Genomic DNA, 57,671 nt, shown 5'->3' with positions numbered 1-57,671 from the left:
TTTTATAGCAGTTCTTCAGAACTCCTAACTCGTTGTGCGATCGCCCTCAACCTCAATGTCTGACTTGCCTTCCCAATTTCGCCACTACGTCAACTGCCAGATGGCGCGGGTGCTAACCCAGATGGATCGTGACCCTGATTCACCCACTTTTGGCTGCTTCGATCGCAACTACTGGCATTACAAAATTCGTGATTTTCCCTCGGCGATTCTTCAGCAGGGTATTTTTACTTTAGAGGCAGCACGAGCTAGACAAATTGCCGTCAACGTTTCCTCTGATGTAATCGAGCGCTGGTGTGTCGGTGCAGTGAATGCGCTGGCACGGCAGGTCGATCGCCAGGGTGGAGTAGACGAGTATTACCCGTTTGAGCGCAGCTTTCCAGCAGCGGCGTTTGGGCTGTATGCGGCAAGTCGAGTGCTATATGACTGGCAAACCAACGCCCCGCATCTACTTAATTCTGTAAATGAGGCTCCCCTAAGGCGACTGGCACAGAAGCTAGCGGGACGGGTAGAGCAAAAGGCAATGAATCAACAGGCAGCGGGACTAGCGGGGATTGCGCTGGCTGCAAAGGTGGGAATCATTGCCCCAAGCGCCATTCAGCCGATCGCCGATCGCCTCTTCCAGTCGCAGCACCCCGAAGGTTGGTTTAACGAGTATGGTGGGCCAGATTTCGGCTATCTGACCGTCACTCTGGATGCACTAGCCGATTATCATGACGTAACTCACGATGAGCGAGCGATTCAGGCAACGGATAGGGCGATCGCCTTCCTCGCTCAACTGGTAGGCGCTGACGGTCGATTGCCTTCTACTCTGAACTGTCGCAACACTGATTATGTGGTGCCTTACGGATTAGTTCGGGCTGCATCCCGTAATCCTTTAGCAAGCTGGTTAGTCGAAACGCTGTTTCGCGACTTAGGACAACCTAGCCATCCGATTTGGGCAACGGACGACCGCTACCACTGTCATTACGTATTTGCCAGTATTGTAAGAAGTTTGCCTTACCTGGACGCAATGCAGGCAGCTCAGGCTCCAACTTTTCGACCTGAAATTTGGTTAGAGGGTTGTGGTTACTGGGTTTACTGGTCAGGCGATCGCCAGTGGACTACCTACGTTGCAGCGCGCAAAGGTGGCTTAGTCAGAATTCATCGTCAGAATCAGTCGCCTGTTGTTGACCACGGTTGGCGAATTGGGGCAAAAGGCGGACTCTGGACAAGCAACTGGTGGTCAGATGAGTGGTCGATTCAGCGGCAGGGACAGGAAATTTGCATTCGCGGCAACTGTCAGAAAACTCAGTTTCATGTTGCTAGCCCTGTCAAACATGCCGTTCTGCGGCTGTTGGCTTGGCTGTTTGGTGAAAAGCTGGTCCCGTTTTTGAAGCAAAAAATGATTTTTCGATCAGGTAAAGCAGACGGGCCGCAGTTTGAACGACGGGTGCAGATTAGTTCCAGTGGAGTGCAGCTTCAGGATCAGATAGAAGCACGGGCAGGGGCGATCGCCACGACTAGCCCACGCCAAAACCTGCGCCACGTTGCCAGTGCAGACAGCTTTAGCCCTGAAGAATGGCAGCCTGCGTTACTTCCCCCAACTCGTCAAGCGCTGGATCGCAAGCTGCAAGTTAGTGCTAATTGGGCGGCAGGCTCGGATCTATGAAACGGCTGGTTTCTCTGGCGGTTAGCCTACTCATCCTGGGTGTGATTTACTGGCAAATCGACACTCGTGGACTGGTGCAGGTATTTCAGCAGAGCGATCGCCTTTGGTTGGGGATCAGTTTGGGAATGGTCGTGCCGCTGACGCTGATGACGGGCTGGCGGCTTCAGCAACTCATGCCCCACGAGCGAGACAAGCAGCAAGCAACCTCTCCACCTTTGCCGTTTTGGGAAGCAAATCGCTTAATTCTGGTTGCCTGTGTGTTGAACATGGTGCTGCCCTCAAAAATGGGCGACATTGCTAAAGCTTACTTCATGCGCGATCGCGGGCACCTGGATGGCTCTCTCGCCGTTTCCCTGGTGGTATTCGAAAAAGCCTGCGATCTGCTGTCCCTGTTACTGTGGTGTGCTCTGGGATTGGTGCTTTACCCGCAAAAGGGCTGGATCTTTTGGGTAATGACTCTCAGTGTCGTCTCGGGGCTGATTGTGGGACTGCTGCTGTTAGGGTCGCGCAAATTTGCTCAGTTCTTCTTTCAGCTAGGTCAGTTCGTTGCTCCCAAAAAAACAAAAGCCAACCTTGAAGCTTTAGGCAAAGCCTGGGAAACCATGCACGCCTATTTTTGGGGCGATCGCCTGCACCTGCTCAAGATTGTTGGCACTTCAATTCTGATCTGGTTTTTTCATCTACTGCAAATCTGGTTTTTCATCTTCGCTCTCAAAGCCTGGACACCGTTTTTGGCGAATCTAGCACTGGCTCCGTTGGCAATTTTGGCAGGATTGCTGCCACTTACCTTTGCTGGAGTGGGTACCCGTGATGCAGCGATTATTGCTTTTTATCAACCCTTCATCGATACTCCAACTGCTGCTGCATTAGGACTATTGTGTACATCGCGCTACTTGTTGCCTGCAATCGCTGGACTCCCCTTCCTTAGCGAATATTTAGGTAAACTGCGTCGTTTAAAGAGAACAACCAGTAACCCAGAAAACCTTTAGGAAAGCAACAGCCTTGACACGATAGGTAAGCTTCTCCTCGACGAAAATAACTCGATAAAAATAAAGCGATCGCAACCAATGGAAAAAGGGCATTGCTGATCTGATGTATGAATTTCGTAGGGTCATAGCATTGCCATGACCCTAACTAGAAACTGCTCCAGTGCCCTTCAGGGAGCAAAACACCGCCCCAGTGCTTTGCCTGCTCAAAGGACATTCGATAGACCCAGGCTTTACCTAAGGGTTGGCGATCGCTCCCCCAGACTTCAATCTCTTCCCGCTGATATTCATTTTCCTCAGCAGGGCGATCGGGGTCATAATTCTCCCATTCATCCAGATCCTTTAGGACTGTTGAGTCAGCAAAGGTCAGCAAAAATCCGTAGACCCAGCCCTCTCCCAACGTCATTGCCGGATAGCCCATTGGTAGCGCAAACAGCTGACCGGAGGCGATCGCTTCACACACCGCCGCTACTTTCCCCGCACAATATCTTTCATAGGATGCTTCATCCGGTTTCAACGTTCCGTAGACGAATACTCTAATTAGAGGTGAATCACAGCCCTGTTGAGCCTGGAGCATAGGAAGTAGACAGAGATCTGAGTTAACTGGCTCAAGATTCTATAACGTCGTCGTCATCCATGACCGATCGCCCATTACCAATTACGATGACTGCTAGCCCCGCTTAGCCCCACGAATTTGAGTAGCTAGGCTATTTCCGGGAAGTCACCATTTAGAATGGTGTAAATACTTAACGTTTGAATCAGGAGACCTGTGCGTGGAATCCCGTTATAACCCAGCGGCGATTGAGGAAAAATGGCAGCAAGTTTGGGCAGAGCAAGCGCTGTATCAGGCACTAGACGACAGCGACAAGCCCAAGTTTTACGCGCTGTCGATGTTCCCTTACCCGTCGGGCAACCTGCACATGGGACACGTCCGCGTCTACACGATTACCGACGTGATTGCTCGGCTCAAGCGAATGCAGGGGCATCGCGTTCTCAACCCAATGGGCTGGGATGCGTTTGGGCTACCCGCAGAGAATGCTGCCATTGATCGGGGCATTCATCCAGCAAAGTGGACGTATCAAAATATTGCTCAGATGCGAGCGCAGCTTCAGCGGTTGGGCATATCCTTTGACTGGGAACGTGAGCTAGCAACCTGCTCGCCCGACTACTATCACTGGACGCAGTGGATTTTCTTAGAGTTCTTCCAGGCAGGGCTAGCCTACCAAAAAGAAGCAACGGTTAACTGGGACCCGATTGACCAAACCGTTTTGGCAAACGAACAGGTGGATAGTGAAGGGCGTTCTTGGCGATCGGGCGCTATGGTCGAGCGTCGCCTTTTGCGTCAGTGGTTCCTCAAAATCACCGCTTACGCTGAGCAGTTGCTCAAGGATTTGGATCAGCTTTCTGGTTGGCCCGAGCGGGTCAAGCTGATGCAGGAAAACTGGATCGGCAAATCTACTGGTGCTGAAGTCGTTTTCAAAACGGAAACTGGAGAGGCTTTGCCCATCTTCACCACTCGCCCTGACACGCTCTGGGGTGCAACCTTCATGGTGCTCTCACCAGAGCATCCTTTAGTAGAAAAGTTGACCACTTCAGAGCAAGCGGAAACTATTCAAGCCTATCAAGCTGCCGCTGCCGCTCAAAGCGAAATTGACCGCACGGCTGAGGATCGCGAGAAAACAGGCGTTTGGACAGGCAGTTATGCAGTCAATCCAGTCAATGGCGAGAAGTTGCCCATCTGGATTGCAGACTACGTGCTGATGGGCTACGGTACGGGCGCAATTATGGCAGTTCCCGCCCATGACCAGCGTGACTTTGAGTTTGCCAGAAAGTTTAATTTGCCAATTAAAGTCGTTGTTCAGCCAAACGACCAGACTCTTGATGCGGATAGCATGACCGCAGCCTTTGTCGGTGAAGGGGTAATCGTTCACTCTGAAGACTTGAATGGGGTTGCGGCTGGGAAAGCCCCAGGGCAAAGTGTTGAAGCGGCTGTTCAATGGCTGGAGAAAAACGGCAAAGGCAAAGGCACCGCAACCTATCGCCTGCGCGACTGGCTGATTTCTCGTCAGCGCTATTGGGGCGCACCCATTCCGATCATTCATTGTCCCAACTGTGGAGCTGTTCCGGTTCCAGCAGCAGATTTGCCTGTGCAGTTGCCAGAAGACGTAGAGTTTTCGGGACGTGGACCTTCCCCCCTAGCACAGTTAGAATCCTGGATTAACGTGCCCTGCCCCAGTTGCGGCACCCCGGCAAAGCGCGAAACAGATACGATGGACACGTTCATCGATTCCTCGTGGTATTTCTTGCGCTACCCGGATGCTAAGAATGGGCAGCAGGCGTTTGATCCGGCAAAGGTGAACGGCTGGATGCCGGTTGACCAGTACGTGGGCGGTATTGAACACGCGATCTTGCATTTGCTGTATTCGCGGTTCTTTACAAAAGTGTTGCGCGATCGCAATCTGCTCAACTTCGACGAACCCTTCCAACGTTTGTTGACTCAGGGTATGGTCCAGGCGGCTGCTTACAAAAATCGGACTACAGGAAAATACATTCCTCCCAGTCAGATTAACCCTGCCGACCCTAAAGATCCTGAAACAGGTGAGCCGCTGGAAGTTTCCTACGAGAAGATGTCAAAGTCAAAGTACAACGGCATCGATCCAGAGCAGGTTTTGGCAAAATATGGGGCTGATACGGCCCGGATGTTCATCCTGTTTAAGGCTCCACCCGAAAAGGATCTGGAATGGGATGATGCGGATGTCGAAGGTCAGTTTCGCTTCTTAAACCGAGTTTGGCGCTTGGTGGCAGAGTTTGCTGAAAAGGGGCGATCGCCTGCCGCGTCTGCAACTCCATCAGCCGAATTAACCAAGCCTGAAAAGGAACTGCGTTTTGCCATTCATTACGCCATTAAAGAGGTTAGTGAAGACTTGGAGGGCGAATATCAATTCAACACTGCGGTTTCAGAATTGATGAAGCTGAGCAATGCTTTAGCAGATTCCACTTGCAAAGACTCACCCATTTACGCAGAAGGAATCAACGCTTTAGTTCTGCTCTTGGCTCCTTTTGCGCCTCACATCGCAGATGAAGCATGGAAAGTGTTGGGACATTCTGGCTCAGTGCATCAGCAAAGCTGGCTTACGCCTGATCCAGCGGCACTGGTTGTGGACGAAATTCCGTTAGTGATTCAAATTAACGGCAAAACGCGAGGTACGATTCAGGTGCCTGCCCAAGCAGACAAGCCTGCCCTGGAACAGTACGCTCGTGAGTCAGAGATCGCCCAGCGCTACATCACTGATAAGGAAGTTAAAAAAGTGATTGTAGTGCCTGGGAAACTGGTGAACTTTGTAGTGGTCTAAACCCAATCGAATTAACTCTAATTGGCTGGCAAACAGTTTCTGACCGAGGCAGGATGTAGCTCATCCTGCCTTATGTCATTGTAGAGATAGGATCAGCAGCCACTCAGACGGGACAAACCCATGAAACTACAAAATTTAGGACATATATTGACTGGAGTTCTTTTGGCTGCTGTAGTTGCCTGCGCTCCTCCATCAACCCAAACGCCCTCTGCAAGCCAGGATATCCAACCCGAAAGTGAAGCTTCTTCAGATGAATCATCCCCTGAAGCTCAAAGCTATAGCGAGTCATCTGCCCCTGAGACTAAAACGGCTCAACTCAGTGTAGAAGGGGAAACAACTGAAATCGAGCTAGAACGCTTTGTTTCAGAGTCTTCACCTTTTATCACTTACTTTCCCGCTGAGGACTTCATGCCAGAGGTAGCAGGAGAAAGCAAAGAAGAGGGCGATCGCTTCTACTTCAGCCCAACGGGTACGCCAGACCAAAAAGCCTACGTCCAGATCGTTTTTCCAGAAGGGGCTTCTAGCTCTGAGGACGTGAAGGAACTAGTTTTGGGCGGTAAAGGCTTGTTAGCAGCCAACAATTGGGATGAAGTTAGTCAAAACAGTTCTTCTGCCTATCCCTGGGCAGTAGAGGAAATCATTTATGAGCAAGATACTGAAGCCGAAATCTACACAGGCGTTGTTTACATTGGCGAACAGAACGGTGAAGCTTTCTATGTAGTAACTCATGCTCCAGTTGAATATGGTGATGGCTTTGATCCAAGAGCAAACATGATCCTAGAAAACTTAGAAATCAGTAATTAGAATTTTTACAAAATTCGTCAAAAGAAAAGCAAAGAGGGAAGGGCGATCGCCCTTCCCTCTTTACTTATTCAACCTAAGGTGAATCTATTCCATCATGCTCGAATCTCAAAGTCATTCGCTGTAATGGATGGAATTGAGCCAGTGTTTGTAGTTAACTGTGCAAACTGAACACCCGTGTAGAACAAGTTTCCAGTACCCAAGCTGTAGACAATGTTGGCACTGCCTGCTCCTGCGTCAGTTTCAACAATTGCAAAATCGCTCTCTTGGCTAAAAGCTAAACCTGGTCCGCTTTGCAGGCTAAAGGTAGTTTTATCCAACACAATTTTGTCGGTGTTGGATTGGAATCCTTCAATTCGGTCTGATCCCACATCGCCAGTTGCAAACACACTGCCGGTGTCATAGACAAAACGGTCAATTCCAGTCCCACCTTTGAGAACATCATTTCCTGCGCCCCCATTGAGGATGTCATCCCCGTTGTCGCCGTTCAAAATGTCATTCCCAGCTCCTCCAAATAGGAGGTCATTTCCTTCGCTGCCAGAGATATCGTCATTTCCACCCAAACCAGAGAGTGTGTTGTTACCTCCATTTCCAGTAATGGTGTTGCTGGAATTATTGCCCGTACCGATGAGGGCATCACCAGTTAGAGATAGGTTTTCCAGGTTATCACTCAAAGTGAAATTAAAAGTAGATTGAACGGTATCTAATCCTCCATCGGTTGCCTCAAAGATAGTGTCAAGGTCATCAACGATGTAGGTATCATTGCCGCCACCGCCTTCCAAGATGTCAGCGCCATCGCCTCCAGTCAAAATGTTGTCACCTTGATTACCAATAATGCGGTTAGCAAGTCCATTGCCTGTGCCGTTGATGTTGCCTGCGCCCGACGCTAGGGTCAGGTTTTCAACGCCTGCTCCTAAAGTAAAGGTAACTTTAGAGATGACTAAATCAGCTCCAGAACCCCCCATTTCATCAACTTGGTCGAGCAGACTATCAACATAGTAAGTGTCATTGCCTGCACCACCCATTAGAACATCGTTACCGGCACCACCATCTAGTCTGTTGTTACCAGCATTGCCAATGATAGTGTTTCTGAGGGCATTACCTGTACCGTCAATGTTGTCTTCTCCAGTCAGGGTCAGGTTCTCAACATCATCACCCAGCACAAAGGTGAATCCTGCTACAACGGTGTCGATGCCGCCGCCAGGGAGTTCGACGACGCGATCGCCTGCATCATCAATGAAGTAAGTATCGTTGCCCAAACCACCACTCATTTCATCAGCGCCTGCTCGACCATCCAAAATGTTGTCACCGCTATTGCCGATAATGGTGTTAGCTAAAGCGTTACCTGTACCGTTGATAGAAGCTGACCCAGTTAAAGTCAAGTTTTCGACGAAGTTGCCCAGCGTATACGTAACGCTAGAGTTTACTTGGTCAGTTCCCTGAGCCTCTAGTTCAACGACGACATCACCACCGTTGTCCACAATGTAGAGGTCATTTCCTGCTCCACCAGTCAGTCGATCTGCACCAGCACCACCATCTAACCTGTTGTTGCCTGTATTCCCTGTTATCGTGTTGGCAAGCTCATTACCAGTACCGTTAATGTCGCCAGCTCCAGCAGTCAAGGTCAGGTTTTCGATATTGCCCCCCAAAGCGAAGTTAACGCTAGAGCGAACTAGATCCAGCCCATCCCCGGCTTCAGTGACGGTATCTCCTAAATTGTCCACGATGTAGGTGTCATCGCCTTCTCCACCACTCATTGTGTCTGCTCCAGTTCCGCCGTCAATGAAGTCATCACCTGCGCCGCCGCCCAAGACGTTATTGCCCTCATTGCCGACAATGGTGTTATTCAAGGCGTTGCCATTGCCAGCAATATTGCCAGCTCCAGCAGTCAGGATGAGGTTTTCAACGTTATCACTCAAGCTAATGGAGACACTGGAACGAACGGTATCGATTCCCTGGTTAGCTTCCTCAAAAACGGTGTCGCTCAGGTCGTCGATGATGTAGGTGTCATCACCTGCTCCACCTCTCAAATGATCTACGCCTGCTCCTCCATTCAGGATATTGTTGCCTTCGTTACCTGTGATCGTGTTGTTTTCGGCGTTGCCTGTACCGTTGATGTTTCCGGCACCGATTGCCAAAGTGAGATTTTCAATGTTGGCACCGCTGGCATTGCTCAAGTCAAAGGAAATGCTTGAAACAATCGTATCTATTCCACCTTGAGCACCACCAATCGTTTCAGAAACAACGTCGCCTGTGTTGTCTACAAAATAGGTATCGTTACCTGCTCCACCACTTAACAGGTCGGCACCAGCTCTACCATCCAAGATGTTGTTGCCTGCATTACCTGTGATGGTATTGGTAAATTCATTGCCTCTACCATCAATATTCTCAGTACCTGTTAGAAATAGATTCTCTACCGAGGTGCCTGCACCCAAAGTGTAAGATGCTCTAGAGAAAATAGTATCAACGCCTTCCCCAGCGTTTTCGGTAACGATATCGCCACTGTTATCAACGAAGTAAGTATCGTCGCCTACTCCACCAACTAGCGTATCAGCGCCTTCACCGCCGTCTAAAATATCATTACCGACTCGTCCTTCTAGACGGTTATTGCCGCTGTTACCCAGGATTGTGTTTGCTTCGGCATTGCCAATCCCATCAATGTTAGTTGAACCGGTCAGTGTCAAGTTTTCTAGATTAGTGGCGAGGGTATAGGTGATGCTGGCTTCAACAGTGTCGATGCCTGTAGTTTCAGTGATGCGATCGCCCGCATTATCCACCACGTAGGTATCATTTCCTGCTCCGCCAATCAGTTCATCGGCACCCACACCACCATCTAGCCTGTTGTCTCCTTCATTTCCAGTGATTGTGTTGACAGAACCGTTGCCAGTACCGTTGATGTTGCCTGCACCTGTTAGAAGAACTAAGTTCTCAACGTTGTTGCTCAGGGTAAAGCTGACACTAGATTCAACGGTGTCGATGCCTGCATTGAGTTCTTCAACTACAGTATCGGCAACAGTGTCAACTACATAGGTGTCGTTACCGTTGCCCCCTCTCATTACATCAGCACCTACACCACCGTTAATTCGGTTGTTGCCGCTGTTGCCACTGATGGTGTTATTGAGAGCATTACCTGTGCCATCGATATTTGCAGTCCCTGTTAGAGTCAGGTTTTCTAGATTGTTGCCCAGGATGTATGTAACGCTGGCTTCAACGGTATCGATTCCGGTGCCGGTTTCGATGACGCGATCGCCTAAATTATCGACCACATAGGTATCATCGCCGTCCCCACCAATCAGTTCATCAATGCCTGCACTACCGTCTAAGCGGTTGCTGCTTTCATTGCCTCGAATGGTGTTATTTTCAGCATTGCCTATGCCGTTGATGTCACCTGCCCCTGCGACCAAAGTCAGGTTTTCTAGATTTGCCCCAAGGGTATAGGTGATATTAGACTCAACAGTGTCATTGCCAGCGTTAGATAGTTCGATAATGATGTCGCCTGCGTTGTCAACCACATAGATGTCAGCGCCCAATCCACCGCTCAGGTTGTCTACCCCTGCCCCGCCGTCAATTCGGTTATTGCCGCTGTTACCAACGATGGTGTTTGCCAGTCCGTTCCCTGTACCGTTAATATTTCCGGTTCCGGTCAGTGTCAGGTTTTCGACGTTTTCACTCAGAGTGAAGTTGACGCTAGACTCAACTGCATCAATTCCAGCGTTTTCTGCTTCGATGACGGTATCGCTAATGTCGTCTACCACATAAGTGTCACTGCCGGCTCCACCACTCATTACGTCAGCGCCAGCACCCCCATCCAATCGGTTGTTGCTGCCGTTACCGATGATTGTGTTTCTGAGCGCGTTACCTGTACCGTTAGTAGCTGTTCCAGTTAGGGTCAGGTTCTCGAAATTAGCCCCCAGCGTGAAATTAACACTGGATTCAACTCGGTCAATGCCCGCGTCTGCGTCTTCAAACACAGTGTCGCTGAGGTTATCGATGCCATAAATGTCATCGCCCAGCCCGCCGCGCATAACATCAATGCCTGCACCACCATTGAGAATATCGTTTCCGGCTCCACCTTCCAGAGTATCGTTGCCTGCCAAGCCAGAGAGGATATTGTTGGCTCCGTTGCCGATGATGGTGTTGTCGCCCGTGTTGCCAATACCATCAATGTTTCCGACCCCGATGAGTTCCAGGTTTTCAAGGTTAGAAGCGAGGGTGGAGGTAATACTAGAACGAACTGTATCAATTCCTGTCCCTACTTCATTAATGACATCACCCTCGTTGTCAGTGATGTAGAGGTCGTTGCCATCGCCGCCGCTGAGCAGGTCGGCACCTGTGCCACCATCTAGAACATCGCTGCCAATACCTCCTTCTAAGACATCGTTGCCAGCCTCGCCTCTGAGGATGTTGTTTCCGGCATTGCCTCTGATAGTGTTGCCGAGTTCGTTACCTGTACCGTCAATATTGCTGGTTCCAGTCAGAGTCAGATTTTCCAGGTTGTCCCCTAACGTCAAGGTAACGCTGGATTCGACAGTATCTAGTCCTGTACCAATTTCAATGATGCGCTCGCCTACATTGTCAACCACGTAGGTATCGTTGCCATCGCCACCCACCAACTCATCCGCGCCAGCACCACCATCTAATCTGTTGTTTCCAGAATTACCGATGATCGTGTTAACCCCAGAATTACCTGTACCGTTGATGTTTTCAGTTCCGGTCAGCGTCAAGTTCTCAACGCTGTCACCTAGTGTGAAGGTAATACTTGATTGAACCAAGTCAATGCCTTCGTTGAGCAATTCAGTAACAGTATCGCCAACGTTGTCCACAATGAAGATGTCATTGCCAGCACCACCACTCATGATGTCTGCGCCAGCACCACCATCAATTCGGTTGTTACTGCTGTTGCCTCTGATTGTATTATTGCCTGCGTTACCTGTACCATTGATGTCCAGTGCGCCGGTTAGAGTCAGGTTCTCAAGCTCGGTTCCCAAAACAAAGGTGACACTTGATTCAACAGTTTCAATGCCTGCATTGGAAGCTTCGATGATTGTGTCGCCCAGATTGTCTACGACGTAGGTGTCGTTTCCTAAGCCACCAGTCATCTCATCTGCACCAGTGCTACCATCAATCCGGTTGTTGCCGCTATTGCCAATGATGGTATTGTTGAGGGCGTTGCCGGTGCCGTTAATGTTGTCTGTCCCAGTCAAGGTCAGGTTTTCAAGGTTGCTACCTAAAGCAAAGCTGACACTAGATTCTACGAAGTCAATTCCAGCATCCAGAAGTTCAGTGACGCGATCGCCTGCATTATCAACAATATAAGTGTCATTTCCTGTACCGCCATTAAGGCTATCTGCTCCGGTTCCTCCATCGAGTCTGTTATTGCCACTGTTGCCCATAATGGTGTTGTTCAAGGCGTTACCAATACCATCAATGTTGTCCGAACCCGTGAGGAAGAGGTTTTCAACGAATTCGCCATTGGTTGCTAGATTGAACGAGACGCTGGATTCAACTGCGTCGATGCCAACACCAGAGACTTCCTGGATGCGATCGCCCACATTATCCACAATGTAAGTATCGTTTCCTAAGCCACCAATTAGTAGGTCGGTTCCAGCACCACCATCCAGGATATTGTCGCCATCAGTACCAGTAATGGTATTGGCACCAGCATTACCCGTACCATTGAGGTTTCCAGATCCTGTCAAGGTGAGATTTTCAAGGTTATTACCGAGCGTATAGTTGACATTGGATCTGACCGTGTCAAGTCCTTCGTTAGAGTTTTCTGAGACAAGGTCGTTAATGCTGTCAACAATGTAGGTGTCATCACCTGCACCACCACTCATTACATCATTACCTGCACCACCGTCTAGAGTATCGTTGCCGCCGTTCCCAAAGAGTGTGTCATTGCCACCCAAACCATTCAACGTATTGTTACCGTTGTTGCCAGTAATGGTGTTAGCTACATCATTACCTGTTCCATTGACGTTAGCGGAACCAGTTAAGGTCAGATTTTCAAAGTTTGCAGCTAGGGCAAAACCAATACTAGAGTTGATTATATCAATCCCTTCGCTAGTTGCTTCAGTAACAACATCACCAGCAGCATCGATAAAGTAGGTATCATCTCCGATGCCACCTACCATCGAGTCGTTGCCTACACCTCCGTCCAGGATGTCGTTACCCGCACCACCAACTAGGACATCATCTTGCCCACCACCGCCGAGGGTATTGTTGCCGCTGTTGCCAATGATTGTGTTTACACTCTCATTACCTGTACCATTGATGTTCCCTGTACTAGTCAGGGTTAGGTTTTCTAACCCAGCACTCAGGGTGAAATTAACACTAGCATTTACGGTATCCGTTCCCTCATTAACATTTTCAGAAACAACATCGCCTGCATTATCTACAACGTAGGTGTCATTTCCCAAGCCACCCCTTAATGCATCTGCTCCAAGTCCACCATCTAAAATATTGTTGCCGCTGTTCCCAATGATGGTGTTGTTCAGGTCATTACCTGTACCGTTGAAGTTTCCTGTTCCTTCTAGGGTCAAGTTTTCAATGTTCGCAACTAGAGTAAAGGTACTTCCTGCCAGGATAGTATCAGTGCCTTCTCCAGCCAGTTCAGTCACAACATCGGTAGACGCGTCAACAATGTAAGTATCGTTGCCCGCGCCTCCAGTCATTGTGTCGTTACCTACGCCTCCGTCTAGGAGATCATTTCCTAATCCACCTAGCAACGTGTCATCACCAGCACCGCCACTAAGGACATCATTACCTGCTAAACCACTGATTGTATTGCTGCCGTCATTACCCGTTATTGTGTTAGCAAGGTCGTTGCCTGTACCGTTTAGATTGGCTGTGCCGCCCAAAGTCAGGTTTTCTAGGTTACCACTGAGGGTAAAGGTGGTGCCATTAGCTGCGCTTGTGGCAAAGACGGTGTCTGTTCCTTCATTTATGTTTTCGATGGCGCGATCGCCCACAGCATCAAAGAAATAGACATCATTGCCTATACCACCCAACATCGTGTCACTGCCTACACCACCATCGAGAACATCATTACCTGCACCGCCGTTCAGAGTGTTGTTGCCGTTGTTGCCTGTAATTGAGTTCCCTAGAGCATTGCCTGTTCCATTGATGTTGGCGTTGCCAGTCAACGTCAGATTTTCTAAGTTGGCACCTAGCGTGAAAGAGACGCTGGAATTAACCAAATCGGTTCCTTCTTCAGCATTTTCGACTACTGTGTCGCCAATGCCATCGATGGTGTAAATATCATCGCCAGCCCCACCTCGCATAATATCATTGCCAACACCGCCCTCTAAGGTATCATTGCCAGCGCCACCCTCTAAGGTGTCATTGCCAGCACCACCCGTTAGGATGTTATTGCCGCTGTTGCCAACTATGCTGTTAGCAGCAGCATCGCCTGTTCCATTGATATCAGCTTCGCCGTTAAGGACTAAATTTTCCAGGTTGTTGCTAAGAGTAAAAGTATCGATAGAAACGACCGTATCAATTCCACCTCCTACTGCTTCAACGATAGTGTCACTCGTGTCGTTAACAATGTAGAGGTCATTCCCTGCACCACCGATTAGAGTGTCCGTTCCGTCACCGCCATCTAAAGTATCGTCACCAGCGTTGCCAGTAAGGATGTCATCTCCACCGCCACCACTTAAACTATTGTCACCACTGTTTCCTGTAATTCGGTTGTTCAGGTCATTACCTGTGCCTTCAATTCCGTCTGTTCCACCTAGGACAAGATTCTCAATATTGTCAGCCAGAGTGTAGGCACGGAGTGCGGAGATTACAGTATCATCGCCGCCATCGGTGTTTTCGGTGACAATGTCTCCTTCGTTATCAATGACATAGGTATCATCCCCATCATCACCTGCTAAGGTGTCAGTACCTTCACCACCATTGAGATAGTCGTTTCCTGCGCCCCCTTCTAATGTGTTGGCACCACTGTTACCAATGATGGTGTTATTCAAGGCATTACCGATGCCGTTGAGGTTGGTAGTACCCGTTAGAATCAGATTCTCGACCTCGTCGCCCAAAACAAAATCAATGCTGGAAATAACTCTATCAACGCCACCACCAGGAGTTTCATTAACAGTGTCATTAAGGTTGTCAACGAGGTAAGTATCATTACCAGCTCCACCCGCCATGCTGTCGTCACCAATGCCGCCATCCAGGAAGTCATTGCCATCACCACCTTGTAAGATGTCGTTACCTGCTGCACCTCTGAGGGAATCGTCACCCAGCCCACCCGTGAGAATGTTGCTGCCACCATTGCCAATGATGGTGTTGTTGAGACTGTTACCTGTTCCACTGATGGCTGCGCTGCCTGTAAGAGTCAAGTTTTCAACATTGCTTCCCAAGGTAAAGGAAACAGTCGCGTTGACGGTATCGGTTCCTGCATTAGCACCTTCGATAGCGGTGTCTCTGACATTGTCAATAAAATAGAGGTCGTTACCCACACCTCCTCTCATTGCATCAATGCCAATTCCACCATTCAAGGTATCATTACCTGCATCTCCCTGAAGGATGTCATTGCCACTATTACCGATGAGGCTATCATTACCCGCACCGCCTATCACGATGTCGTTGCCTGCTCCACCGTCCAGAACATTGTTGGAGGTATTTCCAGTGATTCTATTATTGAGGGTGTTACCTGTTCCTCTGATTGCCCTGCCTGTTAGGGTGAGATTCTCCAGGTTACTGCCTAATACCCAACTGGCAGATGCTTGAACCGTATCTATACCCTGGTTACTTCCCTCAGTAATTCGGTCACTGGCACTATCTACTACGTAGATATCGTTACCAGCACCGCCTCTGAGGGTGTTTGTCCCTGTACCACCATCGAGGGTGTCACTACCGTCACCGCCATCTAGCAGGTCGTTGCCATCTAAACCAAACAGTACATCGTTACCGGCAAGCCCAAATACAGAGTCAGCACTATTAGTGCCCCGAAGTGAATTGCTTCTGGAATTGCCATTGATAGTTGCCATGTTTAATCACCCTCGACCAGGATTAGTATTTGACTGAAAAGCAAAAGGAAGTGTTGATTTTGAGGTTTCCGCTCTCAAAATCAGTTAAAGTTCTCGCGGTGTGAGAATGCTCTATAAGAGAGTTCTTCTCCATCAGAAAGATCACTTAACTAGGTGAGGAAACTCTGATGTGCTTAAGAAGTTCTCAGGATTTTCACTAGAATCGTGTTTCGTAAAGTTGCTACTGCTACGGATATACATTCATGCTGTAGAGCTTTGGATCGTCTCTGATACACCTTTAAACTGAGGCTTTGATTAGAGTACCCATCCCCTCTTGGTAATTCGCACAATCCGTTTTTTTACAGAAGATGAAACTAATGGGGAACTAGTTGTGGGCAGTTTCATTCATGAAGTAAATTTACAGAGGAATCTTTCACTCTCGGTATCTGTGCTGATTTGGTATTGCTAAAATGCAAATTTGTGTTGGTTAACGTGAATTAAAGTGAGCAATTTGAAGTGTTGACGACTTTGCCCTAATAGACTTTTTGGTTTGTTCGATTCAACAAATTGGACTGCATCTACTAGCCCACAAAATTCCCTTGAATTTGTGGGTCAATCAAAAGCGTTCAGTATTTCCGTGGAGGCGCTGGTACTTGTCTGCTGTGGAGATACTGGCGGATATGCGATCGCCCTGCCTCCGCCATGAAGCTTATAAATACGATACTCTTGACTAGAAGCAACTTCTCTTTAAGTCGCTTGACTGTCGCTCTAGCCATCCATGACCCAAACCATCGATTATCTCAGTCATCTCAATCCATCTCAGCGTCAAGCAGTTGAACATTTTTGCGGTCCGCTGCTGGTTGTAGCAGGGGCAGGTTCTGGCAAAACGCGGGCACTGACTTACCGAATCGCCAATCTAGTGCAGACGCATCGAGTTGACCCGGAAAATATCTTGGCCGTTACCTTCACGAATAAGGCGGCACGGGAGATGAAGGAACGGATTGAGAAACTGTTTGCCGACCGGGAGGCGCAGGCAAAGTATGGCAAGCCTCTAGAAGCTCTGCCTGAGCGAGATCAGGTAAAGCTGCGATCGCACGTCTACAAAACCATTACCAAAGAACTGTGGATCGGCACCTTTCACGCCCTCTGCTCTCGGATTTTGCGGTTTGACATCGACAAGTATCAAGACCCGCAGGGGCGAAGCTGGAAGAAAAACTTCTCGATCTTTGACGAATCGGATGCTCAAGGACTGGTCAAAGATATTGTCGTGAACCAGCTCAACCTGGATGACAAGAAGTTTGATCCGCGTTCCGTTCGCTATGCCATCAGCAATGCCAAAAACCAGGGCTGGTCGCCTGCTGATATGGAGCGGGAGCAAGCGAACTTTCGGGGACGCACGATCGCCAACGTCTATTCTATGTATCAGAGTGCCCTGGTTGAAAACAACGCTCTCGATTTTGACGACCTGATTTTGATTCCGGTGCAGCTTTTCCGCCAGAATGAGCAGGTTTTAGCATACTGGCACAAGCGATTTCGCCACATTCTAGTAGACGAATACCAGGATACTAACCGCACCCAGTACAACTTGATCAGCTTACTGGTGACCAACGGTGCAGATTCGCGCAAGTTTGATGACTGGAACTACCGATCCATCTTTGTGGTAGGTGATGCAGATCAGTCAATCTATTCTTTTCGGATGGCGGACTTCACTATTCTGCTAGACTTTCAACAAGATTTTGGCGATGGCTTGCCCGATGACGACACCCGCACAATGGTGAAGCTAGAGGAAAACTACCGCTCTACTGAAAACATTCTGCAAGTTGCCAACCACCTGATTGAGAATAACACTGAGCGAATTGATAAAGTACTGCGTCCAACACGGGGAGCTGGCGAAACGATTTTTTGCTTTCGGGCTGACGATGAAGTTGCCGAAGCAGAGTTTGTAATTGGTCAAATGCAGCAGATGGAGTCCCAGAATCCAGAGTTGAACTGGGGCAGTTTTGCCATTCTTTATCGCACCAATGCTCAATCTCGCTCGTTTGAGGATGCGCTAGTCAAGCGCAGCATTCCCTACACGGTCGTGGGTGGGCTGCGATTCTACGACCGTAAGGAAATTAAGGATGTGTTGGCGTATTTGAGGGCGATCGCCAACCCTGCCGACACTGTGAGTCTGAAGCGCATCATCAACACCCCTCGTCGCGGCATTGGTAAATCCACGATCGACCGACTTGAGACTGCTTCCAGAGAGTTAAATGTACCGCTGTGGGAGATTCTCAGCGATGAGACTTCCGTGAAGACTCTGGCAGGACGGTCTTCTAAATCCGTGCTTAACTTCGCTCAGGTCATCCAATCCTGGCAGGAAAAAGCCGATTCTCTACCTGCTTCCCAAATTGTTCAGGGCATTTTAGATGACTCTGGCTATTTGCAAGACCTGAAGATTCAGGGCACCGACGAAGCAGAAGAGCGCTTGGGCAACGTTCTAGAACTTTACAATGCGGTTCTGCAATTTGAAGAAGATACCGAGGACGCGAACTTATCGTCCTTTCTGGCAAATGCCTCACTTGCTTCTGACCTGGATAACTTGCAGGAAGAGCAGCAGTCCAAAGTTTCGCTGATGACGTTACATTCCTCTAAGGGACTGGAGTTTCCAGTTGTCTTCCTGGTAGGCATGGAGCAGGGGTTGTTTCCCAACTTCCGCTCTCTGGAAGACCCTGCCGCGATTGAGGAAGAACGCCGTCTCTGCTATGTGGGCATTACTCGTGCGAAGGAACGGCTGTTTCTCACTCATGCCCGTGAACGACGGCTGTATGGCTCTCGTGAACCTGCCAGTCCGTCGTTGTTTTTGGCAGAGCTGCCTCGTGACATGCTGCTCTCAAATAGTGCGAAGGCAATTCCTGTGCGCTGGACGCAGCCGAATGCCGAGATTAAGCAAAAAGTCGCTGATTTGCCCAACACCCATGAGGATGACTGGACGGTGGGCGATCGCATTATCCACAAAGCCTTTGGAGAAGGCAAAGTCACTCACATCTTTGGTGCAGGCAACAAAATCTGCCTCGCTGTCAAATTTCCTGGCATCAGCCAAAAAATCATTGACCCCAAAATTACCTCAATCCAACGTGTGGAATAGGAAACTTAGTATCTCGTGAAGAGGTGAGCTTGGAAAAATACCTACCATGGGTCGCTGTTGAATTGCGAAAGAGCATCCAGGAGGTTGTATCTAAAATAGAGCAATCTTTGGTTGATTCGTCTTCATGTTTTTTCTGCTTAAAAGTTTAAAGCTGCTTCTGGTGATCGCCACCTTATTATTTGCCTGTATCTTCAGAACTCCTTTTGCTGCGGGGTTGAGAGGATGGACTTTTGGGTTAATTCTTTTCATCAGTTTAGGAATTATTGCTTCTGAACTCATTACCTGGAAAGGAGAAAGAACAAAAACAAAACTCATTATTCAGTTTTTGGTGGTGGCGATCGCCAGTTCTGGCTTTTTCATTGCAACCGGTACAGAAGCCAGATTCAACTGGATTAAACACAGCGTACTCAACACAGAAATTATCCGATTAGAGAATTTAGGTCGGCATTTTGTGGTGGGGTATAGGAACTTTGATGAAGTTAGAGAGTTAGTTTCTAAGCGGGCGATCGGGGGAGTTTTTATCACTGCTCGTAATGTGCAAAACAAAACAAAGGACGAAATCAAGCAGGAGATTCAGACCTTACAAACAATTCGCCAAGGTCAGGGATTGCCTCCTCTATGGATTGCTACCGATCAGGAAGGAGGCATGGTATCTCGATTGTCTCCGCCGCTGACGCTGCTACCTCAACTTTCAAGCCTGATTGACAGCGCAGCCATTGACCGAAGCAAAGACGAAGTTGTGAACTATGCAAAAACTCACGGTAGCGAGTTAGCCGAAGTTGGAGTTAATTTGAACTTTGCGCCAGTTGTGGATTTAAACAAAGGCGTTATTAGCCCCAACGATAAATTCTCACAAATCTATCAAAGAGCAATTTCTACAGATGCAAACATTATCACAAAGGTAGCTTCCTGGTACTGCCAAACTCTAGAAGAATATGGTGTGAGATGTACCTTAAAGCATTTTCCTGGACTGGGAAGAGTGGAGACAGATACTCACCTTGAAGATGCAGAGCTTCAGACTCCGGTTGAGGAGTTAGCCCGTGAAGATTGGATACCTTTTCGGACACTAATGTCTGATACTCAGTCTCTTACCATGCTGAGTCATGCAAAACTAGTTGCGGTAGACCCTGAACACCCAACTTCATTTTCTAAACCAGTGGTGACAGGAATTTTGAGAGATGACTGGAATTATAATGGCATTTTGATTACGGACGATTTCAGTATGGGAGCCGTTTATCGCAGTAAGGATGGGTTGAGAAATGCAACGGTTAAAGCGATTAATGCAGGAGTTGATCTCGTTCTCATCTCTTATGATAAAGATTTGTATTATGAGGCGATGGATGCTTTGTTGAAGGCAGATTTAAGGAATGAGTTAGAGCAGCAAGCTTTAGAAGAAAGTCGCAGAAGGCTGGAGACCATTTCATAGAGATACCCGTTTTGCCGCATTTCAAAGCATTCTATCGATACGGAGGACAAAGTCTGTTTAGAACCAGTAGGATCAAGCTATGAGGTTGCTGGCAGAACGATGAATGCTCAAGCGAATTTTTGGGATTGCTTTTTTGCTGCTATCACTCATGTTATTTACGCCAACTGCTCTGGCCGTTTCTTTGGATGCCGTACCCAATCTCCAGCAGTTTAATGGAAGGGTAACAGATATGGCTGAAATGCTTAGCCCTGACACAGAGGCAGAGTTGAATCAGCTTGTCTCAAAGTTAAATACTGAGAAGGGCAGTGAGGTGGTGATTATAACTGTGACAGAAACTCCAGCAGATATTACCTCAAAACAATTTGCTGCCAGCTTATTTGACCGTTGGGACATTGATCACTCGGCTCAAGTTCCTGGAGTTTTGCTACTGGTTTCTAGGGGCGATCGCCGCATTGAAATTCGGACTGGAATCAGAGCTATTGGAATGTTGCCAAATAGCCGCGTTCAGCGAATTATTGCACAGATGCAGTCATCTTTCAGGCTAGAGCGGTTTGACCGTGGAATTTTAGTTGGCGTTCAAGCGCTGGTTCAAGTCTTGCAAGGTTCTCGCCATACCTCGTTTCCAGCCTGGTTAGCTTTTTCTCTCCTATTTGCTGTAAGTGGTAGCGTTGCCGTCTTCGGTTGGCTAAGAGGTTCGCCTAGAAGCACTTTTGAGGGTATCAGCGAAGATAACTTTCGGGAGTGCATTAACTACTATCGCAGCACTGGGAAAGATATCAGCACCATCTATGGCGGCAATGGAACTGATACCTATGGCGGTGGTGATGGTGGTAGCTGTGGCGGTAGTGATGGAGGCGGTGCTGGAGGGGCCTGGTAGTCGAACAACTTAGCCAAGAGGTATTGATTTCAACACTCTAACATCAGTTAGTGCTTAGCTGCTCTGCCCGGTCGGTCGAACGATGATTTCATTCACATCTACATCTGCGGGCTGCTCGATCGCAAAGGCAATGGCACGGGCGATCGCCTCTGCTGGGATGATCGCCCCGCGAAATTCTTCTACCCACTGTGCTGCTTCAGCATCGGTGATAGTGTTGGGAAGTTCAGATTGGGTCACTCCAGGTGAGATCACCGTAACCCGGATATCCGTCGATTCTTGCCGCAGTCCTTCAGAGATGGCCCAGACTGCAAACTTGGTTGCACAGTACACGGCGGCTGTCGGATATACGTTGTGTCCGCCGATCGAGGATAGATTCACGAACTGCCCAGAGTGTTGCTGCTTAAAGGTCGGCAGGGCAGCAGCGATGCCGTGAAGGACACCACGAATGTTTACGTCAATCATGCTATTCCACTCGTCGATCTTTAACACGTCTAACTTAGAAAGCGGCATTATGCCTGCATTGTTCACCATTACATCAAGGCGACCAAACTTGTCTTTGGCAAACTCGACAAAGGCTTGCATCTCCTCAAGGCTAGTCACGTCCAGAGCGTGATATTCTGCTACGCCACCTTTCTCACGGATTTCGGAGGCGATCGCTTCGAGGCGATCGGTGCGTCGTGCCCCTAATACAACCCGTAAACCCTCACGAGCAAGTAATCTAGCAGTAGCTTCACCAATACCGCTACTCGCGCCTGTAATCAGCACAACTTTTTGGGTATTTTCGTTAGTTGTCATGAGACTATCTCTCCTAAATGAAAGGGTGATAATTGCCGTTAAGATTTAGCTTCACCTACTAGTTAGCAGCTTGAAGAATAAACGCTTTTTGCTTTTTCACGGACAGGTTTATCGTAGGCTGAATCCGCTTTTGCCTAAATACATAGTCCTTGCAAATGATTGCCTAATCCTCTCAAGTAGGGCGTTAGTTAGAGAAAACATTCTCTATAATGAACCCATGAAAAGTGTTCCATCAGTCAGGAAATCAGCATGACGGTCAAGACACTAAACCATGAAGCTGCGATCGGCGCTTCTCCTAGTAGGGAGGCTTTGCTAGCGCAGCAGCGCTTGGCGATCGCCAAATGTGCAGAATTGGCGGCATTAGTTGATCGGCACACGAGCAGTGAGAGAAGCGGCTATTATCCAACCGCGATCGATCCCTTAGTGTTTGTGCGTTGTGATAATTCCAAAACTATACAGGATGTTAGTGAACCACTGTTTGCTATCGTGGTGCAGGGTGAAAAAAAGTTATCGCTCAATGACGAAGTCTTTCAGTATGGTGTTGCTCAATATTTGGTGATGTCGGTGGACTTGCCGCTGAGCGTCTGCATGATAGAAGCGACACCCGATCAACCTTATCTCGGCTTGAAGCTAAAGCTAGACCCCGTCCAACTCTGTGAGATTATTGCTCAAACGAATCCAGATATCGATAAGCAAGAAAACTCTGTGAGAGGATGGTGCGTTAGTGATGCCGGCCCGTCCTTGATTGATTGCGCCATTCGGTTAGCAACGTTGTTAGATACACCGCAGGATATTCCGTTTCTCGCTCCGATGATTGTCCGCGAAATCTATTACCGTCTACTCACCGATAAACAAGGTGAAGCGGTTCGTCAAATTGCCACCTCTGGCAGTAATATGCAACGCATTGCGGAAGTGATCAGACAAATCAAAGCAGAGTTTACCAAACCACTGCGAGTTGAGGAGTTAGCTGAACAGGCGAACATGTCTGCTGCCTCGTTCCATCGCCACTTCAAGACAGTCACCTCAATGAGTCCTCTGCAATATCAAAAACATCTGAGACTGTTAACAGCGCGTCAGATGATGCTTGGTGAGGCGATCGATGCAACTCAGGCTGCTTATCGAGTTGGATATGAGAGTACTTCGCAATTTAGTCGTGAATATTCCCGGATGTTTGGTGCGCCACCAATGCGGGACATTGAACGGCTGCGAACGGCTTGAGCAGAAACTCCTGCTTTGCACTCAAGGGGACGGTGGATCTGTAGTAAAGTCTATCGAAACGCTCTTTGGAGTCAGTGTTTGAGAAGATGAGATCGGCAGCGATCGCTTATCTCTAGAAGTTTTTGCGATATAACCAGCGTCCGTTCGTTGGGACTATAAATACTTTGACGCAGGGTTTAAAGCAGAGAGCGGCATTTCAAGACAAGTTGAAACGCCGCTCTCATTGTTGTCTCTCGCTTCTACCCGCGTTCAGGATTGTCGCAGGTTAGCGTAGCCTCAACCTATAATCACTGATGACTGGCTGACGTTACGCTCAGAAACCTCTCGCAGAGCTTGTCGCTTGGACTGCGCGAAGATCATAACGGTCAAGGTTCATCACCTTGTCCCATGCCGCCACAAAGTCTTTCACAAACTTCTGCTGCGAGTCCACCGCTCCATAGACTTCTGCAAGGGCTCGGAGCTGGGAGTTTGAGCCGAAGATGAGGTCAACACGGGTAGCGGTCCACTTTTGTTCGCCGGTTTTGCGATCGCTCCCCTCAAACTCATATTCAGCTTCAGAGGTCGCCTTCCACGTGGTGCCCAGGTCGAGCAGATTGACGAAGAAGTCATTTGTCAGCGTCTCTGGTCGGTGGGTGAAGACGCCGTGCTTGTACCCGCCAAAGTTTGCGCCCAAGACGCGCAAGCCGCCCAGGAGAGCCGTCATCTGAGGGGCTGTTAGGCTCAGCAACTGCGCCCGATCGACCAACAGCTCTTCGAGCGATTCGCTGTGTTTGCCGCTCGTGTAGTTGCGGAACCCATCCGCAGTTGGCTCAAGCACCCCGAAGGACTCAACATCCGTTTTCTCTTGCAGCGCATCCGTGCGTCCCGGCTTAAAGGGAACCGTAACCTCGTGACCAGCGTTCTTTGCTGCTTGCTCAATGCCTGCGCAGCCGCCCAGAACGATCAGGTCAGCGATCGAAACCCGCTTCCCGCCAGACTGCGAGCTGTTGAACTCCTGTTGGATTCCTTCCAGGGCTTGCAGCACCGTTGCTAACTGGTCTGGCTGGTTGACTTCCCAATCCTTTTGCGGCGCGAGGCGAATATGTGCCCCATTCGCGCCACCGCGCATGTCGGAGCAGCGGAACGTTGAGGCCGACGCCCAAGCGGTTGAAACCAGTTGGGAGACAGACAGTCCCGAAGCAAGAATCTTGGCTTTGAGAGCGGCGATGTCCTGCTCATCAATTAAGTCATGATCGACTGCGGGAATGGGATCTTGCCACAAGAACTCTTCCTGAGGAACCTCTGGTCCGAGATAGCGCGATCGCGGTCCCATGTCGCGGTGAGTTAGCTTGAACCACGCCTTGGCAAACTGCTCTGCGAACTCATCTGGGTTGTCGCGATAACGCTGCGCAATCTGGTTGTAGATGGGGTCCATCTTCATGGACATGTCCGCTGTAGTCATCATGGGGGCGTGACGTTTCGACGGATCGTGTGCGTCGGGCACCGTACCTGCACCCTCGTCGCCCTTGGGCTTCCATTGCCACGCACCAGCGGGGCTCTTCGTCAACTCCCAGTCATATTTGAACAGGGTTTCGAGATAGCTGTTGTCCCACTGCGTCGGCGTGGGGGTCCATGCGCCTTCGATGCCGCTGGTGATCGCATCGACACCAACACCCGTGTTAAAGGCGTTCTTCCAACCGAGTCCCTGATCGATGACGGTAGCCCCCCCTGGATCAGGACCTACGTGTGTCGCTTCGCCCGCACCGTGACACTTGCCAAAGGTATGCCCACCAGCGGTGAGCGCGACTGTTTCCTCGTCGTTCATCGCCATCCGACTAAAGGTCTCGCGAATATCACGCCCTGATCCGATCGGATCAGGCTCACCGTCTGGACCTTCTGGGTTGACGTAGATCAGTCCCATCTGAACGGCGGCAAGAGGATTCAGGAGCACGCGATCGCCTTCGTAACGCTCATTACCGAGCCAGGCTTTCTCAGAACCCCAGTAGATATCTTCCTCTGGCTGCCAGACATCCACGCGCCCACCAGCAAAGCCTAACGTCTTGAAACCCATTGACTCAAGTGCGCAATTGCCAGCGAAGATCATAAGGTCGGCCCACGAGATCTTCTTGCCGTATTTCTGCTTGACTGGCCAAAGCAACATGCGCGCCTTGTCAAGGTTGGCATTGTCAGGCCAACTGTTGAGGGGCTCAAACCGCTGGCTACCCGAGCCCGCGCCGCCGCGACCGTCGCCAGTACGATACGTGCCGGCACTGTGCCAAGCCATCCGGATGAAGAGCGGTCCGTAATGGCCGTAGTCGGCTGGCCACCAGTCCTGGGAGGTGGTCATCAACTCATAGATATCTGCCCTCAGGGCAGCTAAGTCAAGCCTCTTGAACTCCTCAGCATAGTTGAATTCCTCACCCATAGGATTTGCTTGGGGGGTGTGCTGGTGGAGGATACTCAGATTCAAATAATGCGGCCACCAGTCCCGGTTTGACGGCATATGACGAGGCTGAGATTTCTGACCGCCGCCCGTAAATGGGCATCCGCTTCCGCTGCTCATACTAATTTCCTATCAAAATGTGTGGGTGTTCTTCTGATGTACTGCGGGTATTGCAAACAAATAACACATGGACAATTATTGGGATAACACACGGACAATTATTGGGATAATCAATAAGCAATAAATCGAAGAGAAATATAATTAACGTTATGATTCGCAACAATGAGTTTTCGATTCGAAACAAACGATTATCCTAAATAGCCCAAGAGTGAGCCTGTACAAGCACCTGTACAAGCATAGGTATCCATAAGATGCAAAGCAGAGGGCGCGCTGTCGGGCTATCCCGTTTCATGTGGTTGACTGTAGTGTCCCCTGCTTCAGTTCCACCTATCCTCACTAACCTATCACTAGGGCAGAGCGATCGCCTCACTCACCCTTTTGATCTTACCCATATTTAGAAACTTCAGGTTTATGCGGGTCGGCAAAGCGTTTCAGGTAGCTGTTGGATAATCCGTCGGAATGGAGCCGGGTCTTCTAACCCTTGCGCTAGGATAAGTGCTCCTTGAACCAGGATGACCCCATCTTCTCCTCGTTGCCGAGCCACTGTCTCGTCCATTCCAGCATCAATTAGAACAGCAGCGATCGCCTCAATCCATACTTGCAGAAGCTTGCTGACTCTACCCTGAAACATATCTTTGGCTGATCCCAACATCAAAGCTGCCAGCAAACAGGGCTTTTGTCCACTGTCATAGGCTTTGTTGAGGCGATCGCACATCTTTTGCAGCCGCGTCAGCGCATCTCCTTCAGTTTGCAGCGCTTCTAAAGTAATTTGCTGTAGCCCTTGTTCTAGTGTCGTCAACACTGTTTCTACCATTTCATCTTTGCCGCCCGGAAAGTGGTGGTAAAGACTCGCCTTCCCTAGACCTGTAGATTGAGAAATTTTTGAAAGTGTTGCCCCGTCGTAGCCAAACTGCCGAAACAGGTCAAGCAGCTCTAACACATGATTTTGTTTGGATGTGGCTGATTTAGACATAGGTTTTGAAACTATAGGTTTTGAAACTACGGAAGAAGAGATTTTTGACCTTATTGACAATTCTACCGAACGTTCGGTACAGTAGCAGCGTACCGAACGTTCGGTACATAAAATCAAAGGAAAATCAAAATGATTAAGCTCTATGGTCACGAACTATCTGGCAATAGCTACAAAGTTCAATTGTTTTTGTCTCTGCTAAATCTAGACTTTGAGTGGATTAAAGTCGATTTGATGAAAGCAGAACATAAGTCACCCGAGTACCTTGCCCTTAACCCCTTTGGACAGGTACCTATGCTGATTGATGGCGAGACCAAACTTGCAGATGCACAAGCAATTTTGGTGTATTTGGCACGGCAATATGGTGGAGAGGAGTGGCTCCCATTGGATGCATTACCCCTAGCGCAAGTGGTTCGTTGGCTTTCAACAACTGCGGGCGAAGTGCGCCAAGGTCCTGAGAATGCACGACTCTATCATTTATTTAGGATGACGAATATTAACATCGAGCGAGCTACTCAAAAGGCAGAGTACATCCTGGCGCAACTCGATAAACATTTAAGCGATCGCACCTGGTTAGAATTTGAGCGTCCTACCATTGCTGATATTGCGGTTTTCCCCTACGTTGCTCTGGTTCGCGATGGCAAAATTGACCTCTCACCTTATCCTAATGTGTTGGCATGGATCGATCGCGTTAAACACTTGCCTCACTACATTCCAATGGCAGGAGTATAAGGAGGAAGATTATGGTTGCATCAGGTTGGTCACACTCTGAATCCCCTTTTCATGCCGGTGAACTAGCCATCCAGACCCGTCTGGGCGTGCAGGAGCGAATTGATAAGCAAGGGCGACGAGGCATTCGCAATTATCTTCCTGAACAGCATCGCCAGTTCTTTGCCCAACTTCCCTATCTAATTGTCGGAACAGTAGATACAGCAGGTAATCCTTGGGCTTCTATTTTGGTTGGGCAACCGGGATTCATCTCCTCACCGAGTGATCGCACTTTACAAGTCGCTGCTGCACCGCTCTTTAGCGATCCCCTAACAACTACACTTGCGAGTGGCATTGACATTGGTTTACTCGGGATTGAGTTGCATACTCGTCGCCGCAATCGGATGAATGGTACCGTCACCGCAGTTCGTTCTGAGGGCTTTGATGTGCAGGTAGGTCAAAGTTTCGGCAACTGCCCTCAATACATTCAGGCACGGATGTTTGAGCTAGAGGACCATGATGTGATGCCTAAACCCGTTTACTCAGTTGAAACCTTGGGAGAAGCGGAGCGGTCCATGATAGCGATCGCAGATACATTTTTTATCACAACTGCCTATCAGTCTGACTCAGCCGGGTCAGCATCAGGAGTAGATGTTTCCCATCGAGGCGGCAAACCAGGTTTTGTGCGAATCAACGATGATAAAACACTCACCATTCCCGACTTTTCTGGCAATCACCAATTCAACACCTTTGGCAACTTAGAGTTGAATCCTCGTGCAGGACTGTTGTTCATCGACTTTGAGCGAGGAAACTTACTTTATCTCACTGGCAGTGCCCAAGTGATTTGGGAGGGAGCTGAAATCAGGGCTTACCCTGGAGCAGAGCGACTGCTGCGCTTCCAGCTTGAGAAGGGCGATCGCGTGGAGGGCAACCTTCCCTTACTCTGGTCAGAGCCAGAGTTCTCACCTTTCTTAGCTCAAACCAGTTCATGACAATCCCTCAGCCCTCACTCACTCTGAATCAAAATAATTCACTTTCTACACAGGAACCTAACACTATGGAAATCAAACCACCCCTTCCCCCCTTCACATTAGAAACCGCAACAGCCAAAGTTCAAGCAGCCGAAGATGCCTGGAATACTCGTGACCCAGAGCGAGTTGCTCTAGCATATACCGAAGATTCTGAGTGGCGAAATCGAGCAGAGTTTTTGCATGGACGGACCGCGATCAAAGAATTTCTCAAGCGCAAATGGGCAAAAGAGCTAGACTACCGCTTGAAAAAAGAACTTTGGTGCTTTATGGATAATCGCATCGCTGTGCGCTTTGAATATGAATGGCATGACGATTCTGGCTTTTGGTACCGCGCTTACGGCAATGAAAACTGGGAGTTTGCCGAAAACGGTTTAATGATGCGACGATTTGCCAGCATTAACGACGTACCTATTCAAGAGTCCGAACGCAAATTTCGCTGGGAGCGGTAATTAGGAAGTCAGTAAAAAAGTTAAATTTTGCTTTGCTCAACTCATGTTGAAGCGGTTTGCAGCCTTTTGAGACGTTAAATGAGTACGGGCAACTCATGTTTCCGGTTGCCACTGTTTATGTTTGCAAGCCTGATGTTGATTTATGGCTTGATCCCACGAATGTAGAGCGATCGCATCTCGATCGCAGATATTTCGGTGAAGCAGTTCAGACGATTACACCCTATCTCAATGCAGGTAAGCTTGAAACGTTTTCTGGTGAGACAGCCATCTTACCAGGCATCACCGCACTTCCTACACCGGGGCACACACCGGGACACAGCTTTTATGCCGTTGAAAGTGGGGGCAAGAGTATCGAGTTTTACGGTGATATTGTTCACTTTGCTTCGCTTCAATTTGCAAATCCTGAAATTACTGTTGTTTACGATGTCGATGCCAATGCCGCAGCGGAACAACGAGCGACACAGTTTGCCCGTTTAGAAGCATCACGTCACTTGGTTGCAACTGCACATTTACCGTTTCCAGGAATAGGGCATATCTGTGCAGAGGACGAGGGTTATACCTGGATTCCTGTAGACTATTGCTGGCGCGATTAATAAGCGTGAATACTGAAATCCTGTTCCCGTCTTTGAGGCTTGGGGCGACACAGAAAATTTGAGTCGATATGGCATTTATGCAATAGCCCGAACACCTGATGCAATCACACAAGATTGGTTAATAACAAAATTCAGGAGAACCGTTTCCGAAATTTTAGGAATAGCGCGTGTAGTCCTAGCTGCTCCCAACTCCAGGTTAAAGTTTATGATTCAAGGGATTAAAAAAGCTTGGCTTCGCCCATTTTGCCTGTTTTTGCTGACTGTTCTACTCACTTTCGGTTGTACAAGTATTAACTCCAATAATAGGGAAGCGACCTCAAGCAGTCAAACTCGTACGCCAAGCGAAATTACAACATCCAACACCGATCGCAACAACCAATTACGCGATCGCATTGAACAAATCTCTGAGGTTGCTCAAGGGCGGGTTGGGGCAACAGCCACCGTACTGGAAACCGAAGAGTCAGCATCTCTGAATGGAGGTCAACAATTTCCAATGCAGAGCGTTTACAAGTTTCCGATCGCGATGGCAGTTTTGGCTCAAGTCGATCAAGGAAATCTGGAGCTGAACCAAAAAATTCGGATTGAAGCAAGCGATATCGTTCAAGATAGTCAAATTCTAGAGGAGAATTCCCAAGGAAGGGAATTCCGTTTAGCTGAATTGTTACAGTACATGGTTTCTGAAAGTGATAGTACGGCTTGTGATGCCCTATTACGACTCATCGGTGGACCACAGCGTGTCATGGAGTATTTAAGCCGTCTTGGCGTAAATGATATCGTTGTAGCGAACACAGAGAACGAGATTCAGTTCGAGCAAGACCCAACATTGCAATATCGTAACTATGCAACGCCGGATGCAGCCGTTAATTTATTACGTGCTTTCCATGAAGGGCGAGGGCTTTCAGACTCCAGTCAGGACTCATTGCAACAATGGATGATAGAGACCTCGACAGGTCCAAACCGTATTAGGGGACTATTGCCTGAGGGAACAGTTGTAGCGCATAAAACAGGGACTTCAGCTACTGTTGATGGAGTGACGGCTGCAACTAATGATGTGGGGCTCGTAACGCTTCCAAATGGGCAACATTTGGCGATCGCCGTCTTCGTTTCAGATTCTAGAGCAAGCGATACAATCCGTGAGGAGGTCATTGCAAAAGTGGCAAAGGCAGCCTGGGATGAATGGAGTCAATAGCCTTTCTCTAGCGTTTGCAAATTTCGCTCAGTTGCGATGGCAACCATTCATACTAATAGCAATTCTCTAAATTTGGACTACACAAGAGTAGAGCCTAACGTTATGACTCCAAAAAACAACCTTCCTGCTGGTCCACAAGCCCCTCGCTGGCTGCAAAAAATCCAGTACACACGGGATTCGATCGCTTATATGGAAGTTGCTGCACAACGTTACGGAGAAATTTTTAATGCTCCTGTTATTGGCAATCACCCAGTTGTGTTGTTTGTCAGCAATCCCCAAGCGATCCAGCAAATTTTCTTCAATGACACAAAGCAGCTTGTTACTCCACCGAATCAACTACTACAACCGCTGCTTGGAGACTACTCCCTTTTTGCCCTGGAAGGTTCTCGCCACCGTCGGGAACGTCGGTTGTTGATGCCTCCATTTCATGGCGAACGGATGCGAACCTATGGAGAATTGATTTGTGAATTGGCTGATAAAGCAATGAGTTCGCTATCAATCGATACTCAGTTTTCTGCTCGTCAGTTAGCGCAAGAAATCTCTTTAGCCGTGATTCTTAAGGTCGTTTTTGGAATTGAGCAAGAGGAACGATTTCACCGTTTAAAGTCACTCATTATTCAGTTCACAGATTCACTACAGTCTCCTTTTATTGGCGGTTTGCTGTTTTTTCCGTCTCTACAAAAGGATTGGGGAATACAAAGCCCTTGGGGCTATTTGAAGCATCTGAAACGGCAGATTGGAGAACTCATCTATGCTGAAATTTCCAATCGTCGCAACCAGCATCATATGGGTTCGGACATTCTGAGTTTATGGATGTCAGCCCGTGATGAGGCGGGTGAACCAATGAGTGATACCCAATTGCATGATGAGTTATTGACACTGCTGTTAGCGGGTTATGAAACCACTGCAAGTGCGATCGCGTGGGCACTGTACTGGATTCATCGCCATCCCGAAGTTAGCGAAAAGTTACTTGTAGAACTAAATCAGCTAGGAAAAGCTCCAGATCCAATCGCCGTTGTGCAGTTGCCGTATCTTACTGCTGTTTGTAATGAGTCTCTGCGTCTTTTTCCCGTTGCAACGCTCACCTTTCCCAGAGAGGTCAAAGGTCCTGCAGAACTGATGGGTTATCAACTAGAACCTGGAACGAGAGTGTATGGTTGCATTTATCTAACTCATCAGCGCCCAGATCTTTATCCAAACCCTAAGTTGTTTAAGCCAGAGCGCTTTTTAGAACGGCAGTTTTCTCCTTACGAATTCTTGCCATTTGGGGGTGGTGTACGCCGTTGCATTGGAGAAGCATTAGCCCAATTTGAGATGAAATTAGTTGTCGCAACCCTGATCTCGCATTATCGATTAGCACTGACAGATCAATCTCCTGAATATCCTCAGCGCCGAGGGGTTACGTTTACTCCAGCTAGAGGGGTACAGATGATTCTGAAGGAACGGATCTAAGCATCGCTCGTCCCAGTAATTGTGAATCGAAAGCAGGTTCAGAATGATATTCTTACAGACTGGCAATTCCTCGTCTCAAAGCAATAATGGTTGCTTGGGTACGGTCTTTAACTCCTAATTTGCTTAAAATTCGATTAATGTTTGATTTAACGGTGCTTTCAGTAATACTTAGAGCAGCACTGATTTCTAGATTGCTCATACCTTGTGCCACCAATCGAAGAACTTCTAATTCGCGATCGGTTAACTCTGGATTGTTCATGCGCTGCACTAATTTAGCGCCAACGTGAGGTGGAATATACTGCTGCCCACTATGCACAGTGCGAATCGCAGTTCGCAGTTCGTTAGGCTTACTGTCTTTCAGCAGATAGCCCTTTGAACCTGCCTGTAAACCTCGATAAATATCTTCGTCTCCGTCATAGGTTGTCAACACAATGATACGAGCCGTGTTGAATTCAGCACGAATTGCAGTAATGGCTTCAACCCCTCCCATCTGAGGCATTCGTAAGTCCATTAAAGTCACATCTGGCTGTTCCTGACGAAACAACTGGACTGCCTCAATACCATCCTTTGCATGACCAATTACAGCCATGTCTGATTCTTCATTAATGAGGGCTGCTAATCCTTGCTGGACGATGGGATGGTCATCTACAATCAAAATACGAATCACACTTGAAATGACGTTTGATTGGTTCATGGCTGTCTGTCCCGATTCACAATTACAATTTCTGCGCCTTGAGTGAGCCAAGTGTGATAATTAGCTCAACTCCAACCGATCGCCACTGTGATAACTGCGTGAACTAGACACGCAGTAGTTATTGCACTAACTTGGCAAAGCGTGGGCGATCGCAAGGAACATTACACTGGAATTGATCAAAACATTCCAAACCTGATTAAGGTAACACACCACTGAGTTGTATCACAAATAGCTATTGAGAACATCAGTGCATTAGGTCCTGCCTAGTGCTATTCAGATCACAGGGTGATTTCAAATACAGAAGTTTTCACCAATATGAACTTAAGTTTGAATATGAACCTGAACTTAAGTTTGATGTAACTCTAATACTTCAGATTACCTAATGACTGATCGTTTTGTTGTCTTAATCATAGACTTTGAACTGGCGACAGATTTGAGTTAATCCCCTAAATTAAAGGTATTCCTCACCAGAGTTGATACCGAAGTATGAATTACACAGTGGAGTAAAAATTGCTTTGGCATAGTGCATCAATGACATTTTATCCACTGGCTACTGCAACTCGGTTGACCCGCCATTATGGATGAGGGAGATAGCGCTGAAAGAGGCTGTCATTTGCGATACACAAAACATTTAACATCTACTTGCAAAATTCTCAATGTTTTATATCATCTATCACTGTTGGCAAAGAAACCCCTAGCACGATTGACATTCACTCATAAGAACCAGTTAGGTTTCACATCGTCTATTTTCTAAATCCGAAACCTCTGAAAGACAGAGAGCAGAATTATGTACCAGGTTTCATCTTCTAATTGTACTCAATTGCACCCTATTGCCTCTCACAAACGCAACCGTAATAGGGGCGTGGTGCTATCTGAGCAGGGATGGCAGAAATTGGCTCAGGCTAATGTTCTCCATGATGAGTTAGGCAATCGCTACACTTACGAAAGGCTCAGTGAGCGATCGCTCCTCAATGAACGCACCGTCAGCCGCATTCTCAGTTGTGAAGTGAAGGTAGACAAGCGAACCCTGAAAACCTTCTTTGCAGCGTTTCGCTTACGGCTTGATGAAGCTGATTATGTAGCCGCTGAGCGTCGTTCAGTAGAGCAGCTCACCACAAAACTTTCACTCTGTCCAGATTTGCCACATACTCTTGCTTATCCTATTGAGGCAAATTTGTCTCATCAGGAGCTCATTGAGTTATATCAACGGTTAGTGCAGGATTTGAGATACCTTTCTCAATTACTCAATTTAGATGAGGCGGGCAGAAGCATTCAATTGCACTCAACTGAACTTAATTAGCTAAGCGGTCTAACTTCGAGTCAACTGGAATTTTATACCGCTGATTGTTTATCTACAGGTTTGCTGATCGATCAAATTTCTCAAAAATGAAGGAGAGTTCATTATGAAACGAGTATTAGCTGCTACGGCATCGGCAATTTTGTTGACAGCAAGTTTCTCAACAGCTGCATTCGCCAACGAAACGACTCCAAATGACATTTTTAATCTCGCTCGTAACGGTTATTTTGAGGAAGAGGGAATCCCTAGTCACGGTAGTCTAATTCATGCTTACAGGTTTGGTAATGTAACCGCTCAAGACCTGGTCAATGCAGCGATCGCGCAGAATCGTCTGTCTCCTGAGACCATGGAGGATGAGCACTTTATCCGTGCAATTGACCAATACTTATTGGATAACGCAAATAGAAATTAGGCTACTGGGTCAAGGAAGTAGAGTGATGCCAAAAGCCTGGGCAAATAATGCTTACTTGGAATCGCGCCAAGCAGCTTGACCCAGGTTTACTGCAATATATATTTCGGCATTGCACAAATTGAGAATGATTCGGAAATTTATAACATTCGGATCGCCCCTGTCGGGGCACGGTATTGCCGTGCCCCGACAAAAGTCGTTCGTCAAATGTGCAACGCCTATATTTCTATATCAAGAGTAGCTGCTTCTCTATCAAACAGAGATCAGTCTATCTCCAATTCTCGTTATGCTGCTTCAGTCATGAATCCAGCCAAGTAATGTTCAACCTGTTTAATTAAACATAAATCTCGTGGGAGAGATCTCACTGTTGAACCTTTATGAAATCGAGGTTCTGCGAGTAGACCCGTTCCTACAGCGTTGTGAAGGCTGATTTAGGAAGGCTAGATGTGAAAGTTTTGTCAGTTAGCCAAACAAATCTCTATACAAAGGCAGAGGTCTTAACTATAGTTTCTGTATGTTCTTTGCTCAAGAAAGTGCAATTGTGCAATTGCACAACTGATTAGAATTACGTCTGATGTTTCCTTGGTCAAGTGACCGATGAATTTCTAGAAGTCGCTTCGTACCATTCTTTCTAGTACATGTCTCAAAGTGACTGAGGAATGGGTTGCAAAAGCGAAGTGATGAACCATTCAGAATTCAAAATTTGTAATTTACAGCCTCAGCAGATTGTAGTGGTGCGATCGCTACCTGGATTGGGCGACCTGCTGTGCGCTGTTCCAGCATTCCGAGCATTGCGAGCGGCATTGCCACAGGCACACATTACACTCATTGGGTTGCCTTTGGCACAAAGTTTTGTGCGACGGTTCAGTCATTATTTGGATGAGTGGCTGGAGTTTCCGGGCTATCCTGGCATTCCAGAAGTAACACTGTCGCCCCAACGTCTCACTTTGTTTCTCACTGAAGTTCAACAAACACGTTTTGATCTAGCACTGCAAATGCACGGTAGCGGCATTTATACGAATCCTTTTACCGTCTTATTAGGCGGACAGGTGAGTGCAGGCTTTTTTATCCCTGGGCAGTATTGTCCTGATCCTGAGTATTTTCTCCCTTATCCAGAAGGTGAACCAGAAATCAGGAGAAACTTACAGTTAATCACATCGTTAGGGATTCCAGCGCAGGGAGAGGAGTTGGAGTTTCCGATTTGGGAGTCAGACTGGCAGGACTTTTGGGCGATCGCCACTACTCACGATTTGCAGCCTGGAAGTTACATTTGCATTCATCCTGGCGCTAGCATCAGCAGTCGCCGCTGGGAACCCGCTCAGTTTGCTACTGTTGCCGATGCTCTGGCGGCTCAAGGCTTTCAAATTGTTCTCACCGGGACAGCCGCAGAAGCGGAATTGACTCAAGCTGTTGCCACTGCAATGAACTCACCGTGTGTTGATCTGGCTGGCAAAACCAGTTTAGGGGCGATCGCCGCTTTGCTCAAACACGCTCAACTCTTGATTTGCAACGACACTGGAATTTCTCACCTTGCCGCTGCCCTTCAAGTCAAAAGTGTAGTCATCTTCTCCGCCTCCGACCCCAACCGCTGGGCACCTCTAAATCGTCACCTTCACCGCATCGTTATCAGCCCCCAATACGCCAACCCTGACTTCATTCCTTATCCTTCATCCCTTATCCTTCATCCTTCTACTATCCTCTCCCACGCAAATGACTTACTCAAGGAGCTAGCCTATGCTCCCTGACTACTGGCAAACGGTGCATCGTCTCGTAGTGATTTGTTTAGATGACTTAAATACAGTGATGCAGCTACAGTTGGCACTGCAAGCCTTGCGCTCGGCACTACCACAGGCCCATATCACACTCTTGACAGCTCATTCCGACGATCAACTGCTTTCACTGTCCCCCTGGACTAATCAAACTTTAATGCATTCTACCGACGGCTGGAAAACCTTAGAATCAGAGGCTTCTGCCTTTGGAGAAGTGAGTATCACCTCTGCAAAACAAAATTCAAATGGATTCAGTGATGTAGTGAATTTGATCAGAGTGATCCGAGCGCAGCAGTTCGATGCTGCCATTGTTTTTACGGGTGAAGGGCGATCGCCTTACGCTTTAGCCTACATCTGCTACCTGGCGGGAGTCGCCCTTCGGCTAGGTCAGTCTCAAGAGTTTGGTGGAAGTATTCTGTCTCATTGCGTCAAGCCACCCAGCAGCAATATTCATCCGCAAGAACGTCACTTGTTTTTACTCAAGGCAGCCGGATTTGAGCTTGAGGAATTGACCGATGGTAGGAACTTAGAACCTCGTGAGGTGAGTAATGCTCACCCTACTCTTGCCCATCCCATTCCTTTCACTTTGCAATCACCGTAGGAGAGCCAATGCAGCCATTACGGATTTTGACCTGGCACGTTCACGGTAGTTACTTGTATTATCTAACTCAGGTGCCTCACCAGTTTTACTTACCGATTAAACCTGGCAAACCCGAAGGCTACGGTGGACGTTTGCAGAACTTTTCCTGGACGGATAATGTTCACGACATTCCGGCAGAAGAAGTAAGAAATCAGGAATTCGACTGTATCTTATTTCAGTCTCGCCGCAACTATTTACAGGATCAGCATGAGATCTTGTCGGAGGTACAGCGTCGATTGCCTCGTGTGTATTTAGAGCATGACCCACCGAGAGAACATCCGACTGATACTCGCCATGTGGTTGACGACCCAAATGTGTTAGTTGTTCATGTAACTCACTTTAATAACTTGATGTGGGACAACGGCAACAGTCCTACTTGTGTGGTAGAGCATGGTGTGATGGTGCCCGAAGGCGATCGCCACACTGGAGAACTAGCAAAGGGTTTAGTCGTCGCAAACGGACTGCGAACTCGCGGACGACGGTTAGGGTTAGATATTTTTGAGCAAGTGCGCGATCGCATTCCTCTGGATCTGGTGGGAATGGACGCTCAATCATTAGATGGGCTAGGAGAAATACCCCACGCGCAGCTTCCAGCATTTCAGTCACGCTATCGGTTTTTCTTCCATCCAGTGCGCTACACCAGTTTAGGATTAGCGGTCTGTGAAGCGATGATGGTGGGTTTGCCGATTGTAGGACTGGCAACGACTGAACTCGCTACTGTAATTGAAAACGATGTTTCTGGCTATGTGGATACCAACCTTGAGCAGTTAGTAAACCGCATGGAAGAACTGCTGCATAATCCAACAAAAGCCCGTCGTTTAGGGGAAGGGGCGCGAGAAGTGGCGATCGCCCGATTTAATATCAACCACTTTATTCAGGACTGGTGTGAGGTTTTTGAACGTGCGATTGATCAGCCCCCTGCCGTTCAATCTGTGGCAACTTCTACCCGACAATCTATCAGTCAATCTATCACTGTTTAAACAAAACCCCCTTTAAACTCATGATGACTAAACGAATTGCCTTGATTAGTGAACATGCTACGCCGCTGGGTATCTTTGGCGGAGTTGATAGCGGCGGACAAAACGTATATGTGGGACAACTAGCTAAAAACCTGGCGGCGATCGGCTACGACGTAGATGTGTTTACTCGGCGGGACAACGAACAGCTTCCCGAAGTGGTGGAATGGCTCAACGGGGTACGAGTCATTCACGTTCCGGCAGGTTCACCAACCTGCTTACCCAAGGAAGACCTGTTGCCACACATGAGTGAGTTTATTCACTTTATGCTGAATTGGTGTACTCATCATCGTCTGAGTTACGATTTAATTCACGCAAACTTCTGGATGTCGGCATTGGTTGCTGCCGATATCAAGCGAGCATTGGGAATTCCGTTTATTGTCACCTTTCACGCTCTTGGTAGAGTTCGTCGGCTCTATCAGGGCAAGGATGATCAGTTTCCCGATGAGCGATTCACGATTGAAGATCGGGTTGTGAGGGAAGCTGACCATATCATTGCTGAGTGTCCTCAAGATCGAGAAGATTTACTACAGCTTTATCATGCTGACCCATCGCGAATTAGCGTTATTCCCTGTGGGTTTGACACTACTGAATTTTGGGCAATTAACAAAGTTCGGGCGCGTCTTACCCTGGGTTTACCCCCAGATGAACCGCTAATCTTACAACTCGGGCGAATGGTGCCACGCAAAGGTGTAGACACAGTCATTCGAGGATTTGCTCAGTTGTTGAAACAGCGTCACCTGAAAGCAAGATTGCTGATTGTGGGTGGAGAAGCCGAAACTCCCGATCCTCAGATCACGCCCGAAATCGGACGGCTTCAGGCGATCGCCCATGAACTCGATATTGGATCTCAACTCACCTTTGTCGGACGGCGGGGTCGAGATGTGTTGAAATATTATTACAGTGCGGCCGATGTATTTGTCACTACACCCTGGTACGAGCCATTCGGCATTACCCCCATTGAAGCAATGGCTTGTGGAACCCCTGTGATCGGCTCAAACGTAGGTGGCATTAAGTTCACCGTTAAAGATGGTGAAACAGGTTATCTCGTTCCGCCTAAAGATTCAGAGGCGATCGCCACTCACCTTGCTCGCTTGTTAGAAAACTCTCAGTTACGGAGTTTGTTTGGAAGACAGGCAACCCGTCGAGCGCAAGAGCATTTTACCTGGCAAAAAGTCACCAGTGCTGTCGCGGCTCTGTATGAAGAAGTCTTGATGGGCAGAGGCAGCACCACTACCGAAGTGAATCAGTTTGCCATTTTGGATCGCGCCTTTGAGTCTGCGATGGTGGCAGTGGAGCGATCGCAACGGTTATTGCGTCCTTCCATTCAAGCTGCCTCCCAAGCCATGAGTACTTGTTTTTCAAGAGGCGGCAAACTGTTGATTTGCGGCAATGGTGGCAGTGCAGCCGATGCTCAACACTTTGCAGCTGAGCTAGTCGGTCGGTTCTGTTGTCCTCATCGGGCAGGATTACCCGCAATGGCTCTCAGTGCGGACAGCGCCTTTATCACCGCCTGGTCAAATGATGTGAATTACGAAGACATCTTTGCCCGACAGGTTGAAACCTTCGCCCAGCCCAATGATGTATTAGTTGGAATTAGTACCAGCGGTCGCTCTAAAAATGTGATAGCAGCATTCAAAGCAGCCCAGCGACATAATCTCACTTCGATCGCTTTGTTAGGTGGAGAAGGTGGAGAGCTGCGATCGCAAGCCGATATTGCAATTGTTGTTCCTGCAAATGAAACTCAGCGCATTCAAGAAGTGCAGCTTTTAGTCATTCACCTACTTTGTGAACTGGTTGAAGCCCAGCTACTCACCCCCCAAGAGCCGGACACTAATGAGCGATTAGGTAGTTGGGAACTGGGTGTATTTGAAGCAGCAGGACAGCGAGAACGGGGAATGGGTGAAAAATCTCCTCTATCGGCTAAGTAATTAAATCAGTAATTGAATCAACAGGAGACACAAATGGAAGCATTGACCGGAAAAGTCACATTGGTAACGGGTGGTGGACGTGGTTTGGGCGCTTCAATCTGCCATACCTTAGCTGAAGCAGGGGCAGTTATTGTTGTCGCTGACATTCAGTTTGACCTAGCTGAACAAGTCGCAAAAGAGCTTCAGAGTAAAGGATTTGAGGCGATCGCCTTACCCCTTGACATTACTCAAGACCAGCAAGCCGAAGCCGTTGTGCAAAAGGTGATCGACCAATGTGGCAAGATCGACATCCTCATCAACAATGCCGGAACCGATGTCACCTTACCGATTGAAGAACTTACAGTTGCAGACTGGGATCGGGTAATCAGCGTCAACCTGCGCGGCCCATTCCTACTCTCAAAGCTAGTTCTACCTCTAATGAAGCAGCAAGGAAGCGGACACATTGTTAACATTGCCTCAACCGCCTCAAAGCGAGTTTGGGCAAATGCTTCTGCATACCATGCCAGTAAGTGGGGCTTGTTAGGATTTAGTCACGCTCTGCATGTTGAGGCGCGATCGCACCAGGTTAAAGTGACTGCTGTAGTTGCAGGTGGGATGCAAACCCCCTTCATTCTTGATCGCTTTCCCGATACACCTTTAGATAAACTGCAAGATCCCAAACACGTCGCCAATACCATTCGCTTTTTACTGACTCAGCCAGCAGAGACAGTAATTCCAGAAGTAATGGTATTGCCGATGCAAGAATCGTCTTGGCCATAAATTAGAGGAATATTTTTGGACATGAACTTTTATTCTATGTGAACTATTGTTCTACGTTCAAAAATACCCTTTTAGCAACATAACGAGGAATGAAGGATGAGCGGAAGGGCAGTTTTTCTAGATAAGGATGGGACATTAGTTGAAGATGTGCCTTACAACGTTGATCCAGAACAGATTCGACTAGCAGCGGGAGCTTTGGAGGCAGTGCGATCGCTCCATCATGCTGACTATCAACTGTTCATCATCACCAATCAGTCTGGGATAGCTCGTGGTTACTTCCCCGAATCAGCACTAACGGCTGTCGAGCAACACTTATGTGAGTTATTTCAATCTGTTGGAGTACCCTTGGCTGGATTCTACTACTGCCCTCACCATCCTGATGGCAGGATTACTCACTACGCCACTCGCTGTAACTGCCGCAAGCCCCAACCTGGTTTACTTCATCGCGCTGCTAGTGAACATCAGATTGACTTAGAACAATCGTGGTTCATTGGTGACATTCTGAATGACATAGAAGCAGGACGACAGGCGGGTTGTTGCACCATCTTGATTGACAACGGCAACGAAACCGAATGGCAACTCTCCCGCCCGCGTCTCCCTCATCACATGGTCAACAATTTGATCGAAGCCGCAAATGTAATTCAAGCGATCGCCTCCCCTACCCCAAAAACACACGTTAAACTTCACCAAAATCTTGTACCAACCGTTCCCAGAGCCCTTGAGACACCACCGATGCGAAGCGTTCCCCTGCCTCCTCTCCCCAGTACCTTCGGAGAGGGTTTGGGGGCAGCCCTCCAAGGCTCGGATCACCAAGAATAAGCCATGTCCAACTTATCCTTAATCAACAGTTTTTCAAAACTCAACGTTCTGGTAATCGGTGAAGCTATCCTCGACTGTTACCTCAACGGCAGTAGCGATCGCCTCTGCCCCGAAGCTCCCGTCCCCGTCGTCAACATCACCGAACGTCTCAACGTACCGGGCGGAGCCGCAAACACTGCTCTCAACGTTAGTAGTCTAGGAGGTCAGGTCAAATTTCTCTCAGTCATTGGTGAAGATCCAGAAGCAGCTTTGCTGAAACAGTCTTTGGAGTCGCAAGGCGTTTCAACTGCTTATTTGTTTCAGGAACGATCGCGCCAAACTTTAAGTAAACAGCGTATTATTGCTTCCTCTCATTTGTTAGTTCGATTTGATCAGGGCAGCACTCATCCGATTTCACCTGAACTTGAAACAAGACTCATCGATCGCCTGGTTGAACTATTTCCGACCTGTGATGCTGTCATTGTTTCCGATTACGGCTATGGCATTCTGACTCCATCTGTGATTCGTACTTTAGAAGAATTGCAGCGGCGATCGCCTTGCACTCTCGTTGTAGACTCCAAGCAACTCACCGAATATCAGTCTATTAATGTCACAGCCGTTAAGCCTAATTACAGTCAAGCCACTCACCTTTTAGGACTGAAAAAGCTTGAAACTAATGCAGATCGGATCGATCAAATCCTGCTACATGGGAAAAAAATTCTTGATCTAACCAGAGCCAACATTGTAGCAGTCACTTTAGATCGCGGCGGTGCTTTAATTTTTGAGCGCGATCGCCCTCCTCATCGCACTTATGTCAAACCTGCTCCTCAATCACAAACCTCTGGTGCAGGCGATACTTTTACCAGCGCTTTAGCTTTGGCGATCGCTGCGGGTGCTGATGCTTCAATGGCGGCTGATCTTGCAGCCGCTGCAACAGCAATTGTTGTAGCTCAGCCTGGGACAACCGCTTGCAGTATTGAAGCATTACGGCAATCTGTTGATGAAATGGATGATAATTTGCCTCATCCCAATCTTAAGCTGAATCAGAAAGTTGGGGATGAGAGAAATTTCTCCAAACTGCTGATGACTCAAAACCAGTTAGAATACCAACTTAACCATTATCGTAACTCTGGGCAGCGCATCGTCTTCACCAACGGTTGTTTTGATATCTTGCATCGTGGTCACGTTACCTATCTCAATCAAGCTAAAGCATTGGGAGATATTTTAATTGTTGGGGTCAATTCTGATGAAAGCGTTCGACAACTAAAGGGAAATACTCGACCAGTTAACGCTTTAGCCGATCGCATGGCAGTATTAGCAGCGTTGAACTGTGTAGATGCGATCGCTCCCTTTAACGAAATCAATCCTTGCAATCTTATTCAAATTGTCCGTCCACAAGTTTTTGTCAAAGGAGGCGACTACACACGAGAAACCCTTCCCGAAGCCTCACTGGTTGAAGAACTGGGAGGTGTCGTTAAAATTGTGCCGTTTGTGGGCGATCGCTCTACCACTCAATTAATTCAACAGATTCAAAACCTAAACACCTATGACACAAGCAGCTTGGGATAACGCCAAAAATATCCTTTGCGTTAGATTAGACACGATTGGTGATGTGATTATGACCACACCTGCCATACGTGCTCTTAAAGCTTCACAGCCTGAACGACGCATCACCTTGCTCACCTCTTCTGCTGGAAGCGTGGTTGCCCCTCTTATCTCAGAGCTGGATGATTTAATCATTTATGACTCACCCTGGCTGAAAGCAACGGCTCCTCGCAAAGATAGTAGCCCTGAATATGAGATGATTGAGCGACTGCGCCAAGCTAACTTCGATGCAGCCGTAATTTTTACAGTTTATAGCCAGAATCCACTGCCATCAGCGTTTCTCTGCTATATGGCGGGAATTCCACTGCGGTTGGCACACTGTCACGAAAATCCTTATCAGCTACTCACTAACTGGATCAAAGATCCTGAGCCCGATCAGTTTACCCGACATGAAGTTCGTCGTCAGCTTGATTTGGTAGCCAGTGTGGGCAGTGAGATTGCCGATCAGCGAATGAGTTTGCAAGTTCCAAAAGTAGCCCAAACTAGAGTTCTGCAACTGTTACAGGAATTAAGCATTAACCTGGAACGTTCCTGGATTGTGATTCACCCTGGCGCAACAGCCCTCTCGCGTCGCTACCCTCCGGAACACTTTGCGATTGTTGCAGATCAGCTTGTGCAACGGTACGGTATTCCAGTTATCTTTACTGGAACAGAACCAGAGCAAGAACTCATTGCGTCTATTCGTCAAGACATGAACGCAGCTTCTCACGCACTGGTTGGCTGTTTAGATTTGGGAGAACTCACTGCACTATTAGACCTCGCTCCTCTGTTAATCTCCAACAACACAGGACCAGTTCACATTGCAGCAGCCGTAGGGACACCTGTAGTTGATTTGTATGCTTTGACCAACCCACAACACACTCCCTGGGAAGTACCCAATCGCGTATTGTTTCATGATGTTCCCTGCCGTATTTGCTATAAGAGCATTTGTCCCGAAGGACACTATCATTGCCTGCGTTTAGTAGAACCAGAAACGGTCGTGAATGCAGCTTTAGAACTTTTGCAAGCAGGACAGCATGGTTATTGCGCGGGCGCAACAGTGGCGATCGCCCCTTCCTTTACCCAACCCCTAACTACTCACTCTCAGCTACTAGAAGTCGTGTAATGGTAACTCGTGTAATGGCAACCATTGATATTCTCATTCCCACTTATCGCCGCGCTGCTGCATTAGCGGTTACTTTGACCAGTCTTTGTGCTCAAACTTACCGAGATTTTCGGGTAATCATTTCTGACCAGACAGAGGACAGCGATCCGCTGGCTACTGGAGAAGTGCAGGTCGCAATACGGGTACTTCAAGCTCATGGAAATTCGGTAGTCACTCATAAACACCTGCCTCGACGGGGCATCGCAGAGCAGCGTCAGTTTTTATTAGAACAAGCCACTGCACCTTATGTTTTGTTTCTAGACAATGACTTAATTCTAGAACCCTATGTCCTGGAGTATCTTCTACAGGCAATTCAAGAAGAACAGTGTGGATTTGTTGGCTCTGCGGTGATTGGGCTAAGTTTTTTGAACGATGTACGCCCTGATCAGCAGGCGATCGAACTTTGGCAGGAACCCGTTCAGCCAGAAGTAGTCCGCTCTGGAACACCCCAATGGGAACGATATAAGTTACATAATGCGGCTAACTTGTACCACGTTCAGCAGCGGCTTGGCTGCATTAATCAAGCTTCTCACTTTCCCGCAAAAAAATATAAATATAAAGTGGCTTGGGTTGCCGGATGCGTTTTATACGATGCCACAAAACTGCGAGATGTCGGTGGCTTCAGCTTCTGGCAAGAACTTCCCCCTAACCACTGTGGAGAGGATGTGTTGGCTCAACTGAGGGTCATGGCTCGTTATGGTGGCTGTGGTTTACTGCCATCGGGAGTTTATCATCAGGAATTGCCAACTACGATTGTTGATCGCAGTCAGGATGCTCCTCAGTTGTTGTCGATTTAGGGTTAGTCATTGGTCATTTCATCCGTCAATAAAAAGCCGTCAATAAAAAGCTATGTCACACGCTGACACATTCCACCAGATTTTATTTGTTGAGCTATTAGGGGGGTTAGGGGATGTATTGATTGCACTACCTGCGATCGCCGCTTTAGCAAATTCGCACCCCCAAGCACAACTCACCGTTTTAACATTTGCGCCAGGAAGTCAACTGTTGCAGCAGCATCCACTCATTCATCAGGTGATTGAGGTCAAACAGGGTGAGGCTCGACAGACAGTTGATCAGGCGTTGAAGAATCAGTCTTTTGATCTAATCGTTTCAGATACTAATTACGATGGCATTGCTGAAGCAATTCAGAGCAGTGGCGCAAAACGGACAGTAACGAACCTGTGGCGCAATCCTCCAGAGCACCAGAGGGTAGGCGATCGCTTCCTCAACATTCTGGTTGAAGAGGGAGTAATTGCTGCGGATGCGATACACCTTGACCAAGCATTGCTTCACTTAACTGCAGCAGAACATGAGTCCGCACATCAAGCATTAGGTGCAGCTTATTGTCCACTCATCGTTTTATGTCCTGATGCTGGAATGCCTGTCAAACGGTGGTCAACCGCAAACTTCGTACAGTTAGGGCGCGCATTGCAACAACGATATGGTGCCACGATCCTGATTCCTGTAGGTGCAGACCAGGAACAAGCTGAGCAAATTGCTCGACATATGGGTGGCACGGCACGAATATGGCAACGAGGCTCTCTACGACAACTAGCAGCGGTGATGTCAGAAGCAGATCTAGTGATTGCTGCTGACACTGGCCCTGCGCGCATTGCTGCGGTTTTGAATATCCCCACGATTACCCTATTCGGACCGTCCTGGCACGGTCGCTATGGACAACCTTTCCCTCACATCAACTTGCAAGGCTACCCTGAATGCCCTGAGCGAAACATTCAGAACTTTACTGAGCAACGCTGCTGGTATGGCGGAGTTTGCCCATTTGACCAATGGGATAGCTGCATGCAGGCGATCGCCCCTGCTGAAGTGTTGGCAGCAGTAGAAAGGGTGTGGGAGCAGAAGAGTGAAGGGGTAGGAGAGCAAAGCTTAAAACTCAAAACTCAAAACTTACAATTCAACTTTGAAAACTCACTTTCAGTAGATTGGGGAAATGTTCGCAACCTCTTGGTGATGCGATTGGATAATATTGGCGATGTGATTATGACTAGCCCTGCTTTGCGGGCAATCAAGCAAAATTTACCTGGGGCAAAACTAACGCTAATGGCGAGTCCGTCTGGGGCACTGACTGCACCATTGTTGCCCTGGGTCGATGAAGTGTTGCCTTGGCGAGTATTGTGGCAAGATTTAGGACGATTGCCATTTGACCCAGAGCGGGAATGGGAGTTAGTTAAGTTTTTGAGCGATCGCCACTTCGATGCAGCCATCATTTTCACCAGTTTCAGCCAAAGTCCTCATCCAGCAGCCCTAATTTGTCATTTGGCAGGAATTCCCCTGCGTTTAGGAGAATCTAAAGAAAAAGGACTGGGCTTTCTGACTCACGAATTGAACTCTGCTCCTGATGAAATCCATCAGGTAGAGCGTAACCTGAGACTGATTGAATCAGTTGGTTTTGAAGTGAGCGATCGCCATTTAGCGATTCAAACCTCAAAATTCAAAATTCAAAATTCAAAATTTAAGCTTCCTAGAGAATTCATTTTGCTCAATCCTTGGACAACCTGCCAATCTCGCAACTATGACCCCGATCGCTTTGCCGCTGCGGCTCGACGGCTGAGTGAGATTACGAAATGGTCAGTGGTGGTGACAGGGGTTGAAAAAGATCGCGATCGCGCTTTTCCTCTACTTCAGGCATTGGGCAACTGTGCCATTGATCTGATTGGCAAGACCAGTTTGTCAGAATTAGCAAATTTGGTGGCAGAGGCTCAACTGGTGTTGACCAACAATACCTCAACCATGCACATTGCCGACGCAACACAAACTCCAATGGTTGTTTTGTTTGCCGGAACTGAACGGGAATCACAATGGTGTCCTCGTCATGCTCCTATTCGGCTGCTGCGTCGCCCTACTGTATGTAGCCCCTGCTATGCATTTACCTGTCCCTACAGCTTGGAGTGTTTGGACATTCCTCCGGAAACTGTGGTTGCAGCAGCACTGGAGCTTCTACGAGAAACTAATGCTGTTGTAACAGCTCTCAGGTAAAGGTATTGTGGCTGTTCACAAGTTATTTTCGATAACTGATGTTCAATGACCAAAACTCAGACCCCATGCTGCGCGTCACCTTAATTGCTGGTACTTATCAACCTGATCGCTGTGGCGTAGCTCATTACACCTCACGCTTACGAGAGGCTTTGGCAAAAGAGGTTGAGCCTGTAGTGCTCACTACCCAAGCAGCAGCTCAAGCGGTACAAGATACCCACATTCGAGGAGTGGTGCAAGATTGGAGGTTAGCTAGCCTATTGCCATTAGTGCGGACGATTCAAACAACCCCAACTGATATTCTGCACATTCAACATGCAGCAGGCACTTATAGCTTTCAGCGTCCTATTTTTTTGCTGCCGCTAATCCTACGGGCTTTAGGTTATCGTCAACCCATTGTCACAACAGTGCATGAGTATGGCTGGTGGGAATGGCAACCCAAAGGCGTTCCACCGAAACTGCTGGAATGGCTGAAGCAATGGGGACAACAGCATCAATGGTGGGATCGAGAGGATGGCTTTTTACTAACGGGTAGTCAGGCAATTATTACCACTAATGTAGAAGCGGAGAGTGCAATTTGCGATCGCCTCCCTCACCTATCCAATCGCCTTTATCGAATCCCGATCGCCGCTAATGTGGAAGTGGCACCCATTGAGCGATCGCTTGCCCGTCAGCTTGTGCGCCAAACCTACGGTTGGTCAGAGGAATCGTTAGTGATTGCTTTTTTCGGCTTTTTACATCCCGTTAAAGGACTGGAAAACTTATTTCTTGCATTCAAACAGATACAAGCAATTGTTCCCCAGGCACGACTGTTACTTGTTGGTGGAGTAGAAAGTTTAGCCTTGCCTGCGGATGAGGCTAAGCGATATTGGGATAAATTACAGGCTCAGATCTCGCAGCTAGGACTTAGTGAACAAGTAAAAATGACAGGCTATGTGAGCGAGGCGATCGCCTCACACTATTTAAGCGGTTCTGATTTAGGCGTGTTACCCTTCAACCACGGTGTCACCCTCAAAAGTGGTTCCCTACTAGCGCTTTTAGCCCATCATTTACCTACTGTCGCGGCTTACTCTGACCCACCCGATCCAGAACTTGCTGCGGCAAATATTGTTTGTCCTGTGCCGTCCCGTGACCCAGATTCTCTCACTGCGGCACTACTGAAGTTAATTGAAAATCCAGATTTGCAGAAACAACTGAGTGTAGCAGGAAGTGAGTTTGTCAGACAGTTTAGTTGGGAGGCGATCGCTCAGAAACATTTGCAGATTTACAAGAATCTACTAGCGAAGCAGATTTAAAGCGTTGGGTTTCGCTTTGCTCCACCCAACCTACACAAATTACTGGATAGGCTTAAGTAGCTGTACCGTTCTTCTACTTTCTACTCCTTATTCTAAAGCTCCTCGTCTCACTACAACGGTCAGGGCTAAAAATACGATTAGCATCACTACCAGTGCAAATGCGGCTCCCAAAGGCCAGTTGTAGGACACACCAAACTGAGAAGAAATCACATTGCCCAGCATAATGCCACTGGGTCCTCCGATCAGATTGGGAGTGATGAAGTCACCCATCGTTAGGGCAAATACATTAATTGAACCTGCCAGTAATCCGGGTGTCACCAGCGGCAAAGCAACCTTACGAAAAGTGGTGAGAGGTAGAGCGTTGAGATCTGCTGATGCTTCGAGCAAATCTTTGGGTAGTCGCTCGAAGGCTGTGATTACAGGCAAAATCATGAAAGGTAGCCAGACATGCACAAACGTAAGTGTGGTTGAAAACTGGTTATAAAGGAAAATTTGGCTGGGCTGCTGCAAAATTCCTAAAGAGAGTAAGGCACTGTTGAGAATGCCGTTATACCCAAGGATAATTTTCCAGGCGAAGACTCTCACCAGATAGCTTGACCACAGCGGCAGAATGACTAACAGCGTTAACAACGTGCGGTAGCGACCACCGAAACGAGTAATGAAGAAAGCCAGGGGGAGGGCGATCGCCGCATCAATTGCCGTTACCCCCAGCGCAGTCATTACCGTTCTCACAATTACTGTGCGATAGGCTGTATTGCCAAAGATCGTTTGAAAATTGACTAGGCTAAACTCCCGCACGATATCAAATGCTTCTAACCGCCAGAAGCTGTAAGAGACCAGAATGGCGATCGGTACAAAATACAGCAGTGTCATCCACACCAGTGGCGGTAATAGAGTTGCGTAGAGTGCCACTGGTGTGCGATCGCGCCGTCTTGGTTGCGCCTCTGAAAACTGGGCTTCTGACAGTTGAGTGATCAACGGTTCTAACTGCGGATTTCGTTCCAAAGCTGTACCCACTTATCGTAATTTTGGACGCTCTGCCACATTTTGATTTCCTCATGCAGCGACAGGTCATCCATAAACAGTTCCTTGGCGCGTTCTGGACCGACTGCTTCAACGCCCAATTCCGTTGCGCCAGAATAGCCTGTTACATCCATTACACCTTTTTGACCTTCACCACTGAGGATAAAATCAATCCACTTGTAGGCAGCATCCACGTTACGAGAGTTTTTAGAAATCATCCAGGAGTCCGTCCAGCCTGTCAGTTGCCCTTTAGGGTTAACAGAACCGACCGGATAATCTGCCTCAATCAGTTGCGTATAGGTGAGTGGCCAGGCATGGGCAAGCACTACTTCACCCGACTGAAACAGGTTTGCCAACTCACCAGCAGTTGCCCAGAATTTGCGAATGCTGGGACGCAGTTCCAGTAGCTTATCTTTCACTTCAGCCAGATCAGCGTCTGTTAGGTCATAGGGGTCTGGCTTGCCCAACCAGAGCGCAACATCAGCGATCGTCATTGGATTGTCGGGAATGGTAATCTGTCCGGCATACTGGGGGTCAAACAGTACGTCCCAAGAAGTGGGCGCAGTTGCTACTTTTTCGGTGTTGTAGAGCAGCACATTTGGACCCCAGGCAAAGGTTACACCGTAGGGCTTGCCATCAAAGCTATTCCAGTCACCTTTTTGAAACGGTGAAAAAATTGAATCGTAGTTTTCGAGTTTGCTAGTGTCAATCGGTCTGACTAATCCAGCTTTGTAGAGCCGCTCGGTGATGTCGCCGGATGCAGAAATCAGGTCATAGGTGCGACCGCCGCCCGTGCGGAACTTAGCAAACATTTCGTCGCTAGAGCCGGCATAGGTTGCTTTGATTGCACAGCCTGTTTCCTGCTCAAACTTTTGGGCAAAGGAAGCATCGGTATAGCCTTCCCAGACGATTGCCGTCAACGTGCAGCCCGCTGCTTGAGCAGGCTGAGCAGGCAACATTCCACTGGTTAACCCTAATAAACCAATTAAAAATGCGGTAATTAAACGATGCCACATAGATAACTTGATCCTTCTGCTAAATGTCATAACGGTTAAATCAGACAATATTGAAGTGGACAATGGCATAGTACGTCCGACCTAGAGTAAAGGGTATCGTTCTAAATTTTCTGTTACTAATGACATCCTATGAGGTCTTTGCCCTGATCATGGAGCAACTGTAAGGTTCTTTAATAGCGATCGCTATAATTTGGTCAGTAAGAACAAGAGATCTCCTATGTACGCTGTCGTGTCTCGCGAAAAAATTCACCTTCCACCGGGCAGTGTGATGCGAATGCCCGGAACCTGGCAAGATTATTGCATTCTGCGAGATAGCCGAGGCGATGGCTCTATTCCCAGAATTAAATATCGCAACGGCGAAATCTTGCTTATGAGTCCCCTTCCTCGTCACGGACGTGAAGCTAACATTTTGGCGGATGTTGTGAAAGCTCTACTGGATAGCGAAATTCGCAACTACGAAGCCTTTACCCCGATTACGATGGACATTCCTGAATCAGGAGGCATTGAGCCAGATTACTGCTTTTATATCGATAACTGGCAAGTTGCTGTTGGTAAAGATCGGATTGACTGGCAAGTTGACCCGCCGCCCGATCTGGTGATTGAAATTGATGTCACCACTTATGCATCTGCTGAAGACTATGCGCCTTATCGAGTTCCAGAAGTTTGGCTTTTTAAAAAGAGTGGCTTAAAGATTTACTGCCTGCAAGGGGAGGTTTATCAACCACAGTCTATAAGTCGCTATTTCCCCAATGTTGATCTGCCCATCCTGATTACTCAAGTTCTGCAAGTTGCAGCAGAACAGGGAACTGGGTTTGCTTTGCGGGATTTGCGTCAACAGTTAATGCAGTAGTTTATTTGTTTATTTTACTTGTCACTGTTCCCGACTACCCACTCATTTCTAGCAATGCTGCAGCCGTGCGAACTTTGCCACCGAGAGATGCCTGCTCTCACAGAGCATCACCTAACTCCTCGTCAAAAGACCAAACGCCAGGGGCTCGACCCCAGCCCCACAATTCAAATTTGCTCTGCCTGTCATCGCCAGATCCACACCCTTTATGACAACTCTCATTTGGCACTGCACTTAAACACCTTGGAAAAGCTCAAGCAAGACCCGCAGCTACAGAAATTTTTAGCCTGGGTTCACAAGCAAGACCCCAATAAGCGAGTCAAAATCGACCGAAAACGATAAATTCGCCACTCTCCAATCCTTAAGCCCGTTTTGCGTTACACCAGTAAGTGGTGTTTGGATGTTGGCCGAAGCCTGTGAAATTGAACTATAAACGCTTAGGACTCCTGTTACTGGCAATCCTGCTGGTTGTTTCGTCTTGGTTAGGAATCGCTATTGCTCGATCGGGATTAGAGGTGCGATCGCTCCAAAAGGAGGGAGTTCCTCTGCTATACATTGCCCCTCAAGGGGCGAAGGCAGTCCCAGGAGTTTTAGTTGCCCATGGGTTTGCAGGTTCCAAACAGTTAATGTTGGGTTATGGGCACGTACTGGCTCGTGCGGGCTATGCGGTAATGCTGTGGGATTTTGACGGGCATGGGGCGAATCCTGCTCGCCTACAGCAGTATGAGTTGCAGAACAACCTGGATGTTGCTTTGCAAGCTCTATTAGAACAACCTCCGGTTGACCCAGATCGTTTAGCATTGCTGGGGCACTCGATGGGTAGCGGAATTGTGATGACAGCTGGCGCTCGTAGCCCTGATCGCTTTGCCGCAACCGTTGCTGTTTCCCCGACTGGGGCAAGTGTGACTCCTCAAGCTCCCCAGAATCTCCAGTTGCAGGCAGGAGGTGGAGAGGGAAGATTTATTGGCAATGCCGAACGGCTGCTAGCACAGGCAGGAGGAGAAAACGCGAACTTAGCAGCAGGACAGGGACGAGAACTGGTTGTTATTCCTGGTGTCGAGCACATCACCATTCTGTTTAGTGATGGTAGTCATCAGGCAGCACTGGAGTGGCTTGACGCCACGTTTGGGAGAACCCAAGAGAGCCAGTACAGCGATCGCCGCATGGCTTGGTATGGTCTACATCTACTGGGTTGGTTAGTGGGGTTGGCAGCAATTTCACCCCTCCTGACTCAACCAGAAACCATCACCTTGAAAATAGCCCCCCTTCGACGATGGGCAGGATCAATCGCCGCGCCATTGGTAGCAACCGCAGGATTAGTGTTGCTGAGCCAGCGGTTTAACCTCCAGGATTTGGGTGGGGTTCAAGTTGGCGGAGCGGTCGGCGTCTGGTTTCTGATTGCCGGATTAACCTGGCTGGGAGTGCTAGCACGGTTGCCGCGTCCTACCCTGCGTACTGCCGGACTGGGAATTGTGCTGTTTGTCATCCTCTGGGTTGCCTTTGGCGCAATGGCGCAGGTGGTCTGGCTTCAATGGTGGCTCATTCCAATTCGGTTGAGAGTATGGTTGCCAGTGGCGATCGCTTGTTTCCCCTGGTTCCTGGCATCTGGAATAGTGCAGGAGAATGTCGGGGTCGGCAAACGCATCCTCTGGTGGTTGGGACAAAGCGTTGTCCTGATTGGTGGCTTTGTCCTAACGCTCAACTTTTTACCTCAATTAGGATTTATGTTTTTGCTTTTGCCGTTGTTCCCACCCCTGATGGGAATTTTGTCTCTGGTGGCAGGTTTGTTGAATCGAGCATGGATCTACGCGATCGGCTCTGCTTTATTTTTCGGCTGGTTGCTGGCAGCAGGTTTCCCGCTCTCGGCTTGACCTGTGTGCCCTGAAATTCTCTCCTCGGAACCAGTTGCTCTCTTATAGATTTGCCTACAGTAAGGAGGTTGTTTCTGTCTGAGTAATGCAGTCTCTATCTGTGTTTGTTGCGCTTCTGTCCCTGCTACAGGGCTGTGTCTACGCTCAGCCTTCCATCTCTATGAGTGATTCCGCTAACCTTTCTAATTCCTATCCCTCAGAGATAGCCAGTGTTGCCGTACCCTCTGATCATTCACAGTCGGTTGAATTTAATTTGAGCGACTATCAATGGCAACACCGCATCTTGCTGGTCTTTGCACCTTCAATTGGTTCATCTGATTATCAACAACAGATGCAAGCATGGCAGGCAGACGTAGCAGGGACAGATGAGCGCGACCTCAAGTTGGTGCAGGTTTTGGAAACTGGAGAGAGCCAAGTCAATGGGCAACCGATTAGTTCAGCATCGGTAGAAAGGCTTAGACAGCAGTTTGAGATTACCCCTGAAGAGTTCGCGGTAATTTTAGTCGGTAAAGATGGTACGGAGAAGCAACGGAGCCAAACTCCGATTGATTTGGCGGTGCTATTTCGCAGCATTGATGCGATGCCAATGCGCCAGCAAGAAATGCGCTCTCAACAGTAGTTTGAAGCAGAGCGATCGCCGCCCGTGCGGGGGTCGGTAAAACAACAATCCATCGGCGCTACGGCAGCAAACTAATTCTTCGCTAACCTAATCCCTTTGCTGAATCGCTGCCCAAATGAATGCGATCGCCGCTTCGGTATGTTCTTCTATCATTTCTGGGCTGAGGCGATCGATCTCTGGAGTAAGATGCCGCCAATTCTCATGAACTGTGAAATAGAAGAGACAAATACTCAAAATGTAGGTCAAGGTGAGAAACGGCTTGAGTGGGCGAAAGGAACCGTCTTTCATGCCTCGTTCTAGAACTTTCAATAGATACTCGTGAAGTGTCAATACATTGCACTCTTTAAAGTATGCACCCTGATTTTGGCTCGACTCCTGAAACCACAGCATTTGTCGTTGAGGGTTCGCGGCTTCGTTGGAGATTGCAATGCGAATGATTTGCTTCAGAGCCTCTTCAGGAGATAGAGCATCAAAATCGTGTTGTGCCAGTATTTCTTGAACCTCATCTACAGGGCGCTGGAGAACAGCTTTGTAGAGATTCTCTTTGTTCTCAAAGTAATAGTGCAATGTTGCAGAAGTAACCTGGGCAACTTGGGCGATCGCGCTCATGCGGGCCCCTTTTAAGCCGTGGTGGGCAAACTCCTGCTCGGCAGCATCCAGAATTTGCTGTTGTGTTGCTGCTGCATCTCGCACGGGACGCACTGATTTTGCTGCTCGTTTCCCCAATCGACCCACGACTCCCATCACTCTTGTCCTACCAGAGCCATCTTAGCAGAGACTAAACATCGTGGAATTGACGAAATGACAAGCCATTGATAGACTTACTAATTAGTTAGTAAGTTAAAGTTTTAAGATTATGGAGCAATTACAGGGTTCTCCCTGGCTACTGGCGCATCGCTCAATGCTGAAGCCGAATCAGCTCCGAAAGTTTTCCCTGTTAGGTCGAGATTACGTGCTCTGGAAAGATTCACAAGGCAAAATTACTGCTTTACCTAACGCCTGTCCTCACATGGGCGCAATGCTTTCGGAGGGTTGGTGTGTAACTCAATCTGATCGTAGTAGTACGATCGCCTGTCCATTTCATGCTCTAGAGTTTGATCACCAGGGCTGTACTGTATTACCCGGTTTCAATAGGCAAACGAAATCCTTGCTGTCACCACTTGAATTGATCATTCAGGGGGATTTGATCTGGAGCTATGGTGGCTATGAGCCGAAAATTCCAATTCCTGATTTGATGAATGCGATCGCCACTGAGTATGACTTCATTGGGGTCACAGGTGAACGCAGCATTCCCACTGACATTCTGAGTTTGCTGCTGAATATGCACGACTACAACCATCAGAACGGCACGCATCGGGAGCTATTTGAAATTGAGGAGGTTCAGGTCAAGCAATTCATTGATGAAGGGTTACATTCTCACGCTTATCTGGCTCAACCCAGGAAACAACCAACATGGCGGGAGATTCTCAGAAATCCGGCACAATTGGCATTACCAAAAGTTCTGGAAGCGCATCTGGAAAATTACTTTCCGTTTATGGGGGTGATGCATGGCGACAACAAAATTCTGAGTTTAAAGGAATGCCACTTTTATTTGCCCGAATCTGTGGGGCGATCGCGCGTGTTTGTATTGATGTACATGCAGGCGCATTCCCCGATCGCTCACTTGCTGAAACGAAATTTGCTGAAGCTGATTGATGTTGTTGTAGAGCAAGATGCCAGGATTCTCAACCGGGTCTACCCGAATACGCCACAACGAATCAAACTCAACAATGAAGTAGGAATGGATTGGGTTCGTCGGAATTTTGAACAGTTTCCTTCTGTAAAAACAGAACCCTGAATTTTGCAGTTGCTAGCGGGCTATTGAGCGACAAACTGCTTTCTACAATCCTTACAGAGATAACACTGCTTGCCCCGACGATATCCATTTTTCGATAACTGGCTGGATTGACAGTGAGGGCATATCATTACTTTCATTACATCGCCTAACTGATAATCGCCGACGTGCGGCTCTAAATATGACACTAATAGCTCCTCAATCTGCTGCGTCAAGCGTTGGCGATGCTCAAGACTAGGGCTGCGAAGTGCCGCCAGCATCACCGCATTACTGCTGTGCACACATACTTCTGCTAACAGGCTGTACTGTTCCTCAGTTAGGGCAGCATTTCGGTGCTTCAAGATATTCGCCATAAAGTTGATCGCTTCCTGCGTCATGCTTTCATCAATCGACTGAAAAATTTCGCGTGCCAGATAAAACTGCACAAATACGACTCGCGACACGGGTTGCTCAAACAGTTCTGCCACGCTGGTCACGATCGCATGGATCATCTGACGGAGTGGTAATTGGATAATGGTCGCGATATCCACCTGCGCCCACATCGCCTTCACCCGCTCTGCATGACGTAACTCCATCGCCTTGAAAATAGCGGCTTTATCTGGGAAAAACTGATAGAGCGACCCGATCGCCGTTCCGGCTCTGGCAGCAATCATGTGAGTTGTTGCAGCTTCATAGCCCACCTCATCAAATACAGCCGCCGCCGCATCAAGAATTTTCTCGACTCGCTCCTTGCCGCGCTGCTGTTTAGGCTGACGACGCAAACTATTAGCTGCTTGGGGGCTTGACGAACGTGAATGTTCTGTCATATTTTGAAGTTCATAGATTGAAATGCGACAGATTTTTCATAATTTTATCAATGGAGGACGCTATGCGCTCAATGCTCCCCGGTGCGCCTTGGCTGTTGGCGCACAAATCCATGCTGAAGGTTAATCAGCCCCGCAAGGTTTCTCTATACGGTGTTGACTATGTGATGTGGAAGGATGAGACAGGAGAAGTCCATGCTTTACCGAATGCCTGTCCACACATGGGAGCCATGCTCTCAGAGGGATGGTGTGAAGCGCAAAGTGACGGTAAAAGCACTGTTGTCTGCCCGTTTCATGCGCTACCTTTTGATGCGGCTGGTTGTACCGTTCTACCGGGTTCAGGCAAAAAAACATTGCCTCAGTTGCAACCGTTAGAACTTATGATTCAAGGCGATTTCATCTGGTCATATGGTGGGCATGAGCCAAAAATTCCAATTCCCAAAGTGTTGGATGAGATTGTAGAGCAATATTATTTTGTCGGGTATACGGGCGATCGCAGCGTTGAAACCGATCTGCTGACCATGCTGCTGAATATGCATGACTACAATCACCAGAATGGCACTCATCGAGACTTATTCCGCATCACGGAGGTTGAGTTTCACCAATTCATTGACGAGGGGCATCATTCCCATGCATTTTATGATATGCCCACTGCACCCTACACGCTGACAGAAAAACTGAGAAAACCAGATTTGCTTCTGCTACCTACCAACATCAAGGCACACCTGGAGAACCATTTTCCGTCCCTCGTTATCTTTCACGGTGAAATGCCATTAGGGAAAGCAGCCCAATGTCACTTCTTTATTCCAGAAGCCGAAAACCGCACCCGGACTTACATCCTACTGTTTGGACAAGCAAAACATCCTGCCTTTAGGCTGTTTGGTAGTACCTATCTCAAATTCGGTCAGGTGGTGATTGATCAAGATGCTGATATTCTGAGCAAGCTTTATCCAAACACTCCGCAGAAGATTAAACTCAACAACGAAGTCGGTATGGATTGGGTTCGCCGTAACTTTGAGAGTTTTCCCGATGTTGTGGCCCCTAATCTTTCCAAGTAAATGTTGCTGTTGGCGAATAGGAAAATCAGGCAAAACAGCCTCATTCTGTAGTACGCCACGGTCACTCAAGTAGAAGCAAGCTAAGTGCACTAGCATAAGCCTATAGCTGCTCTAG

General features: G+C 48.2%; 42 protein-coding genes and 2 pseudogenes. 33 read left to right on the top strand and 11 right to left on the bottom strand.

Features of this window, described 5'->3' with window-relative positions; translation table 11 throughout:
• Window positions 1-55 precede the first annotated feature (55 nt).
• Both H6G00_RS15520 and H6G00_RS15515 read left to right on the top strand, forming a co-directional pair.
• The gene (locus H6G00_RS15520) at window positions 56-1,648 is read left to right on the top strand and encodes a hypothetical protein (RefSeq protein ID WP_190797432.1); all 1,593 of its coding nucleotides are present in this window, start codon (window positions 56-58) and stop codon (window positions 1,646-1,648) included.
• A complete protein-coding gene (locus H6G00_RS15515; RefSeq protein ID WP_190797431.1) occupies window positions 1,645-2,637 on the top strand; it encodes a lysylphosphatidylglycerol synthase transmembrane domain-containing protein in 993 nt (330 codons plus the stop codon). The genes H6G00_RS15520 and H6G00_RS15515 overlap by 4 nt, the downstream gene beginning before the upstream one ends.
• Window positions 2,638-2,782: 145 nt before the next feature.
• On the opposite strand, the gene H6G00_RS15510 is transcribed toward H6G00_RS15515, so the two are convergent.
• Window positions 2,783-3,211 (bottom strand): gamma-glutamylcyclotransferase, encoded by a 429-nt coding sequence (locus H6G00_RS15510; protein ID WP_190797430.1) that lies wholly within the window; start codon window positions 3,209-3,211, stop codon window positions 2,783-2,785.
• Between the two features lie 196 nt (window positions 3,212-3,407).
• Between H6G00_RS15510 and leuS the strand changes: the two genes are divergently transcribed.
• Together leuS and H6G00_RS15500 are read left to right on the top strand one after the other, a co-directional pair.
• The gene (leuS, locus tag H6G00_RS15505; protein WP_190797429.1) at window positions 3,408-5,987 is read left to right on the top strand and encodes a leucine--tRNA ligase; all 2,580 of its coding nucleotides are present in this window, start codon (window positions 3,408-3,410) and stop codon (window positions 5,985-5,987) included.
• A gap of 120 nt (window positions 5,988-6,107) precedes the next feature.
• On the top strand, window positions 6,108-6,791 hold the full coding sequence (locus tag H6G00_RS15500; protein WP_190797428.1) for a hypothetical protein: 684 nt from the start codon (window positions 6,108-6,110) through the stop codon (window positions 6,789-6,791).
• 92 nt (window positions 6,792-6,883) lie between these two features.
• Here the strand turns inward: H6G00_RS15500 and H6G00_RS36125 are convergent, their stop codons facing one another.
• On the bottom strand, window positions 6,884-15,781 hold the full coding sequence (locus H6G00_RS36125; protein ID WP_277881891.1) for a calcium-binding protein: 8,898 nt from the start codon (window positions 15,779-15,781) through the stop codon (window positions 6,884-6,886).
• A gap of 757 nt (window positions 15,782-16,538) precedes the next feature.
• On the opposite strand from H6G00_RS36125, the gene pcrA reads away from it, so the two are divergent.
• The 3 genes from pcrA (at window position 16,539) to H6G00_RS15370 (ending at window position 21,190) form a co-directional block, all read left to right on the top strand.
• Window positions 16,539-18,887: a DNA helicase PcrA gene (gene pcrA / locus H6G00_RS15380; protein ID WP_190797427.1), complete on the top strand. Its 2,349-nt coding sequence runs from the start codon at window positions 16,539-16,541 to the stop codon at window positions 18,885-18,887.
• 124 nt (window positions 18,888-19,011) lie between these two features.
• A complete protein-coding gene (locus tag H6G00_RS15375; RefSeq protein WP_190797426.1) occupies window positions 19,012-20,313 on the top strand; it encodes a glycoside hydrolase family 3 N-terminal domain-containing protein in 1,302 nt (433 codons plus the stop codon).
• Between the two features lie 103 nt (window positions 20,314-20,416).
• Window positions 20,417-21,190, top strand: a complete 774-nt coding sequence (locus H6G00_RS15370; protein WP_190642345.1) for a TPM domain-containing protein — start codon at window positions 20,417-20,419, stop codon at window positions 21,188-21,190.
• A 54-nt stretch (window positions 21,191-21,244) separates the two neighbouring features.
• On the opposite strand, the gene H6G00_RS15365 is transcribed toward H6G00_RS15370, so the two are convergent.
• Window positions 21,245-21,985 (bottom strand): SDR family oxidoreductase, encoded by a 741-nt coding sequence (locus tag H6G00_RS15365; protein WP_190642344.1) that lies wholly within the window; start codon window positions 21,983-21,985, stop codon window positions 21,245-21,247.
• 249 nt (window positions 21,986-22,234) lie between these two features.
• On the opposite strand from H6G00_RS15365, the gene H6G00_RS15360 reads away from it, so the two are divergent.
• Window positions 22,235-23,203: an AraC family transcriptional regulator gene (locus H6G00_RS15360; protein ID WP_190642343.1), complete on the top strand. Its 969-nt coding sequence runs from the start codon at window positions 22,235-22,237 to the stop codon at window positions 23,201-23,203.
• A 313-nt stretch (window positions 23,204-23,516) separates the two neighbouring features.
• Here the strand turns inward: H6G00_RS15360 and katG are convergent, their stop codons facing one another.
• Both katG and H6G00_RS15350 read right to left on the bottom strand, forming a co-directional pair.
• Window positions 23,517-25,745, bottom strand: a complete 2,229-nt coding sequence (gene katG, locus H6G00_RS15355; RefSeq protein ID WP_190642342.1) for a catalase/peroxidase HPI — start codon at window positions 25,743-25,745, stop codon at window positions 23,517-23,519.
• 409 nt (window positions 25,746-26,154) lie between these two features.
• The gene (locus H6G00_RS15350) at window positions 26,155-26,718 is read right to left on the bottom strand and encodes a TetR/AcrR family transcriptional regulator (protein WP_190642341.1); all 564 of its coding nucleotides are present in this window, start codon (window positions 26,716-26,718) and stop codon (window positions 26,155-26,157) included.
• A gap of 129 nt (window positions 26,719-26,847) precedes the next feature.
• Here H6G00_RS15350 and H6G00_RS15345 point away from each other — a divergent pair, with 129 nt between their 5' ends.
• From H6G00_RS15345 to H6G00_RS15320, 6 genes are all read left to right on the top strand, one after another.
• Entirely contained in the window at window positions 26,848-27,447 is a 600-nt protein-coding gene (locus tag H6G00_RS15345) for a glutathione S-transferase (protein ID WP_190642340.1), read from the top strand.
• 11 nt (window positions 27,448-27,458) lie between these two features.
• Window positions 27,459-28,415 (top strand): pyridoxamine 5'-phosphate oxidase family protein, encoded by a 957-nt coding sequence (locus tag H6G00_RS15340; RefSeq protein ID WP_190797425.1) that lies wholly within the window; start codon window positions 27,459-27,461, stop codon window positions 28,413-28,415.
• A 65-nt stretch (window positions 28,416-28,480) separates the two neighbouring features.
• A complete protein-coding gene (locus H6G00_RS15335) occupies window positions 28,481-28,903 on the top strand; it encodes a nuclear transport factor 2 family protein (protein WP_190797424.1) in 423 nt (140 codons plus the stop codon).
• Between the two features lie 56 nt (window positions 28,904-28,959).
• Window positions 28,960-29,496: an MBL fold metallo-hydrolase gene (locus tag H6G00_RS15330; protein ID WP_199318509.1), complete on the top strand. Its 537-nt coding sequence runs from the start codon at window positions 28,960-28,962 to the stop codon at window positions 29,494-29,496.
• 205 nt (window positions 29,497-29,701) lie between these two features.
• Window positions 29,702-30,685, top strand: a complete 984-nt coding sequence (bla, locus tag H6G00_RS15325; protein WP_190797423.1) for a class A beta-lactamase — start codon at window positions 29,702-29,704, stop codon at window positions 30,683-30,685.
• Between the two features lie 102 nt (window positions 30,686-30,787).
• Window positions 30,788-32,137: a cytochrome P450 gene (locus H6G00_RS15320; RefSeq protein ID WP_190797422.1), complete on the top strand. Its 1,350-nt coding sequence runs from the start codon at window positions 30,788-30,790 to the stop codon at window positions 32,135-32,137.
• A gap of 52 nt (window positions 32,138-32,189) precedes the next feature.
• On the opposite strand, the gene H6G00_RS15315 is transcribed toward H6G00_RS15320, so the two are convergent.
• Window positions 32,190-32,831, bottom strand: coding sequence for a response regulator transcription factor (locus H6G00_RS15315; RefSeq protein WP_190642335.1), 642 nt, complete (start codon window positions 32,829-32,831; stop codon window positions 32,190-32,192).
• A gap of 787 nt (window positions 32,832-33,618) precedes the next feature.
• Here H6G00_RS15315 and H6G00_RS15310 point away from each other — a divergent pair.
• The 13 genes from H6G00_RS15310 to H6G00_RS15250 all read left to right on the top strand — a co-directional run bounded on the left by H6G00_RS15310 (window position 33,619) and on the right by H6G00_RS15250 (window position 48,485).
• A complete protein-coding gene (locus H6G00_RS15310; protein WP_190797421.1) occupies window positions 33,619-34,131 on the top strand; it encodes a hypothetical protein in 513 nt (170 codons plus the stop codon).
• Between the two features lie 103 nt (window positions 34,132-34,234).
• Entirely contained in the window at window positions 34,235-34,540 is a 306-nt protein-coding gene (locus H6G00_RS15305; RefSeq protein ID WP_190642333.1) for a hypothetical protein, read from the top strand.
• A 677-nt stretch (window positions 34,541-35,217) separates the two neighbouring features.
• A complete protein-coding gene (locus H6G00_RS15300) occupies window positions 35,218-36,282 on the top strand; it encodes a glycosyltransferase family 9 protein (protein WP_190797420.1) in 1,065 nt (354 codons plus the stop codon).
• Window positions 36,272-36,907 (top strand): hypothetical protein, encoded by a 636-nt coding sequence (locus tag H6G00_RS15295; protein ID WP_190797419.1) that lies wholly within the window; start codon window positions 36,272-36,274, stop codon window positions 36,905-36,907. Before H6G00_RS15300 ends, H6G00_RS15295 begins: the two co-directional genes overlap by 11 nt.
• 8 nt (window positions 36,908-36,915) lie before the next feature.
• Window positions 36,916-37,926: a glycosyltransferase family 4 protein gene (locus tag H6G00_RS15290; protein ID WP_190797418.1), complete on the top strand. Its 1,011-nt coding sequence runs from the start codon at window positions 36,916-36,918 to the stop codon at window positions 37,924-37,926.
• Between the two features lie 20 nt (window positions 37,927-37,946).
• Entirely contained in the window at window positions 37,947-39,893 is a 1,947-nt protein-coding gene (locus tag H6G00_RS15285; RefSeq protein WP_199318508.1) for a glycosyltransferase, read from the top strand.
• Between the two features lie 33 nt (window positions 39,894-39,926).
• Window positions 39,927-40,652, top strand: coding sequence for an SDR family oxidoreductase (locus H6G00_RS15280; protein WP_190797417.1), 726 nt, complete (start codon window positions 39,927-39,929; stop codon window positions 40,650-40,652).
• Window positions 40,653-40,748: 96 nt separating this feature from the next.
• On the top strand, window positions 40,749-41,471 hold the full coding sequence (locus tag H6G00_RS15275) for an HAD family hydrolase (RefSeq protein ID WP_190797416.1): 723 nt from the start codon (window positions 40,749-40,751) through the stop codon (window positions 41,469-41,471).
• A gap of 3 nt (window positions 41,472-41,474) precedes the next feature.
• Window positions 41,475-43,019 (top strand): D-glycero-beta-D-manno-heptose 1-phosphate adenylyltransferase, encoded by a 1,545-nt coding sequence (gene rfaE2 / locus H6G00_RS15270; protein ID WP_190797415.1) that lies wholly within the window; start codon window positions 41,475-41,477, stop codon window positions 43,017-43,019.
• Window positions 42,997-44,160 (top strand): lipopolysaccharide heptosyltransferase II, encoded by a 1,164-nt coding sequence (gene waaF / locus H6G00_RS15265; protein ID WP_190797414.1) that lies wholly within the window; start codon window positions 42,997-42,999, stop codon window positions 44,158-44,160. Before rfaE2 ends, waaF begins: the two co-directional genes overlap by 23 nt.
• Window positions 44,160-44,996, top strand: a complete 837-nt coding sequence (locus H6G00_RS15260; RefSeq protein WP_190689822.1) for a glycosyltransferase family 2 protein — start codon at window positions 44,160-44,162, stop codon at window positions 44,994-44,996. The genes waaF and H6G00_RS15260 overlap by 1 nt, the downstream gene beginning before the upstream one ends.
• A 52-nt stretch (window positions 44,997-45,048) precedes the next feature.
• Window positions 45,049-47,193, top strand: coding sequence for a glycosyltransferase family 9 protein (locus tag H6G00_RS15255; RefSeq protein WP_190797413.1), 2,145 nt, complete (start codon window positions 45,049-45,051; stop codon window positions 47,191-47,193).
• A gap of 38 nt (window positions 47,194-47,231) precedes the next feature.
• Complete coding sequence (locus H6G00_RS15250) at window positions 47,232-48,485, top strand: glycosyltransferase (RefSeq protein ID WP_199318507.1); 1,254 nt, start codon at window positions 47,232-47,234, stop codon at window positions 48,483-48,485.
• A gap of 87 nt (window positions 48,486-48,572) precedes the next feature.
• On the opposite strand, the gene H6G00_RS15245 is transcribed toward H6G00_RS15250, so the two are convergent.
• Together H6G00_RS15245 and H6G00_RS15240 are read right to left on the bottom strand one after the other, a co-directional pair.
• Entirely contained in the window at window positions 48,573-49,490 is a 918-nt protein-coding gene (locus H6G00_RS15245) for an ABC transporter permease (protein WP_190797412.1), read from the bottom strand.
• On the bottom strand, window positions 49,469-50,524 hold the full coding sequence (locus H6G00_RS15240; protein WP_190797411.1) for an ABC transporter substrate-binding protein: 1,056 nt from the start codon (window positions 50,522-50,524) through the stop codon (window positions 49,469-49,471). The genes H6G00_RS15245 and H6G00_RS15240 overlap by 22 nt, the downstream gene beginning before the upstream one ends.
• Window positions 50,525-50,741: 217 nt before the next feature.
• On the opposite strand from H6G00_RS15240, the gene H6G00_RS15235 reads away from it, so the two are divergent.
• From H6G00_RS15235 to H6G00_RS15220, 4 genes are all read left to right on the top strand, one after another.
• Entirely contained in the window at window positions 50,742-51,374 is a 633-nt protein-coding gene (locus H6G00_RS15235; protein WP_190797410.1) for a Uma2 family endonuclease, read from the top strand.
• A gap of 54 nt (window positions 51,375-51,428) precedes the next feature.
• A complete protein-coding gene (locus H6G00_RS15230; RefSeq protein ID WP_190642319.1) occupies window positions 51,429-51,713 on the top strand; it encodes a hypothetical protein in 285 nt (94 codons plus the stop codon).
• An 80-nt stretch (window positions 51,714-51,793) separates the two neighbouring features.
• Window positions 51,794-53,242: an alpha/beta fold hydrolase gene (locus tag H6G00_RS15225; RefSeq protein WP_190797446.1), complete on the top strand. Its 1,449-nt coding sequence runs from the start codon at window positions 51,794-51,796 to the stop codon at window positions 53,240-53,242.
• 85 nt (window positions 53,243-53,327) lie between these two features.
• Entirely contained in the window at window positions 53,328-53,861 is a 534-nt protein-coding gene (locus H6G00_RS15220; RefSeq protein ID WP_190797409.1) for a DUF4174 domain-containing protein, read from the top strand.
• An 87-nt stretch (window positions 53,862-53,948) separates the two neighbouring features.
• Here the strand turns inward: H6G00_RS15220 and H6G00_RS15210 are convergent, their stop codons facing one another.
• Window positions 53,949-54,605 carry a TetR/AcrR family transcriptional regulator gene (locus H6G00_RS15210; RefSeq protein ID WP_190797408.1) on the bottom strand — a complete coding sequence of 219 codons (657 nt, stop codon included), beginning with the start codon at window positions 54,603-54,605 and terminating at the stop codon, window positions 53,949-53,951.
• Window positions 54,606-54,717: 112 nt separating this feature from the next.
• Between H6G00_RS15210 and H6G00_RS15205 the strand changes: the two genes are divergently transcribed.
• Entirely contained in the window at window positions 54,718-55,698 is a 981-nt protein-coding gene (locus H6G00_RS15205) for a Rieske 2Fe-2S domain-containing protein (protein ID WP_190797407.1), read from the top strand.
• Between the two features lie 32 nt (window positions 55,699-55,730).
• Here H6G00_RS15205 and H6G00_RS35420 read toward each other — a convergent pair.
• Both H6G00_RS35420 and H6G00_RS35415 read right to left on the bottom strand, forming a co-directional pair.
• Window positions 55,731-55,823: pseudogene (locus H6G00_RS35420) on the bottom strand (TetR/AcrR family transcriptional regulator); the annotation flags it as partial.
• Window positions 55,824-55,931: 108 nt separating this feature from the next.
• Window positions 55,932-56,348, bottom strand: a pseudogene (locus tag H6G00_RS35415) (TetR family transcriptional regulator); the annotation flags it as partial.
• A gap of 215 nt (window positions 56,349-56,563) precedes the next feature.
• Between H6G00_RS35415 and H6G00_RS15195 the strand changes: the two are divergent.
• Window positions 56,564-57,556, top strand: a complete 993-nt coding sequence (locus H6G00_RS15195; RefSeq protein WP_190797405.1) for a Rieske 2Fe-2S domain-containing protein — start codon at window positions 56,564-56,566, stop codon at window positions 57,554-57,556.
• Window positions 57,557-57,671 lie beyond the last annotated feature (115 nt).

Source organism: Leptolyngbya sp. FACHB-541 (assembly GCF_014695875.1).
GTDB lineage: Bacteria > Cyanobacteriota > Cyanobacteriia > Elainellales > Elainellaceae > JAAUTN01.
The sequence above is the reverse complement of the archived record's forward strand: the minus strand, read 5'-3'. Positions and strand labels throughout refer to the sequence as shown.

Excerpts from the sequence above, each read along its gene's own strand:
- H6G00_RS15305 (WP_190642333.1), top strand. The coding sequence starts at position 34,235 with ATGAAACGAGTATTAGCTGCTACGGCATCGGCAATTTTGTTGACAGCA.
- H6G00_RS15520 (WP_190797432.1), top strand. The coding sequence starts at position 56 with ATGTCTGACTTGCCTTCCCAATTTCGCCACTACGTCAACTGCCAGATG.
- H6G00_RS15345 (WP_190642340.1), top strand. The coding sequence starts at position 26,848 with ATGATTAAGCTCTATGGTCACGAACTATCTGGCAATAGCTACAAAGTT.
- H6G00_RS15365 (WP_190642344.1), bottom strand. The coding sequence starts at position 21,985 with ATGACAACTAACGAAAATACCCAAAAAGTTGTGCTGATTACAGGCGCG.
- H6G00_RS15375 (WP_190797426.1), top strand. The coding sequence starts at position 19,012 with ATGTTTTTTCTGCTTAAAAGTTTAAAGCTGCTTCTGGTGATCGCCACC.
- H6G00_RS15295 (WP_190797419.1), top strand. The coding sequence starts at position 36,272 with ATGCTCCCTGACTACTGGCAAACGGTGCATCGTCTCGTAGTGATTTGT.
- H6G00_RS15210 (WP_190797408.1), bottom strand. The coding sequence starts at position 54,605 with ATGGGAGTCGTGGGTCGATTGGGGAAACGAGCAGCAAAATCAGTGCGT.
- H6G00_RS36125 (WP_277881891.1), bottom strand. The coding sequence starts at position 15,781 with ATGGCAACTATCAATGGCAATTCCAGAAGCAATTCACTTCGGGGCACT.
- H6G00_RS15220 (WP_190797409.1), top strand. The coding sequence starts at position 53,328 with ATGCAGTCTCTATCTGTGTTTGTTGCGCTTCTGTCCCTGCTACAGGGC.
- H6G00_RS15290 (WP_190797418.1), top strand. The coding sequence starts at position 36,916 with ATGCAGCCATTACGGATTTTGACCTGGCACGTTCACGGTAGTTACTTG.
- H6G00_RS15310 (WP_190797421.1), top strand. The coding sequence starts at position 33,619 with ATGTACCAGGTTTCATCTTCTAATTGTACTCAATTGCACCCTATTGCC.
- H6G00_RS15300 (WP_190797420.1), top strand. The coding sequence starts at position 35,218 with ATGAACCATTCAGAATTCAAAATTTGTAATTTACAGCCTCAGCAGATT.
- H6G00_RS15235 (WP_190797410.1), top strand. The coding sequence starts at position 50,742 with ATGTACGCTGTCGTGTCTCGCGAAAAAATTCACCTTCCACCGGGCAGT.
- H6G00_RS15205 (WP_190797407.1), top strand. The coding sequence starts at position 54,718 with ATGGAGCAATTACAGGGTTCTCCCTGGCTACTGGCGCATCGCTCAATG.
- H6G00_RS15260 (WP_190689822.1), top strand. The coding sequence starts at position 44,160 with ATGGTAACTCGTGTAATGGCAACCATTGATATTCTCATTCCCACTTAT.
- H6G00_RS15240 (WP_190797411.1), bottom strand. The coding sequence starts at position 50,524 with ATGTGGCATCGTTTAATTACCGCATTTTTAATTGGTTTATTAGGGTTA.
- H6G00_RS15320 (WP_190797422.1), top strand. The coding sequence starts at position 30,788 with ATGACTCCAAAAAACAACCTTCCTGCTGGTCCACAAGCCCCTCGCTGG.
- H6G00_RS15275 (WP_190797416.1), top strand. The coding sequence starts at position 40,749 with ATGAGCGGAAGGGCAGTTTTTCTAGATAAGGATGGGACATTAGTTGAA.
- H6G00_RS15360 (WP_190642343.1), top strand. The coding sequence starts at position 22,235 with ATGACGGTCAAGACACTAAACCATGAAGCTGCGATCGGCGCTTCTCCT.
- H6G00_RS15510 (WP_190797430.1), bottom strand. The coding sequence starts at position 3,211 with ATGCTCCAGGCTCAACAGGGCTGTGATTCACCTCTAATTAGAGTATTC.
- H6G00_RS15340 (WP_190797425.1), top strand. The coding sequence starts at position 27,459 with ATGGTTGCATCAGGTTGGTCACACTCTGAATCCCCTTTTCATGCCGGT.
- H6G00_RS15500 (WP_190797428.1), top strand. The coding sequence starts at position 6,108 with ATGAAACTACAAAATTTAGGACATATATTGACTGGAGTTCTTTTGGCT.
- H6G00_RS15335 (WP_190797424.1), top strand. The coding sequence starts at position 28,481 with ATGGAAATCAAACCACCCCTTCCCCCCTTCACATTAGAAACCGCAACA.
- H6G00_RS15370 (WP_190642345.1), top strand. The coding sequence starts at position 20,417 with ATGCTCAAGCGAATTTTTGGGATTGCTTTTTTGCTGCTATCACTCATG.
- H6G00_RS15255 (WP_190797413.1), top strand. The coding sequence starts at position 45,049 with ATGTCACACGCTGACACATTCCACCAGATTTTATTTGTTGAGCTATTA.
- rfaE2 (WP_190797415.1), top strand. The coding sequence starts at position 41,475 with ATGTCCAACTTATCCTTAATCAACAGTTTTTCAAAACTCAACGTTCTG.
- H6G00_RS15350 (WP_190642341.1), bottom strand. The coding sequence starts at position 26,718 with ATGTCTAAATCAGCCACATCCAAACAAAATCATGTGTTAGAGCTGCTT.
- H6G00_RS15230 (WP_190642319.1), top strand. The coding sequence starts at position 51,429 with ATGCTGCAGCCGTGCGAACTTTGCCACCGAGAGATGCCTGCTCTCACA.
- H6G00_RS15285 (WP_199318508.1), top strand. The coding sequence starts at position 37,947 with ATGATGACTAAACGAATTGCCTTGATTAGTGAACATGCTACGCCGCTG.
- H6G00_RS15280 (WP_190797417.1), top strand. The coding sequence starts at position 39,927 with ATGGAAGCATTGACCGGAAAAGTCACATTGGTAACGGGTGGTGGACGT.
- H6G00_RS15195 (WP_190797405.1), top strand. The coding sequence starts at position 56,564 with ATGCGCTCAATGCTCCCCGGTGCGCCTTGGCTGTTGGCGCACAAATCC.
- bla (WP_190797423.1), top strand. The coding sequence starts at position 29,702 with ATGATTCAAGGGATTAAAAAAGCTTGGCTTCGCCCATTTTGCCTGTTT.
- katG (WP_190642342.1), bottom strand. The coding sequence starts at position 25,745 with ATGAGCAGCGGAAGCGGATGCCCATTTACGGGCGGCGGTCAGAAATCT.
- pcrA (WP_190797427.1), top strand. The coding sequence starts at position 16,539 with ATGACCCAAACCATCGATTATCTCAGTCATCTCAATCCATCTCAGCGT.
- H6G00_RS15315 (WP_190642335.1), bottom strand. The coding sequence starts at position 32,831 with ATGAACCAATCAAACGTCATTTCAAGTGTGATTCGTATTTTGATTGTA.
- H6G00_RS15515 (WP_190797431.1), top strand. The coding sequence starts at position 1,645 with ATGAAACGGCTGGTTTCTCTGGCGGTTAGCCTACTCATCCTGGGTGTG.
- H6G00_RS15250 (WP_199318507.1), top strand. The coding sequence starts at position 47,232 with ATGTTCAATGACCAAAACTCAGACCCCATGCTGCGCGTCACCTTAATT.
- waaF (WP_190797414.1), top strand. The coding sequence starts at position 42,997 with ATGACACAAGCAGCTTGGGATAACGCCAAAAATATCCTTTGCGTTAGA.